Source organism: Streptomyces sp. NPDC047880, from assembly GCF_040706515.1.
Lineage (GTDB): Bacteria > Actinomycetota > Actinomycetes > Streptomycetales > Streptomycetaceae > Streptomyces.
The window spans coordinates 158,666-216,130 of the sequence record NZ_JBEZOK010000010.1 but is presented as its reverse complement, the minus strand read 5'-3'; the positions used below and the strand labels follow the sequence as shown (position 1 = coordinate 216,130).

At 72.1% G+C, this 57,465-nt stretch carries 52 protein-coding genes and 1 tRNA gene (1 of these 53 running past the window's edge); 30 read left to right on the top strand and 23 right to left on the bottom strand.

All coding sequences use genetic code 11. The annotated features are described in order from the left end of the window. The 4 genes from AB0937_RS18070 to AB0937_RS18055 all read left to right on the top strand — a co-directional run. Positions 1-964, top strand: the 3' portion of a protein-coding gene (locus tag AB0937_RS18070) for an MFS transporter (RefSeq protein ID WP_366712793.1). The gene continues 542 nt to the left of window position 1, outside the view; only the last 964 of its 1,506 coding nucleotides appear in the window; its start codon lies beyond the left edge, outside the window; the stop codon is at positions 962-964. A 202-nt stretch (positions 965-1,166) separates the two neighbouring features. Further along, positions 1,167-1,928 (top strand): DeoR/GlpR family DNA-binding transcription regulator, encoded by a 762-nt coding sequence (locus tag AB0937_RS18065; RefSeq protein ID WP_366712792.1) that lies wholly within the window; start codon positions 1,167-1,169, stop codon positions 1,926-1,928. Next, positions 1,925-2,872: a 1-phosphofructokinase gene (gene pfkB, locus AB0937_RS18060; RefSeq protein WP_366712791.1), complete on the top strand. Its 948-nt coding sequence runs from the start codon at positions 1,925-1,927 to the stop codon at positions 2,870-2,872. Before AB0937_RS18065 ends, pfkB begins: the two co-directional genes overlap by 4 nt. A 145-nt stretch (positions 2,873-3,017) precedes the next feature. Beyond that, complete coding sequence (locus tag AB0937_RS18055) at positions 3,018-5,078, top strand: fructose-specific PTS transporter subunit EIIC (protein WP_366712789.1); 2,061 nt, start codon at positions 3,018-3,020, stop codon at positions 5,076-5,078. Between the two features lie 308 nt (positions 5,079-5,386). Here AB0937_RS18055 and AB0937_RS18050 read toward each other — a convergent pair whose 3' ends face one another. The 4 genes from AB0937_RS18050 to AB0937_RS18035 form a co-directional block, all read right to left on the bottom strand. After that, a complete protein-coding gene (locus tag AB0937_RS18050) occupies positions 5,387-6,133 on the bottom strand; it encodes a DUF6227 family protein (protein ID WP_366712787.1) in 747 nt (248 codons plus the stop codon). Between the two features lie 191 nt (positions 6,134-6,324). Then, positions 6,325-7,542, bottom strand: a complete 1,218-nt coding sequence (locus AB0937_RS18045) for an Ig-like domain-containing protein (protein ID WP_366712785.1) — start codon at positions 7,540-7,542, stop codon at positions 6,325-6,327. A 166-nt stretch (positions 7,543-7,708) separates the two neighbouring features. Further along, positions 7,709-8,737 carry a P1 family peptidase gene (locus AB0937_RS18040; protein WP_366712783.1) on the bottom strand — a complete coding sequence of 343 codons (1,029 nt, stop codon included), beginning with the start codon at positions 8,735-8,737 and terminating at the stop codon, positions 7,709-7,711. Between the two features lie 266 nt (positions 8,738-9,003). Then, on the bottom strand, positions 9,004-10,236 hold the full coding sequence (locus AB0937_RS18035; protein WP_366712782.1) for a low temperature requirement protein A: 1,233 nt from the start codon (positions 10,234-10,236) through the stop codon (positions 9,004-9,006). A gap of 56 nt (positions 10,237-10,292) precedes the next feature. On the opposite strand from AB0937_RS18035, the gene AB0937_RS18030 reads away from it, so the two are divergent. Continuing rightward, positions 10,293-10,472 (top strand): hypothetical protein, encoded by a 180-nt coding sequence (locus AB0937_RS18030; protein ID WP_366712780.1) that lies wholly within the window; start codon positions 10,293-10,295, stop codon positions 10,470-10,472. 115 nt (positions 10,473-10,587) lie between these two features. On the opposite strand, the gene mscL is transcribed toward AB0937_RS18030, so the two are convergent. The 6 genes from mscL to AB0937_RS18000 all read right to left on the bottom strand — a co-directional run bounded on the left by mscL (position 10,588) and on the right by AB0937_RS18000 (position 16,438). Then, positions 10,588-11,046: a large conductance mechanosensitive channel protein MscL gene (gene mscL / locus AB0937_RS18025; RefSeq protein ID WP_366712778.1), complete on the bottom strand. Its 459-nt coding sequence runs from the start codon at positions 11,044-11,046 to the stop codon at positions 10,588-10,590. Between the two features lie 96 nt (positions 11,047-11,142). Continuing rightward, positions 11,143-11,658 carry an RcpC/CpaB family pilus assembly protein gene (locus AB0937_RS18020; RefSeq protein WP_366712777.1) on the bottom strand — a complete coding sequence of 172 codons (516 nt, stop codon included), beginning with the start codon at positions 11,656-11,658 and terminating at the stop codon, positions 11,143-11,145. A gap of 268 nt (positions 11,659-11,926) precedes the next feature. Beyond that, positions 11,927-12,787, bottom strand: a complete 861-nt coding sequence (locus AB0937_RS18015; RefSeq protein ID WP_366712776.1) for an S-methyl-5'-thioadenosine phosphorylase — start codon at positions 12,785-12,787, stop codon at positions 11,927-11,929. A 76-nt stretch (positions 12,788-12,863) separates the two neighbouring features. Then, positions 12,864-13,178: an FmdB family zinc ribbon protein gene (locus AB0937_RS18010; protein ID WP_366712775.1), complete on the bottom strand. Its 315-nt coding sequence runs from the start codon at positions 13,176-13,178 to the stop codon at positions 12,864-12,866. 67 nt (positions 13,179-13,245) lie between these two features. Beyond that, positions 13,246-14,538, bottom strand: a complete 1,293-nt coding sequence (locus AB0937_RS18005; RefSeq protein ID WP_366712773.1) for an MFS transporter — start codon at positions 14,536-14,538, stop codon at positions 13,246-13,248. Between the two features lie 370 nt (positions 14,539-14,908). Then, positions 14,909-16,438 (bottom strand): potassium/proton antiporter, encoded by a 1,530-nt coding sequence (locus tag AB0937_RS18000; RefSeq protein WP_366712771.1) that lies wholly within the window; start codon positions 16,436-16,438, stop codon positions 14,909-14,911. Between the two features lie 246 nt (positions 16,439-16,684). On the opposite strand from AB0937_RS18000, the gene AB0937_RS17995 reads away from it, so the two are divergent. Beyond that, entirely contained in the window at positions 16,685-19,528 is a 2,844-nt protein-coding gene (locus tag AB0937_RS17995) for a penicillin acylase family protein (protein WP_366712769.1), read from the top strand. A gap of 95 nt (positions 19,529-19,623) precedes the next feature. On the opposite strand, the gene AB0937_RS17990 is transcribed toward AB0937_RS17995, so the two are convergent. Continuing rightward, positions 19,624-20,247, bottom strand: a complete 624-nt coding sequence (locus AB0937_RS17990) for a 5-formyltetrahydrofolate cyclo-ligase (RefSeq protein WP_366712768.1) — start codon at positions 20,245-20,247, stop codon at positions 19,624-19,626. Between the two features lie 93 nt (positions 20,248-20,340). On the opposite strand from AB0937_RS17990, the gene galU reads away from it, so the two are divergent. From galU to AB0937_RS17955, 7 genes are all read left to right on the top strand, one after another. After that, entirely contained in the window at positions 20,341-21,240 is a 900-nt protein-coding gene (gene galU / locus AB0937_RS17985; protein WP_366712766.1) for a UTP--glucose-1-phosphate uridylyltransferase GalU, read from the top strand. Between the two features lie 4 nt (positions 21,241-21,244). Next, a complete protein-coding gene (glp, locus tag AB0937_RS17980) occupies positions 21,245-22,585 on the top strand; it encodes a gephyrin-like molybdotransferase Glp (protein WP_366712763.1) in 1,341 nt (446 codons plus the stop codon). A gap of 82 nt (positions 22,586-22,667) precedes the next feature. Next, a complete protein-coding gene (gene moaC, locus AB0937_RS17975; protein ID WP_366712762.1) occupies positions 22,668-23,177 on the top strand; it encodes a cyclic pyranopterin monophosphate synthase MoaC in 510 nt (169 codons plus the stop codon). Beyond that, on the top strand, positions 23,174-23,674 hold the full coding sequence (locus AB0937_RS17970; protein ID WP_366712760.1) for a MogA/MoaB family molybdenum cofactor biosynthesis protein: 501 nt from the start codon (positions 23,174-23,176) through the stop codon (positions 23,672-23,674). The genes moaC and AB0937_RS17970 overlap by 4 nt, the downstream gene beginning before the upstream one ends. A 23-nt stretch (positions 23,675-23,697) precedes the next feature. Next, positions 23,698-24,318 carry a GNAT family protein gene (locus AB0937_RS17965; protein WP_366712844.1) on the top strand — a complete coding sequence of 207 codons (621 nt, stop codon included), beginning with the start codon at positions 23,698-23,700 and terminating at the stop codon, positions 24,316-24,318. 172 nt (positions 24,319-24,490) lie between these two features. After that, positions 24,491-25,708, top strand: a complete 1,218-nt coding sequence (gene glpR / locus AB0937_RS17960; RefSeq protein WP_366712758.1) for a gephyrin-like molybdotransferase receptor GlpR — start codon at positions 24,491-24,493, stop codon at positions 25,706-25,708. Between the two features lie 83 nt (positions 25,709-25,791). After that, a tRNA-Ala gene (locus AB0937_RS17955) sits at positions 25,792-25,865 on the top strand. A gap of 129 nt (positions 25,866-25,994) precedes the next feature. On the opposite strand, the gene AB0937_RS17950 is transcribed toward AB0937_RS17955, so the two are convergent. Beyond that, positions 25,995-26,483: a GNAT family N-acetyltransferase gene (locus tag AB0937_RS17950; protein WP_366712756.1), complete on the bottom strand. Its 489-nt coding sequence runs from the start codon at positions 26,481-26,483 to the stop codon at positions 25,995-25,997. A gap of 127 nt (positions 26,484-26,610) precedes the next feature. On the opposite strand from AB0937_RS17950, the gene AB0937_RS17945 reads away from it, so the two are divergent. Then, on the top strand, positions 26,611-27,414 hold the full coding sequence (locus AB0937_RS17945) for an exodeoxyribonuclease III (protein WP_366712754.1): 804 nt from the start codon (positions 26,611-26,613) through the stop codon (positions 27,412-27,414). Here the strand turns inward: AB0937_RS17945 and AB0937_RS17940 are convergent. After that, a complete protein-coding gene (locus tag AB0937_RS17940; protein ID WP_366712752.1) occupies positions 27,411-28,052 on the bottom strand; it encodes a MerR family transcriptional regulator in 642 nt (213 codons plus the stop codon). The two genes, AB0937_RS17945 and AB0937_RS17940, sit on opposite strands and share 4 nt — an antisense overlap. Before the next feature lie 130 nt (positions 28,053-28,182). Here AB0937_RS17940 and AB0937_RS17935 point away from each other — a divergent pair, with 130 nt between their 5' ends. The 4 genes from AB0937_RS17935 (at position 28,183) to AB0937_RS17920 (ending at position 31,802) form a co-directional block, all read left to right on the top strand. Then, a complete protein-coding gene (locus AB0937_RS17935) occupies positions 28,183-29,706 on the top strand; it encodes an NAD(P)/FAD-dependent oxidoreductase (RefSeq protein WP_366712751.1) in 1,524 nt (507 codons plus the stop codon). Then, positions 29,703-30,626, top strand: a complete 924-nt coding sequence (locus AB0937_RS17930) for an alpha/beta hydrolase (RefSeq protein WP_366712750.1) — start codon at positions 29,703-29,705, stop codon at positions 30,624-30,626. The genes AB0937_RS17935 and AB0937_RS17930 overlap by 4 nt, the downstream gene beginning before the upstream one ends. Continuing rightward, positions 30,623-31,507 carry an SDR family oxidoreductase gene (locus tag AB0937_RS17925; protein WP_366712748.1) on the top strand — a complete coding sequence of 295 codons (885 nt, stop codon included), beginning with the start codon at positions 30,623-30,625 and terminating at the stop codon, positions 31,505-31,507. The genes AB0937_RS17930 and AB0937_RS17925 overlap by 4 nt, the downstream gene beginning before the upstream one ends. Before the next feature lie 76 nt (positions 31,508-31,583). Beyond that, positions 31,584-31,802, top strand: a complete 219-nt coding sequence (locus AB0937_RS17920) for a hypothetical protein (RefSeq protein ID WP_366712747.1) — start codon at positions 31,584-31,586, stop codon at positions 31,800-31,802. A 68-nt stretch (positions 31,803-31,870) separates the two neighbouring features. Here the strand turns inward: AB0937_RS17920 and AB0937_RS17915 are convergent, their stop codons facing one another. After that, the gene (locus AB0937_RS17915) at positions 31,871-35,113 is read right to left on the bottom strand and encodes a S41 family peptidase (protein WP_366712745.1); all 3,243 of its coding nucleotides are present in this window, start codon (positions 35,111-35,113) and stop codon (positions 31,871-31,873) included. 155 nt (positions 35,114-35,268) lie between these two features. Here AB0937_RS17915 and AB0937_RS17910 point away from each other — a divergent pair, with 155 nt between their 5' ends. The 5 genes from AB0937_RS17910 (at position 35,269) to AB0937_RS17890 (ending at position 40,076) form a co-directional block, all read left to right on the top strand. Continuing rightward, the gene (locus AB0937_RS17910) at positions 35,269-35,868 is read left to right on the top strand and encodes a TetR/AcrR family transcriptional regulator (protein ID WP_366712743.1); all 600 of its coding nucleotides are present in this window, start codon (positions 35,269-35,271) and stop codon (positions 35,866-35,868) included. Between the two features lie 97 nt (positions 35,869-35,965). Further along, entirely contained in the window at positions 35,966-38,173 is a 2,208-nt protein-coding gene (locus AB0937_RS17905) for an MMPL family transporter (protein WP_366712742.1), read from the top strand. 197 nt (positions 38,174-38,370) lie between these two features. Beyond that, positions 38,371-38,886, top strand: coding sequence for a YbaK/EbsC family protein (locus AB0937_RS17900; protein ID WP_366712741.1), 516 nt, complete (start codon positions 38,371-38,373; stop codon positions 38,884-38,886). Further along, positions 38,883-39,728, top strand: coding sequence for a DMT family transporter (locus AB0937_RS17895; protein WP_366712740.1), 846 nt, complete (start codon positions 38,883-38,885; stop codon positions 39,726-39,728). Before AB0937_RS17900 ends, AB0937_RS17895 begins: the two co-directional genes overlap by 4 nt. Before the next feature lie 72 nt (positions 39,729-39,800). Continuing rightward, positions 39,801-40,076 (top strand): DUF1876 domain-containing protein, encoded by a 276-nt coding sequence (locus tag AB0937_RS17890; RefSeq protein ID WP_184847261.1) that lies wholly within the window; start codon positions 39,801-39,803, stop codon positions 40,074-40,076. Positions 40,077-40,116: 40 nt separating this feature from the next. On the opposite strand, the gene AB0937_RS17885 is transcribed toward AB0937_RS17890, so the two are convergent. From AB0937_RS17885 to AB0937_RS17860, 6 genes are all read right to left on the bottom strand, one after another. Next, the gene (locus tag AB0937_RS17885) at positions 40,117-41,292 is read right to left on the bottom strand and encodes a serine hydrolase domain-containing protein (protein ID WP_366712739.1); all 1,176 of its coding nucleotides are present in this window, start codon (positions 41,290-41,292) and stop codon (positions 40,117-40,119) included. Between the two features lie 208 nt (positions 41,293-41,500). Next, complete coding sequence (locus tag AB0937_RS17880; protein ID WP_366712737.1) at positions 41,501-41,947, bottom strand: organic hydroperoxide resistance protein; 447 nt, start codon at positions 41,945-41,947, stop codon at positions 41,501-41,503. A 102-nt stretch (positions 41,948-42,049) separates the two neighbouring features. Next, positions 42,050-42,511, bottom strand: a complete 462-nt coding sequence (locus AB0937_RS17875; RefSeq protein ID WP_366712736.1) for a MarR family transcriptional regulator — start codon at positions 42,509-42,511, stop codon at positions 42,050-42,052. A 10-nt stretch (positions 42,512-42,521) separates the two neighbouring features. Then, a complete protein-coding gene (locus tag AB0937_RS17870; protein WP_366712735.1) occupies positions 42,522-43,289 on the bottom strand; it encodes an ABC transporter ATP-binding protein in 768 nt (255 codons plus the stop codon). Next, positions 43,277-44,038, bottom strand: coding sequence for a cobalt ECF transporter T component CbiQ (cbiQ, locus tag AB0937_RS17865; protein ID WP_366712734.1), 762 nt, complete (start codon positions 44,036-44,038; stop codon positions 43,277-43,279). The genes AB0937_RS17870 and cbiQ overlap by 13 nt, the downstream gene beginning before the upstream one ends. Position 44,039: 1 nt before the next feature. Further along, entirely contained in the window at positions 44,040-45,104 is a 1,065-nt protein-coding gene (locus AB0937_RS17860; protein ID WP_366712732.1) for an energy-coupling factor ABC transporter permease, read from the bottom strand. A gap of 168 nt (positions 45,105-45,272) precedes the next feature. On the opposite strand from AB0937_RS17860, the gene AB0937_RS17855 reads away from it, so the two are divergent. Next, complete coding sequence (locus tag AB0937_RS17855; RefSeq protein ID WP_366712730.1) at positions 45,273-45,638, top strand: SsgA family sporulation/cell division regulator; 366 nt, start codon at positions 45,273-45,275, stop codon at positions 45,636-45,638. Positions 45,639-45,700: 62 nt separating this feature from the next. Here the strand turns inward: AB0937_RS17855 and AB0937_RS17850 are convergent, their stop codons facing one another. The 3 genes from AB0937_RS17850 to AB0937_RS17840 all read right to left on the bottom strand — a co-directional run bounded on the left by AB0937_RS17850 (position 45,701) and on the right by AB0937_RS17840 (position 50,977). Next, complete coding sequence (locus AB0937_RS17850; RefSeq protein WP_366712728.1) at positions 45,701-47,368, bottom strand: penicillin-binding transpeptidase domain-containing protein; 1,668 nt, start codon at positions 47,366-47,368, stop codon at positions 45,701-45,703. A 103-nt stretch (positions 47,369-47,471) separates the two neighbouring features. Further along, the gene (locus AB0937_RS17845; RefSeq protein WP_366712727.1) at positions 47,472-49,103 is read right to left on the bottom strand and encodes a penicillin-binding transpeptidase domain-containing protein; all 1,632 of its coding nucleotides are present in this window, start codon (positions 49,101-49,103) and stop codon (positions 47,472-47,474) included. A 125-nt stretch (positions 49,104-49,228) separates the two neighbouring features. Next, positions 49,229-50,977 carry a phospholipid carrier-dependent glycosyltransferase gene (locus tag AB0937_RS17840; RefSeq protein ID WP_366712725.1) on the bottom strand — a complete coding sequence of 583 codons (1,749 nt, stop codon included), beginning with the start codon at positions 50,975-50,977 and terminating at the stop codon, positions 49,229-49,231. A gap of 110 nt (positions 50,978-51,087) precedes the next feature. On the opposite strand from AB0937_RS17840, the gene rsmI reads away from it, so the two are divergent. From rsmI to AB0937_RS17810, 6 genes are all read left to right on the top strand, one after another. Beyond that, a complete protein-coding gene (gene rsmI, locus AB0937_RS17835; protein ID WP_366712723.1) occupies positions 51,088-51,936 on the top strand; it encodes a 16S rRNA (cytidine(1402)-2'-O)-methyltransferase in 849 nt (282 codons plus the stop codon). 286 nt (positions 51,937-52,222) lie between these two features. After that, the gene (locus AB0937_RS17830) at positions 52,223-52,651 is read left to right on the top strand and encodes a hypothetical protein (RefSeq protein WP_366712722.1); all 429 of its coding nucleotides are present in this window, start codon (positions 52,223-52,225) and stop codon (positions 52,649-52,651) included. Between the two features lie 78 nt (positions 52,652-52,729). Then, on the top strand, positions 52,730-53,620 hold the full coding sequence (locus tag AB0937_RS17825) for a TatD family hydrolase (RefSeq protein ID WP_366712720.1): 891 nt from the start codon (positions 52,730-52,732) through the stop codon (positions 53,618-53,620). Positions 53,621-53,846: 226 nt separating this feature from the next. Next, the gene (locus AB0937_RS17820) at positions 53,847-55,340 is read left to right on the top strand and encodes a ubiquitin-like domain-containing protein (RefSeq protein WP_366712843.1); all 1,494 of its coding nucleotides are present in this window, start codon (positions 53,847-53,849) and stop codon (positions 55,338-55,340) included. Between the two features lie 38 nt (positions 55,341-55,378). Beyond that, positions 55,379-56,269 (top strand): 16S rRNA (adenine(1518)-N(6)/adenine(1519)-N(6))-dimethyltransferase RsmA, encoded by an 891-nt coding sequence (rsmA, locus tag AB0937_RS17815; RefSeq protein WP_366712718.1) that lies wholly within the window; start codon positions 55,379-55,381, stop codon positions 56,267-56,269. Further along, positions 56,266-57,186, top strand: coding sequence for a 4-(cytidine 5'-diphospho)-2-C-methyl-D-erythritol kinase (locus AB0937_RS17810; protein ID WP_366712717.1), 921 nt, complete (start codon positions 56,266-56,268; stop codon positions 57,184-57,186). The genes rsmA and AB0937_RS17810 overlap by 4 nt, the downstream gene beginning before the upstream one ends. Positions 57,187-57,465: the final 279 nt, after the last annotated feature.

Below are 57,465 nucleotides of genomic sequence, written 5' to 3'. Positions count from 1 at the left end.
CTTCCTGATCAACCTGCCCGTGGGCGTCGCCGGACTGATCCTGGGCAGCCGCTTCATCACCGAGTCCAAGGCGCCGCGCGCCCTGAAGCTGGACCTGGTGGGCGTCGCGCTGGTGACGCTGGGCCTGCTGATGCTGCTCTACCCGCTCATCCGCGGCCGCGAGCTGGACTGGCCGGTGTGGGGGTACGTCTCGATGGCCGGCTCGCTCGTCGTCCTCGCGGTGCTGGTGGCGTACGAGAAGCGCAAGGCGGCGCGGGACGGTTCCCCGCTGGTCGAGCTGTCGCTGTTCAAGGTCAAGAGCTTCGCGGCCGGGATCGCCGTGCAGACCGTCTTCGGTGTCGCGCTCGGTGTGTTCTTCCTGGTGTGGACGCTGTACATGCAGACCGGACTGGGCTGGACCCCGCTGAAGGCCGGGCTGACCGGGGTGCCGTTCTCGATCGCCGTGTCGGTGGCGGCCGGGATGTCGGTGCAGAAGCTGGTCCCGCGCTTCGGCCGCAAGGTGCTCCAGACGGGCGCGCTGGTGATGGCGGCCGGCGTTCTGCTCTACATCTGGGAGTCCGGGCACTACGGCCTGGACATAGCTCCCTGGCAGATGGCGCTCCCGCTCGTCGTGATGGGCGTCGGCATGGGCCTGATCGTCGCGCCGCTGACCGACGCGATCCTCTCGGAGGTCCCGCGTGAGCACGCCGGATCGGCGTCGGGGCTGATCAACACCGTGCAGCAGATGGGCAACGCGCTGGGGCTGGGCCTGGTGTCGGTGGTGTTCTTCGGCTCGATCTCCGACCGCCTGCGGCAGGAGCAGGTCGGTCCGGCCTTCGTGGACGCCTTCCAGAACGCGCTCGGCTGGGTCGCCGCGGTGATGGGCGCGATCTTCCTGCTGATGTTCGCGCTGCCGAAGCGGCCCGCGCAGCACGTGGAGGGCGAGCAGGCGCCGGCGGGGGAGAAGGAGGCGGTGCTGGTCTGACCGCAGGAAACGGGCCCGGCACCTCGGTGCCGGGCCCGTTCGCGTTGTCGTTCCCGTATCCCGTTCCCAGATCCACCGCCCGTGTCCCGCTCCCGCGTCCCGCTCATGCCCGATTGGGTCCGAACCTGTTTACTTTGCGGAAATCTCGGCGTAGCCTCCCGCTGAAACCACACGTTCGGGCATGAGGCGGAGGCGAACGGACATGTACGCACCGGAGCGGCAGCAGGAGATCCTCCGGCTCGCCCGTGACGGCGGCCGAGTGGACGTCGTGTCGCTGGCCGAGGAGTTCCAGGTGACGGCGGAGACGATCCGCCGGGACCTGAAGGCCCTCGACCGCGCCGGTCTGGTCCGCCGGGTGCACGGTGGGGCCATCCCGGCCGGGCGCCTCGACTTCGAGCCGGACCTCGCCGAGCGCGAGACGACCGCCGCCGACGAGAAGGACAACATCGCCAAGGCGGCCCTCGCGGAACTGCCCGTCGAGGGCACGGTGATCCTCGACGCCGGGACGACGGTGGCCCGGCTGGCCGCCGCCCTCCCCCTGGACGCCTCCCTCACCGTCGTCACGCACAGCCTCCCCATCGCGGCCCGCCTCGCCGACCACCCCGGCATCCAGCTCCACCTCATCGGGGGGCGTGTACGGCACCGCACGCGCGCCGCCGTGGACGCCTGGGCGCTCAGGGCGTACGGCGAGATCCGCGCCGACGTGCTGTTCTTGGCCGCCAACGGCTTCTCCGCCGAACACGGCCTGACCACCCCCGACCTCGCCGAGGCCGCCGTGAAGCGCGCGGCCGTGGCCGCCGCCCGCCGGGTGGTGCTGCTCGCCGACTCCTCCAAGCACGGCCAGGAGCACTTCGCCCGTTTCGGTGCCCTGAGCGATGTCGACCTGCTGATCACCGACAGCGGGCTGAGCCCCGAAGACGCCGTCGCGATCGAGCGCGGCGGCACGGAAGTAGTGCGCGCATGATCCTCACCGTCACCCCCAACCCGTCCCTGGACCGCACCTACGAGGTGCCGTCCCTCGACCGCGGCGAGGTCATCCGCGCCACCGGCGAGCGGATGGATCCGGGCGGCAAGGGCGTGAACGTCTCGCGCGCCGTCGCCGCCGCGGGCCGGCGCACGGTGGCGGTCCTGCCGCTGGGCGGCGCCCCGGGCGCCCTGGTGGCCGACCTGCTCGACCAGCAGGGCATCGAGGTCGCGCCCGTCCCCGTCACCGGGGCCACCCGCTCCAACATCGCCCTCGCCGAGGCCGACGGCGTCCTGACGAAGATCAACGCACCCGGCCCCGAACTGTCCGACGCCGAGCGCGAACTGCTCCTGGAGACCGTGCGGCAGCAGTCCCGCGACGCCGCCTGGATCGCCTGCTGCGGCAGCCTCCCCCGCGGACTCGCCCCCTCCTGGTACGCCGAGCTGGTCGCCCGCGCGCACGCCGCCGGGGCACGGATCGCCCTGGACACCTCCGGGCCCGCGCTGCTTGCGGCCCTGCGCGAGCGCCCGGACGTGGTCAAGCCCAACGCCGAGGAGCTCTCCGAGGCCGTCGGCCGCCCCCTCGTCACCGTCGGCGACGCCGTCAAGGCCGCCGAGGAACTGCGCGAGATGGGCGCCCGGGCCGTCCTCGCCAGCCTCGGCGCCGACGGGCAGCTGTTCGTCTCCCCCGAGGGCGCCTGGTTCGGCAGCGCCCGGGTGGCCGCGGTCCGCAGCAACGTGGGCGCCGGTGACTCCTCCCTGGCCGGCTTCCTGATCGCCGGCGGCAACGGCCCCGAGGCCCTGGCCTCCGCGGTCGCGCACGGCGCTGCGGCCGTCCAGTTGCCCGGCAGCGTGATGCCGACGCCGGGCGACCTGGACCCGGCAGCGGTGACGGTGACGGCCGAGGTGCCGGCGGACCGTGTGCTGAAGGAGCCGGTGTCATGACGTACGACGAGCAGCGCGCACCCACGCGCGAGCGGCGGGCCCTCTCCCCGTTACTCACGGGCCCCGCCGTCACCCCCCACCGCACCCCCGTCCCCCTCCCCGCCCACCCCTCCCACCGGGCGATACGCGTGCTAAGGAGCCCGCGATGAGCGACATGATCACTGCGGACCTGGTCGACCTCGGCCTGTCCGCCGACACCAAGGAAGCGGCGGCCCGTGCGCTCGCCGAGCGCATGGTGGCCCTGGGCCGGGTGACCGACCTGGACGGCTTCCTCGCCGATGTGGCGGCCCGCGAGGCCCAGATGCCCACCGGCCTCGACGGCGGCATCGGCATCCCGCACTGCCGCAGCGAGCACGTCACCGAGCCGACGCTCGCCTTCGGCCGCAGCGCCGAGGGCATCGACTTCGGCGCCGCGGACGGCCCCGCCGACCTGATCTTCCTGATCGCCGCGCCGGCCGGTGCGGACGACGCCCATCTGACGATCCTGTCCTCGCTGGCCCGGCAGTTGATGAACAGCGAGTTCACCGACGCCCTGCGCGCGGTGGGCGACGCGTCGGCCGCGGCGGCCCTGATCCGCGGCGACGAGCCGGACACACCCGCATCCGCGGGTTCCGAAGACCCCGTGGCGTCGGCGGGAGCGGCCTCTCCCGCCGCCGCCACGGTCACAGCCGAAGCCGGCGACACCGCTGGAACCGGGGACGAGCAGCGGCCGTTCCGCATCGTCGCCGTCACCTCCTGCCCCACCGGCATCGCCCACACCTACATGGCGGCGGAGTCGCTGGAGAACGCCGGCCGCGAGGCGGGCGTCGAACTCACCGTCGAGCCGCAGGGCTCGGCCGGATTCACCCGCCTGGACCCGCAGGTCATCGCGGCGGCGGACGCCGTGATCTTCGCCCATGACGTGCCCGTACGCGAGAAGGAGCGGTTCGCCGGCAAGCCCACCGTCGACGTCGGGGTGAAGGCCGGCATCAACCGCGCCGCCGAACTCATCGCCGAGGTCCGTGAGAAGGCCGCCCGCGGTGAGGTCACCTCCGGATCCGCCCCGGCCACTCCGGTGGAGCGCACGGGCGAGTCCGGCGAGGGCTACGGCACCAAGCTGCGCAAGTGGCTGATGTCCGGCGTCAGTTACATGGTGCCCTTCGTCGCGGCGGGCGGTCTGCTGATCGCCCTCGGCTTCGCGATCGGCGGCTACAAGATCAACAAGGCGCCGTCGGTGATGGACCACTTCCTGTGGACCCAGGCCGACAGCTGGGCCGCGCTGCTCTTCCAGATCGGCGGCGTCGCCTTCGGCTTCCTCGTCCCGGTCCTGGCCGGCTACATCGCCTACGGCATGGCCGACCGGCCCGGCATCGTGCCCGGCTTCGTCGGCGGCATGATCGCGTTCAACATCAACGCCGGCTTCCTCGGCGGCCTGGCGGCCGGTCTGATCGCCGGTGGCGTCGTGATGGCGATCCAGAAGGTGAACGTCCCGGCGTCGCTGCGCGGCATCATGCCTGTGGTGGTGATCCCGCTGATCTCCTCGGCGATCGTCGGGTTCCTGATGTTCGTCGTCATCGGCAAGCCCATCGCCGAGGCCCAGAAGGGCATGACCGGCTGGCTGAACGGCCTGTCCGGCAGCAACGCGGTCCTGCTCGGCGCCCTCCTCGGCCTGATGATGTGCTTCGACCTGGGCGGCCCCGTCAACAAGGTCGCCTACACCTTCGCCACGGCCGGTATCGCGGTGGCCAGCCCCAGCGACTCGGCGATGAAGATCATGGCCGCGGTGATGGCGGCGGGTATGGTCCCGCCCCTGGCCATGGCCCTGGCCACGACCGTGCGCGGCAAGCTCTTCACCCAGACCGAGCGCGAGAACGGCAAGGCCGCCTGGGTGCTCGGCGCCTCCTTCATCTCCGAGGGCGCGATCCCCTTCGCGGCGGCCGACCCGCTGCGCGTCATCCCCGCCTCCATGGCGGGCGGCGCGGTCACCGGTGCCCTGTCGATGGCCTTCGGCGCCACCCTGCGCGCCCCGCACGGCGGTATCTTCGTGGTCCCGCTGATCGGCAACCCGTTGCTCTACCTGGTCGCCATCGCCGCGGGCGTCTGCGTCACGACGGCCCTGGTCGTCGTCCTGAAGGGCGTGCGCAAGCCGGCCCCCGGCGCCGCGACGGCCTCCGGCGCGGACGGCGAGGTCCGCACGGCCGGGACGAAGCAGCCCGTCGCGGTCTGAAGCGCCCTGCGGTTCGCCCCATTCGAGGTGTGTGAACCGTTCATGCCACCTGCGAGATAGATCACGAAAATCACGGCCCGGGACCATGGTTCCGGGCCGTGGTGTCTACTGGGCGCATGCCCGAGCACGTCTCCCGATGGCCCGAAGGCCACCCTCTCCCCGCCCTCCCGCAGCAGCGGCAGACGGGCTCCCGGTCGGAATCCGTGGAGCTGACCGCCGAGGAGAGAGGCGCTTTCGCCGAGCTGGTGCGTCGGTTCGGCGACAGACGGGCCTGAGCCCTGCCCCTCGGGGCAGGCCAGGGGCGGCGCTCAGGACAGCTGCGCCGCCCGCCGCTCCATCGCCTCGCGCGCCGCGTCCTCGCTGGCGTACACCTCACACATGTGCCGTCCGTCCGGCGTCGCCGTGTGCTCGACCTCCCAGAGGGAGATCTCATCACCGTCGCGCAGCAGGAACGCGTGCTCGTAGAGCGAGAAGCCCAGTTGCACCCGGCCTGCACGGCACGGGCGGCCGAAGGCCTGCGTGATCTGGTGCCCGGACGCCGTGGCGAGCAGGGCCGCCGTCTCCGCGCCCGGCCGGTCCACGTTCTCCGCCCGGCGCAGTAACCTGCGCGCGTGGTCCGCCGAATCCTCCGCGGCGTACGCGTGCCGGGGCGCCGGGACCGGTGACAGCTGCACCATCACCGGCAGTTCGAAGTCGGGCGTGTCCGGCGGCAGCGGCAGCCGCGCGGTGGCGGCACGCAGCTCCTCCTCGTCGGCGTACACCTCGTGCTGCGGTTCGCTGCCCGGTGCGGTGTTGTGGACGAGCTCCCAGAGGGTGAGCGCCGAACCGTCGGCGAGCAGCCACGTGTGCCGGTACGTCTCCCGGTGCAGGCCCGCGCTGTGGTGCGCGGAGTGCAGCGAACCGTCGTGCGCCAGCGCGATGTCCAGGCGCCTGATCGCCTCGTCCGGTAGCTCGAAGGAGTTCAGGGCGCGGCCGAGGAGTCGCGCGAGGTGCTCCTCCGGAGTCTCGGGCGAGTCGTGGGGTTCGTACGGTGCCGTCTCGTACGGAACGCTCAAGGTTTCTCCCGGCGTTGCTGCATGTCACCTTGTGGGTGCATACCGTAGCCCCTCGGTCGGACATCATGTCCGGGAACCGAGAAAACGTACGTCCGGGAAAACGCCCGGGCCGCGCGAGAAGTTCCCGCGCGGCCCGGTCGGTCCGTCAAAAACCCCAGCTGGGGCGCTTGTTCAGAGAGGCGTCGAACTGATCAGGAAGCGCTGTCCGCGGTCCACTGGCTCCACGCCATGTTCCAGCCGTTGAGCCCGTTGTCCGGAGTCACCGTCTTGTCCGGGGAGTTCTTCACGATCACCACGTCCCCGATGAGGGAGTTGTCGTAGAACCACTTGGCGGGCGTGCCGCCCCCCGCGCCCTGGACGTCGGCGAGGCCCACGCAGCCGTGGCTGGTGCCCTGGCGGCCGAAGGGCGGGTTGCCCTTGTTGTACCAGTAGTTGCCGTGGATGAACGTGCCCGACGTCGTCAGACGCATCGCGTGCGGCACATCCGCGATGTCGTACTCACCGCCCAGCCCGACCGTCCGGCTGTTCATCCGGGTCTGGACGAACTTCTCGGAGATCACCATCTGCCCGTTGTAGGTGGTGTGCTCCGGGCTGCCCGCAGAGATCGGCACCGTCTTGACGGTCTTGCCGTCCCGGACGACCGTCATCGTCTGGGTGTTGACGTCGACCGTGGAGACCTGCGAACGGCCCACGGTGAAGGTGACCGTCTTCTTCTGCACGCCGTAGACGCCGTCCGCGCCCTCGACCCCGTCCAGGTCGATGTTCATCGTGACCTTGGAGCCGGCCTTCCAGTACTCCTCCGGCCGGAAGTCGAGCCGCTGCCCGTTGAACCAGTGCCCCACGACCTGCTGTCCGCTGCTGGACGTCACCTTGATGTGCGACTGCACGGCCTTGCGGTCGGTGATGGCCTTGTCGAAGGTGAACGACACCGGCATGCCCACACCGACCGTCGTGCCGTTGTCCGGTGTGTACGTCCCGATGAAGCTGTTCGACGACGACACCGTGGTGAAGATCGAGTTGGCCGCGGCCGTCCGGCCGTCCGCGTCCTTGGCCGTCGCCGATATCCGGTACTTGGTCCCGCGCTCCAGCTGCTCCTTCGGCTTCCACACCTTGCCGTCACCGGAGATCGAGCCCTCGACGGCCTGGCCGCTGCCCGCCACCGTCATCTTCACGTCGGTCAGCTTCCCGTCGCTGACCTTCACGCCCGTCTTGTTGATGGACGCGCCGGTCGAACCGTCCTCCGCCGAGATGGCGATCCTCGCGACGGACGTCTTGCCGCCACCCTGACCGCCCTTCTCGTCGTCCTCGGCGTTGGCGCTGCCACCGCAGGCGGTGAGCGTCAGGGCGCCGACCATCAGGGCGGCACAGGCCCCCAGAGTGCGCCGCGCTGAAATGTTCGGCGTTGTCACGGGCTGCTCCCAGTTCGTGTGATGTTGCGTGATCCGCTCCGGTACGTGGGAGTAGAGGGGCCGGGGAGCCGGTCGGGTTCCGTCCGTTCCCCATGAAGGCCGTCACGTGACAGAACCGCGACAAATGACGGGTCCGCCATGCATCCGCTGTGCCCCGCGGGCCTGTTCAGCGGCCCGGGTACAACTCCCCGTACGACGGCCATGCCCCGCCCGGGCCGTCGACCGGCTCCGCGGCCCGCACGGCCCGCACGATCGCGCGCGTCACCACGTCCGCGCCCGCCGCCAGGATCTCGTTCAGGGCGAGCGGGTTCGCGGCGTCCAGGGCGCGGTCGCCGGTCGCCAGCGTGAACACCGTGTCCCCGTCGTTGAGGAGATGCACCGGACGCACCGCACGGGCGATGCCGTCATGCGCCGTGCCGGCCAGCTTCTGCGCCTGCGCCTTGGACAGATCCGCGTCCGTGGCGACCACCGCGAGCGTGGTGTTCAGCGGCGGTGCCGTGCTCCTCGCGGCCGTCTCGGCGAGACGCCGCTGCGCGGCCGCGTGGACCTCCGCCTCCGGGTACGCCACCCGCCCCTGGAACAACTCCCCGTACAACGCCCCCGTTTCCGGATCCACCGTCGATCCCGCCGCGTTGGCCACCACGAGCGCGGCCACCGTGATCCCCGAGCCGAGCACCGTGCTCGCGCTGCCGACACCGCCCTTCACCACCCCGGCCACGGCTCCGGTGCCCGCGCCCACGCACCCCTGGGGCACCCGGGCGCCGACCTCGCTCGCCGCAGCCGCCTCGATGGCGGCCCGGCCGGTGGCGGCGTCGGGCCGGGCCCGGAAGTCACCGCCCCGCCCCAGGTCGAAAACGCACGCGGCGGGCACCACCGGCACCACGTGCGCCGGATCCGCCCCGACCCGGATCCCACGCCCCCGCTCCTCCAGCCACGCCATCACCCCCGACGCCGCGTCGAGCCCGTAGGCGCTGCCACCGGTCAGCACGACCGCCTCGACCTTGCGCACCACGTTGCGGGGATCCAGCGCGTCCGTCTCCTTGGTGCCGGGCCCGCCGCCCCGCACGTCCACGGCGGCCACCGCCCCGCCCTCCGGAGCGAGTACGACCGTGGTGCCGGTGAGCCAACCGTCGCCGGTGCGTGTCGCGTGCCCGACCCGCAGGCCGGAGACGTCCGTCAGAGCGTCAACTGTCATGAGACCCAGTCTCGTCCAGCGGCCCGGCCTTGCGGACGCACCGAGCCGGTGGGGCGCCGCGCGGGCCCGGCCGGCCGTGAGCCTGTTGTTCCGCCGTCTGCTTGTTCCGCCGTCTGCCCGCCGGCCATCAGCCCGTCGACGGGCCGGCAGGGCCCTCGTCGGCGCCGGACCGGTGACGGGGCCGGACCGGTGACGGGGCCGGACCGGTGACGGGGCCGGACCGCCGGTGGGGCCGGTTCGTGCGCGGGGCCGGATCGCCGGCGCGTTCACCCGGTGCGCGTCGCCGGCCCGCTCTCGCCGGCGGCCAGCCGCGCCGCCAGGGTCTCCCCGGCCACCACCGACAGCGCGCAGACCACGCCCGCCGCGAACACCGCCCAGTGGCCCAGGAACGTGCAGCAGATCACCAGCAGGGCCGTCGTCGGCAGCACCAGCTGCTGGGTGATGCCCCGCTTGAAGTGGCGCGAGTGCAGGGCCCACACCGTGAGCAGGTACAGAGCCGTCGGCAGGGTCACGGCCGCCGACGCCGCCAGCGTGGAGATGTGCGCCTTGCCGACCGTCTCCTCCACCGCCACCTCCAGCCCGGCCCCGATCGCCGCCGCGGAGGCGAACACCAGGTAGTGGCCGTAGCCCCAGAGGAACGCCTGGCGGTTGGAGCGCAGATGGCCGTGGATGGGCACCACGAAGTAGATCCACCAGGCGGCGAAGATGACCAGCAGCCCGCCCGCCGCGATGGGGAGGAGCTCACCCAGCGCGTCGTTCTCGTCGATGCCGGACTTCACCGCGACCGTGGCAGCCGCGATCGTCTCGCCGAGCACGATGATGGTGAACAGCCCGTACCGCTCCGCGATGTGGCGGGGATGCCAGGACGTGGAGTGGCCCCTCTCCGCGAGGGGCGGCACGCACATCTCCAGCAGTGCCATCACCAGGAACCACCAGGGCCGCGCCCCCTCGGGCAGGAACAGCAGCCCCAGCCAGCCGACCTGGCACGCCAGGATGCCGCCGGCGTAGCGCAGGGCCGTGGTGCGCTCCGGGCCCCGACCGGCGCGGGCCGCCCGCAGCCACTGCCACGCCATGGCCACCCGCATGATCGCGTACCCCAGCCAGACCACGAGGTACTCGTGCTCCTCGAACGCCTGCGAGACCCCCGCCGCGAGGACCAGCACACCCGCGATCTGCACCAGGGTGACCACCCGGTACAGCACGTCGTCGTTGTCGTACGCCGAGGCGAACCAGGTGAAGTTCATCCACGCCCACCACAGGGCGAAGAACACCATCGCGTAGTCGAGGATCCCCTGACCCGCATGGCCCTCGGCGACGGAGTGCACCAGCTCGCTGCCCGCCTGGGCGACGGCCACCACGAAGCACAGGTCGAAGAAGAGCTCCAGCGGCGAGGCCGTGCGGTGCGCCTCGTCGCGGCCCCGGGCCCGGAGCCTGCGCAGCGGCCCCCGGCCGCCGGGCGCGCCGGAGGGGACGGGCGGGGAAGCGGGGCTGGACGTCATGCGTCCCAGCACAGCAGAAGGCACGGGGAATTTCTCCGCGAACGTACCCTGGTTGCATGAGTAGCGTCCCCGGCCCCGAGCCGCGTGAGCCGAAGCCCGCGCTGGTCTTCGACGACCCGCTCGACCAGCAGTCCTCCGACGACACCGACCGAGGCTGGGGCGAGCGCACCGACGCCGGCGGCAGCACGGCGGACCTCAAGCGCTTCCTGGACGAGAAGCCGCCCCACCACATCTGAGACGAGAAGCCGCCCCACCACATCTGAGACCAGAAGCCGCCCCACCACCTCGGAAACGGCCGGGCGGCCGCCCGCACCGGCTTCCGGGCCGCCCGGGCCGACGCCCGAAGCGCCGCTACTGCCGGTCGTGCCCCGAACCGCGCTGGGCGACCAGGGCGTCCCGGATCTCCTTCAGGACCTCCAGCTCGGTCACCTCGATGATCTCCTGCGCGCCTTCCTTCTCCTTCCGGCGCGCTTCCTGCCGGGCCAGGTACTTCGCCATGGGCAGGACCATCAGGAAGTAGACGACCGCCGCCGTGATGACGAAGCTCAGGGTGGCGCCCAGCACGGAACCCCAGAGTATTCGGATGCCCTTCTCGCCCTCGCAGCTCGAGCTCAGGCACGAGCTGTAGTGGTCGAGGTTCTTGGTCCCGATGGCCCCGACGACCGGATTGATGATCCCCTTCACCACGGCGTTGACGATGTTGGTGAAGGCGGCACCGATCACCACCGCCACCGCCAGATCGACGACGTTTCCGCGCATCAGGAAGGCCTTGAAGCCCTGCAGGACGCTCGGTTCCTTGTTCTCGCTCACCTCGGGGCGTCTCCTCACACGAGCAGCTTGTGGAATAAAGCGCTCCGCAACCTACGTCAACGCCGGGCCGAACCGGGAACCCGGGCCCCTCAGGAGTCACCACAAGGTCACCGCCAATCGCCCGGTGGCCCCCGCAGCGGCCAGCCGCGCGGCGGTGGCCCGCGGCACCGCCAGCACGACCAGCGCCCCGCTCCCGCCCGCGTCCTCCATGGGCTCCGGCACCTTCGTCACCCGGGCCCCGCGCGCCACCACCTCGGCATCGCCGCCCGGCACCGCCCCCTCGGCGGCGATGACGTCGACCCGGTCCCCGGGCCGCAGCAGCCGCACGGTGGCCGCGTCGGAGATCCGGACCGGGGCCGTCACCGACTTGGCGGCCTGACGCGGGTGCGCGGGGCGCTGCCCGGACAGCGACGCCGTGTGCGCGGGGTGCCGGGCCCGGGGATGACCGCGGGCACCCTCGGTGTCGCGCGGCCCCGCCGCCACGAGTGCGGTCGCGGTGACCGCGAGTCCGACGGCGACGGCCCGCCGCCGGTGCCGGACGAGCCGGCCGGAGCGGTGGCCGCCGCGCACCCGCACCGGATCGAACCGCGGCACCTCACGGGTCGCGGGCACCTCAGCCCCGGGCGGCCCCGAGGCGAGCGACCAGGAGGGAGCCGGGGGAGAAGAGAGAGAAGAGGGAGAAGCGGACAGGGCCGAGGAACGAGCGAAGGGCACGGAGAACACCACCTGCGACGAGGGACCGGCTTGCGCTCCCCACGATGAGGCTTCGCCCCGCCGCCCACTCCGGCCTGTGGACCCACCGCCGACCTGTGGACAAGTCCCTCACCCGAACGGCAACTTCCGGGTTCGTACGTCAATGCCTGCCTACGTCAATGCCTGCCTACGGCAGCACGAACCCCGGATCCATCCCACCCAGCGCACTCACACACAGACAGTCCCGCTCCCCGGTCGCGGGCAGCGCCGCCACCGCGTCGAACAGCACCCCCCGCAGGCGCTCCACATTCGCCGCGAACACCCGCAGCACCTCGTCGTGCGAGACCCCCTCACCCGTCTCGGCACCCGCGTCGAGGTCGGTGACCAGGGTCAGGGACGTGTAGCAGAGCTCCAGCTCACGGGCGAGCGCCGCCTCGGGATGGCCGGTCATGCCCACCACCGACCAGCCCTGCGCCTGGTGCCACAACGATTCCGCACGGGTCGAGAACCGCGGCCCCTCGACGACGACCAGCGTGCCGCCGTCCACCGGCTCCCAGTCCCGGCCACGTGCCGCCTTGAGCGCGACGGCCCGCCCGGTGGGGCAGTAGGGGTCGGCCAGCGACACGTGCACCACGTTCGGCACCGAGCCGTCCGGCAGGGGCAGCCCGTCGAAGTAGGTGCCCACGCGGGACTTCGTGCGGTCGACCAGCTGGTCCGGAACGAGCAGGGTGCCCGGCCCGTACTCGGGGCGCAGGCCGCCCACGGCGCAGGGGGCGAGGACCTGGCGCACGCCGACCGAGCGCAGCGCCCACAGGTTGGCGCGGTAGTTGATCCGGTGCGGCGGCAGGTGGTGGCCCCGTCCGTGCCGCGGCAGGAAGGCGACCCGGCGGCCGGCGACGTCGCCGAGGAAGAGCGAGTCGCTGGGCGGCCCGTACGGGGTGTCGACCTGGATCTCGGTCACGTCGTCGAGGAAGGAGTAGAACCCCGAGCCGCCGATGACACCGATCGCGGCGCCTGCCTGGTCCGTCACGTTCGCCTTGTTCGCCATGCCCGCACCCTAACCGCACGCGGAAACGCCGAGGACCCCGTCGCCCCAGGGCGACAGGGTCCCGTAAGAAAAGGCCTTACGCGGCGGTGGTGCTGCTGCTGGAAGAGGAGCTGCCGGTGCTCGACGACGAGCTCGACGAGCCGGAGTCGGAGGACGACGAGCCCGAGGACGAGGTGCTCGACGACTTCGCCGCCGGGGAGCTGCTCGACGAGGAGCCGCGGCTGTCGTTCCGGTAGAAGCCGGAACCCTTGAAGACAATGCCGACCGCCGAGAACACCTTCTTCAGGCGGCCCTTGCAGCTGGGGCACTCGGTCAGGGCGTCGTCGGTGAACTTCTGCACCGCCTCGAGGCCCTCGCCGCACTCGGTGCACTGGTACTGGTAGGTGGGCACTGTCTTCCTCCTGGCACTCTCACTCGATGAGTGCTAACGACGATCCATAGTGACGTATTCCGGCCGCTCAGTCCACTGCCACCGGCACGCGGTGACCCACGCCACGTGCGACCGTCCGGCCGTTGCCCCGCGCCACCAGCCGGGAACGCAGGGCCAGGAGGGTCGCCAGGGCCAGCACCGTGCCGCCCATCGGCACCAGGAAACCGGCACCCGACCAGAAGCGGTCCTCCAGCTGTCCGGCGACCGTGACGGCGGTGGCCTGGCCCAGTGCCACCGCTCCGGTCAGCCAGGTGAAGGCCTCGGTGCGGGCACCGGCCGGGACCAGGCTGTCGACCAGGGTGTAGCCGGTGATCAAGGCCGGCGCGATGCACATGCCGACCAGCAGGCCGAGGCCGGCGAGGACCAGCACGGAGTGGGCGGCCCACAGGCCCGACGCGGTCAGCGCGAGTGCCGTGTAGCCGACGACCAGGCGCCGCTGCGGAGCCGCCTTCCAGGCGATCGCGCCGCAGACCACGCCGGAGAGCATGTTGCCCGCGGCGAAGACGCCGTAGAGGACGCCGTTCAGGCCCGGCTCGCCGATCGACTCGGTGAACGCGGCCAGGGAGACCTGCATGCCGCCGAAGACGGTGCCGATGCCCAGGAAGGTCACGATCAGCACGCGCACGCCGGGGACGCGCAGGGCCGAAGCGTGCTCCACGCGCGCGTGCCCGCCCTCGGCGACGGAGGGCTGGGTGCTCCTCTGCGCGGCGAACAGCAGGCCGCCGATCAGGGTCAGCGAGGCCTCGGTGACGAGTCCGGCGGCCGGGTCGACGGCCGTGCACAGGGCGGTGGCCAGCAGCGGGCCGACCACGAAGGTCAGTTCGTCCGTGACGGACTCGAAGGCGGCCGCGGTGGTCATCAGCGGCGAGTCCTTGAGCTTGACGCCCCAACGGGCCCGCACCATCGGGCCGACCTGCGGCACCGAGGCGCCGGTCGGCACGGCTGCCGCGAACACCGCCCACAGGGGCGCGTCCAGCAGGGCGAGCGCCGTGAGCGTCAGCCCGGCGACCGCGTGCAGCAGTACTCCCGGGATCAGTACGGCGCGCTGCCCGTAGCGGTCGGCGAGGCGGCCGCTGCAGGGCGCGAACAGGGCCATGGAGACACCGGTGACGGCCGCGGCGGCGCCCGCCGCCCCGTAGGAGCCGGTGGTGTGCTGCACCAGGAGCACGATGGAGATCGTCAGCATCGCGAACGGCTGGCGCGCCGCGAAGCCGGGGAGCAGGAACGTCCAGGCGCCGCGGGTGCGCAGCAGCCGGCCGTATCCCGGGCGGGTGGAAGCCGTCGGGTTCTCCGACGTCTCCGAGGTGACCGTGGATGCCACGGCCCGTGCCTTTCTGCCGCCTGGTAGCGCGGCCCCCGTAGCGGGCGGCGCCGAGAGCTGTCCTCTTGCGCGGAACTGCGGTAGATGCCGGGGCCCGGTGAGGAGGGATGTCCCGACCGCCATACGGTCGCGCCAGCTCTGCGTCAGGCAGAGTTGGTTCGATCTGGATTACGCCTTCATCGTACAGGGATCAAGGTGGGGTGAGCCTGTGAAAGTGAGCACCATGGGGCTGCCACCCTGTGAATCACAAAAGGGACAAAACGCCCCGGCGTGCCTCCGCGGCCCAGCGTGCCGCATGCCCCAATGCGCCCCCGGCCCTAGCGCACCCGCCCTGGCCACCCCGCCTCAGCGTGCCCCCGCCCGAACCCCCTCAGGCGCTCGCCCTGCCCGTCCCCAGCCAGCCGGCCAGCTTGCCGCCGCGCCCCACGGCCCGGAGCCGGCTCTCGGTGGCGTCCCGGACCGGGTCCGTGGCGACCACGAGGAGCTCGTCCCCCCGCTGCAGAATCGTCGTCGGCAGCGGAACGAAGGACTCGCCACCGCGCACGATGAGCGTCACGGCGGCGCCGTGCGGCAGCCGCAGCTCGGCCACCTCCACGCCGTGCATCTTCGATTCGCCGGGGATCGCCACGGACAGCAGATGCCCGCGCAGCCGCTCCAGCGGCGCCGACTCGATGCCGAGGTCGGCCGCCTCCGAACCGTCGCCGAGGCGCAGCTTGCGGCCGAGCCAGGGCAGCGTCGGGCCCTGGACCAGGGTGTAGACGACGACCAGCACGAAGACGATGTTGAAGATCCGGCGGCTGGCGTCGACGCCCTGCACCATGGGGATGGTCGCCAGGATGATGGGCACGGCCCCGCGCAGCCCCGCCCAGGACATCAGGGCCTGCTCCTGCCAGGGCACCCGGAACGGCGACAGGCAGAGCACCACGCTGAGCGGTCGCGCCACCATGGTCAGCACCAGCCCGATGACCAGCGCGGGCACGATGTCGTCGCCCAGCTCGTGCGGCGTGACCAGCAGGCCGAGCAGGACGAACATGCCGATCTGGGCCATCCAGCCGAGCCCGTCGGCGAACCCGCGTGTGGCCGGCCAGTGCGGGAGCCGCGCGTTGCCCATCACCATCGCGGCGAGGTACACCGCGAGGAAGCCGCTGCCGTGTGCCAGGGCGCCGGCCGCGTACGCCACCACGGCGATCGCCATCACGGCGATCGGGTAGAGGCCGGACGCGGGCAGCGCCACGTGCCGCAGACCCCAGGAGCCCAGCCACCCCACCGCGAGCCCGATGGCCGCGCCGATGGCCAGCTCCAGCATGATCACGCCCAGCAGCGTGTACCAGTGCTCGACCGGACCCGCCGTGGACAGGGACACCACGAGGATGACCACCGGAGCGTCGTTGAAGCCGGACTCCGCCTCCAGCGTGCCCGTCACGCGCGCGGGCAGGGGGATCTTGCGCAGCACCGAGAACACGGCCGCCGCGTCCGTCGAGGAGACGACCGCCCCGATGATGAGCGCCTGACGCCACTCCAGCCCGATCAGATAGTGCGCGGCCGACGCCGTGACCCCGACGCTCACCGCGACACCGGCCAGCGCCAGTGCCGTGGCGGCCGGCAGGGCCGGTTTGATCTCCTTCCACTTCGTGCCCAGGCCGCCCTCGGCGAGGATCACGACCAGGGCTGCGTATCCGATGACCTGGGTCAGCTCGGCGTTGTCGAAGTGGATGTCGCCCACGCCGTCCTGGCCCATGGCGACGCCTATCCCCAGGTACACGAGCAGGCTGGGGAGCCCGCTGCGCGAGGAGATCCGTACCGCTGCGACGGCGACGAGCAGGACGAGCGAGCAGACGAGCAGGAGCTGGTTGAGGTGGTGAACAGTCAGCGGCCGAATCCTTCCCTGGCCCGCACGCACGCGCGCACGGGCTCACGTGATCACGTACATCGCACATGAAGCTGTGGCGCAGCGCGCCAACTACTTCGTTACCTTACCTAACTCTTGACGATTTCTTGACGCTTCCGGGGCCGGGATCGAACGTCAGTCCGTGCCGGTTCCCGACTCCGCGTCAAGGCGCGCAGGGCCCTGCGCCTATCGTTGCTCCAGCGCTCAGTTAAAAGCACAGCCGAACCTGCCGCTCGCGTTAGGACAGCAAGGACAGCGATGCCCACCGACACCACCGCCTCCACGGGTCAGCAGCCCGGCAAGTCCGGCAGGAGAAAGGGGCGCAAAGCCCGACTTATCGTGCTCGTCCTGGTGCTGGCCCTCATCGGGGGTGTGGCGTACGGGTCGTACTGGTCCATCAGTACGGTCCGGGCCTCCTTCCCGCAGACCAAGGGCACCCTGACGCTGAAGGGCCTCTCCGGCCCCGTCGAGGTCAAACGCGACAACTACGGCATCCCGCAGATCTACGCCTCCTCCGACGCGGACCTGTTCATGGCGCAGGGCTTCGTCCAGGCGCAGGACCGCTTCTATGAGATGGACGTCCGCCGCCACATGGCCTCCGGCCGGCTCTCGGAGATGTTCGGCAAGAGCCAGGTCGACAACGACGAGTTCCTGCGCACCCTCGGCTGGGACCGGGTCGCCCAGCAGGAGTACGACACCAAGCTGTCGGCCACCACGAAGAAGTACCTCCAGGCCTACGCCAAGGGTGTCAACTCCTACCTCCAGGGCAAGGACGGCGAGGACATCTCGCTGGAGTACGCCGCGTTGGGCTTCACCAACGACTACAGGCCGCAGGCGTGGACCCCGGTCGACTCGATCTCCTGGCTGAAGGCGATGGCCTGGGACCTGCGCGGCAACATGCAGGACGAGATCGACCGCGCCCTGCTGACCAGCCGCCTGGGCCCGAAGCAGATCGCCGACCTGTACCCGAAGTACCCGTACAGCCGGAACAAGGCGATCGTGCAGGAGGGCCGGTACGACGAACTGACCGAGGCGTTCGCACAGGGCGGCGCCTCCGGGGCGAACGGCACCGGCGGCACCTCCACGGGCGCGGCGTCCGGCGCCTCCGGCACGGGCGGCACCGGCTCCGGTACGGGCGGCACCGGCTCCGGTACAGGCGGAACGGCCTCCGGCACGGGCGGCGCCGCATCGGGCACCTCGGGTCTGGACAGTCAGCTCGGCGGCCTGACGCGGGTCCTCGACGACCTCCCGCCGGCCGTCGGCGTCAACGGCGACGGCATCGGCTCCAACTCCTGGGTCGTCGGCGGGAAGTACACCATCACGGGCAAGCCGCTGCTGGCCAACGACCCGCACCTGTCGCCCTCCCTGCCGTCCGTCTGGTACCAGATGGGCCTGCACTGCCGCAGCGTCTCCAGCGCGTGCCAGTACGACGTGAGCGGCTACACCTTCGCCGGTATGCCGGGCGTGATAATCGGTCACAACCAGGACATCGCCTGGGGCATGACCAACTCCGGCGTGGACGTCACGGACCTCTACCTGGAGAAGATCACCGGCGACGGCTACCTCTACGACGGCAAGATCAAGCCATTCACGACGCGCGAGGAGACCATCAAGGTCGCCGGGGGCTCCCCCAAGAAGATCGTCGTGCGTGAGACCAACAACGGTCCCCTCCTGTCCGACCGCGACGAGGAGCTCGTGAAGGTCGGCAAGAAGGCCACCGTCGACACCGCCGCGCCCGACCGGGGCGACGGCTACGGCGTCGCGCTGCGCTGGACCGCACTGCAGCCCGGCGCCACCATGGACGCCGTCTTCGCCATGGGCAAGGCGAAGAACTGGACCGACTTCCGCAAGGCGTCCGCGCAGTTCGAGGTGCCCTCGCAGAACCTGATCTACGCCGACAACGAGAACCACATCGGTTACACGCTGCCGGGGAAGATCCCGACGCGCGCGAAGAAGGACGACGGCTCCGTCCCGGCGCCCGGCTGGGACCCGGCGTACCGCTGGACCGGCTACATCCCGCAGGACGCGCTGCCCTACGAGTTCGACCCGGATCGCGGCTACATCGTCACCGCCAACCAGGCCGTGATCGATCCGGACAAGTACCCGTACACGCTCACCGCGGACTGGGGCTACGGCGCGCGCAGCCAGCGGATCACCGACCTGATCCAGTCGAAGATCAAGGACGGCGGCAAGATCTCCACGGACGACATGCGCCAGATGCAGCTGGACAACAGCAGCGAGGTCGCGCGGCTGCTGGTGCCCACGCTGCTGAAGATCGACCCGGAGAACAAGGACGTCCGCGAGGCGCAGAAGCTCCTGGAGGGCTGGGACTACACCCAGGACGCCGACTCCGCGGCGGCGGCCTACTTCAACGCGGTCTGGCGCAACGTCCTCAAGCTCGCCTTCGGCAACAAGCTGCCCAAGGAGCTGCGGCCCAGGGGGCAGTGCCTGTGGGTCGAGCCGGTCAACACCACGGGCCCGGCCGACGAGGCCGAGAAGGTCCGCGAGTGCGGCCAGCGCGACCCCGAGCGGGCGCAGCCGGACGGCGGTGACCGCTGGTTCGAGGTGGTGCGGGGGCTCATGAACCAGCCCGACAGCGACTGGTGGAAGACGCCGAAGGTGAGCAACAGCCGCCCCGGCGCCGTCAACCGCGACCAGCTGTTCAAGCGGGCCATGATCGACGCCCGCTGGGAGCTGACCGCCAAGCTCGGCAAGGACATCGACTCCTGGAGCTGGGGCCGGCTGCACCGCCTGTTCCTGAAGAACCAGACCCTCGGCACCGCGGGCCCCGGTTTCGTCCAGTACGCCCTCAACCGCGGTCCGTGGGAGCTCGGCGGCGGCGAGGCCACGGTCAACGCGACCGGCTGGAACGCGGCCGGCGGCTACGGGGTGGTGTGGGTGCCGTCCATGCGGATGGTGGTGAACCTCGGCGACCTCGACAAGTCGAAGTGGATCAACCTCACCGGTGCCTCGGGGCACGCCTACAGCGCCCACTACGTCGACCAGACCGACAAGTGGGCCGACGGCGAACTGCTGCCGTGGGCCTTCTCGGACCAGGCGGTCGAGAAGGGCACGGCCGACAAGCTGGTGCTCAAGCCGTGAGTCACCGACGCCCGTAGGACGAGCGGCCCTCCACGCACGCGTGGAGGGCCGCTTCCGTATCCGCAACCGAGGCCCGCTGCACCAGGGCCCCGGTGTCAGGGCTCGTGGCGGAACCGCCGTACGCCGGACGGGGTCACCACCGCGTGCACCGGCCGGTCGTGCGCTTCCTCCGGGACGTGCCCGACGACCTCGGAGTCGTACAGCAGCACCACCAGGGCCGGATGCGCGCCCGCCCGCTCGAGCCGTGCCAGGACCCGGTCGTACGAGCCGCCGCCCCGGCCGAGCCGCATCCCGCGGGCGTCCACCGCGAGCCCCGGCAGCAGCACGGCGTCGGCGGTGGTCACGGCGTCCGGCCCGAGGCGCTCGCCCGCGGGCTCGAAGAGGGCCATCCTGCCGCCGTGCCGGATCCGGGCGAGCGACTCCTCCCCCTCGTACACGCCCCAGTCGAGGTCGTTGTCGGGCAGCAGAGCCGGAAGCAGCACGCGTACGCCCCGGGCGCGCAGAGCGTCCAGGAGCGCGCGGGTGCCGGGTTCACTCCCCACGGAGACATACGCCGCGACCGTGCCGGCTCCCGCCAACTCGGGCAGCTCCAGCGCTCGCCCGGCCAGCGCGGCCGACGTATCCCGCAGGTCATCCGCCGTCAACCTGCTCCTCACCGCGAGGAACTCGCGTCGCAAACTCCGCTTGTCAGGCTCGCCCGGACGTGCGATAGGCCTCAATGGTCGCTCCCGTACTATGGCAATACACTCATATGAGCGCCTATGAACCGGAGCCGCAGATTCCATGCAAAGGCACCGGATAGGGTGGCGCACATGACTCAGCACCCTCGGATCAGCAAGGCTGTCATTCCCGCAGCAGGCCTCGGCACCCGGTTTCTGCCGGCCACCAAAGCCACTCCCAAGGAAATGCTGCCGGTCGTCGACAAGCCCGCGATCCAGTACGTGGTCGAGGAGGCCGTCGCGGCGGGTCTCGACGACGTCCTCATGGTGACGGGCCGCAACAAGCGCCCCCTCGAGGACCACTTCGACCGCAACTACGAGCTGGAGTCGGCTCTCCAGAAGAAGGGCGACGCCGGCCGTCTGGCCAAGGTGCAGGAGTCCAGCGACCTCGCGACCATGCACTATGTCCGCCAGGGTGACCCCAAGGGCCTCGGTCACGCCGTCCTGTGCGCCGCCCCGCACGTGGGCGACGAGCCCTTCGCGGTCCTCCTCGGCGACGACCTCATCGACCCCCGCGACCCGCTGCTGCAGCGCATGGTCGAGGTCCAGGAGCAGCGCGGCGGCAGCGTCATCGCGCTCATGGAGGTCGCCCCGGAGCAGATCCACCTCTACGGCTGCGCGGCCGTGGAGACCACCGAGGACAGCGACGTCGTCCGGATCAGCGGCCTCGTCGAGAAGCCCGACCCGGCCGACGCCCCGTCCAACTACGCCATCATCGGCCGCTACGTCCTCGACCCGCACGTCTTCGAGATACTGCGCCGGACCGAGCCGGGCCGCGGCGGCGAGATCCAGCTCACCGACGCCCTCCAGCAGCTCGCTGAGGACGAGAAGATCGGCGGCCCCGTGCACGGCGTCGTCTTCAAGGGCCGCCGCTATGACACCGGCGACCGCGGGGACTACCTGCGTGCCATTGTCCGACTCGCATGCGAACGTGAAGACCTGGGCCCGGACTTCCGGACCTGGCTTCGCAGTTACGTAGCCGAGGAGATGTAGCACGTTGAGCAGCGCCGCGCCCCACGTCACCGGCCAGGACCACATCGGCCCCGACCACCTCTGGTCGGTGGACGAGCACCTGGAGGACATCCTCGTCACCGTCCGGCCCCTGGAACCCATCGAGCTGCACCTGCTCGACGCCCAGGGCTGCGTCCTCGTCGAGGACATCACGGTGCCGGTGTCCCTGCCGCCCTTCGACAACAGCTCGATGGACGGCTACGCGGTACGGGTCGCGGACGTCGCGGGCGCGAGCCAGGAGTTCCCGGCGGCCCTGGAGGTCGTCGGGGACGTCGCCGCGGGCCAGGCCGAACTGCTCCATGTGGGCCCCGGCCAGGCCGCCCGCATCATGACCGGCGCCCCGCTGCCGCCCGGCGCCGAGACGGTCGTGCCCGTCGAGTGGACCGACGGCGGCCTCGGCGAGGGCCCGGTCCACGGCATGCGCGCCCGCAGCCTGGCCCCGGAGGGTGCCACCGGGCACGTCCTGGTGTACCGCCCGGCCGAGGCCCGCGCGCACGTGCGCGCGAAGGGCAGTGACGTGAAGGCCGGCGACCGCGCCCTGGCGGCCGGCACCGTCCTCGGCCCGCCCCAGATCTCCCTGCTCGCCGCGATCGGCCGCGGCACGGTCCGCGTACGCCCGCGCCCGCGGGTGGTGGTGCTCTCCACCGGCAGCGAACTCGTCCAGCCCGACACCGAACTGGGCACCGGTCAGATCTACGACTCCAACAGCTTCGCCCTCACCGCGGCCGCCCGCGACGCCGGCGCCATCGCCTACCGCGTGGGCGCCGTCGCCGACGACGCCGAGACCCTGCGCTCCACCATCGAGGACCAACTGGTCCGCGCCGACCTGATGGTCACCACCGGCGGCGTGAGTGTCGGTGCGTACGACGTGGTCAAGGAGGCCCTGTCCCACGTCGCGGACGAGGACGAGGCGGGCAGCGGCATCGAGTTCCGCAAGCTCGCCATGCAGCCCGGCAAGCCCCAGGGCTTCGGCTCCATCGGCCCCGACCACACCCCGCTGCTGGCCCTGCCCGGCAACCCGGTGTCGTCGTACGTCTCCTTCGAGCTGTTCGTCCGCCCCGCGATCCGCACCCTCATGGGACTCGAGGACGTCCACCGTCCGACGACCCGGGCGACGCTGTCCGCCGACAAGCCGCTGACCAGCCCCAAGGGCCGCCGGCAGTTCCTGCGCGGTACCTACGCCGACGGCAAGGTCACGCCGGTCGGCGGCGCCGGGTCCCATCTGGTCGCGGCCCTCGCCCACGCGGACGCCCTGATCGCCGTCCCCGAGGACACGGTCTCCGTCGAGCCCGGCACCGAGGTCGAAGTGGTCCTGCTCGGCCGATAGCCGCTGGTTGGGGGTACCGTGTCGCGCACAACAGGCCCGTGCGCCGCACCGCGACGGGCCCGGACCGGGAGCGCCACACAGCATGAGCACGCAGGACCCATTCCCGCACGACGGCCGTACGCCGGACCGGCTGACGCACATCGACGAGGCGGGCGCCGCTCGCATGGTCGACGTGTCGGAGAAGGACGTGACCGCGCGCACGGCACGGGCCAGCGGGCGCGTCCTCGTCTCGCCCCGTGTGATCGAGCTGCTGCGCGGCGAGGGCGTGCCCAAGGGCGACGCCCTCGCGACCGCGCGGATCGCCGGGATCATGGGCGCCAAACGCACCCCCGACCTGATCCCGCTGTGTCACCCGTTGTCGGTGTCCGGTGTGAAACTGGACCTGTCGGTCGCGGACGACGCCGTGGAGATCCTGGCCACCGTGAAGACGACGGACCGCACGGGCGTCGAGATGGAGGCCCTCACCGCGGTCTCCGTCGCCGCGCTCACCGTGATCGACATGGTCAAGGCGGTCGACAAGGGAGCGGTCATCACGGACGTACGGGTTGAGGAGAAGACGGGCGGCAAGTCGGGCGACTGGAGCCGCTCATGACCTACCGCGCTCTCGTCGTCACGGCCTCGAACCGGGCCGCCGCCGGGATCTACGAGGACAAGGGCGGCCCGATGGTCTCCGACGGCCTGAAGGGCTTCGGCTTCGAGGTCGACGGCCCGCAGGTCGTCCCCGACGGCGACCCGGTGGAGGCCGCCCTGCGCGCCGGTGTCGACGCCGGCTACGACGTCATCGTCACCACCGGAGGCACGGGCATCTCGCCCACCGACCGCACCCCCGAGGCGACCCGCCGTGTGATCGGCCACGAGGTGCCGGGCATCGCCGAGGCCATCCGGGCGTACGGCCGCCAGAAGGTGCCGACCGCGGCGCTCTCCCGGGGCCTGGCCGGTGTGGCGGGCGGCACGCTGATCGTCAATCTGCCCGGCTCCAGCGGCGGGGTGAAGGACGGCCTCGCCGTCCTGGAGCCGCTGCTGGTCCACGCCGTCGAACAGCTCCGGGGCGGCGACCACCCCAGACCCGGCAGTGGGGGTGCGAGCTGAACAGCCCATCCTGGCCCGTGGAGCTGAGGGACGGTGACATCGTCCTCAGGCCGATAAAGCTGCGCGACCAGCGGGCCTGGCGCGAGGTCAACCGGCGCAACCGCGACTGGCTGCGCCCCTGGGAGGCGACGATCCCGCCGCCCACGCCGGGCGGGCCGGTGACGCACCGCCCGACCTTCCGCCAGATGGTCCGCCATCTGAGGGCGGAGGCGAACGCGGGCCGGATGCTGCCCTTCGTCATCGAGTACGAGGGGCGGCTGGTCGGGCAGTTGACGGTCGCCGGGATCACCTGGGGCTCGATGTGCTCGGGGCACGTCGGGTACTGGGTGGACGAGTCGGTGGCCGGGCGCGGGGTGATGCCGACGTCGGTGGCGCTCGTCGTGGACCACTGTTTCCGCACGGTCGGGCTGCACCGCATCGAGGTCTGCATTCGCCCGGAGAACGGGCCCAGCCGCCGGGTCGTGGAGAAACTCGGATTCCGCGAGGAGGGGCTGCGGCCGCGCTATCTCCACATCGACGGAGCATGGCGCGATCATCTCGTCTTCGCCCTCACGGCCGAGGAAGTCCCGGACGGGCTGCTGAGGCGCTGGCACCGGTCGCGATCGCGGAGTAATCCGGGAATGCGGCAGCACCCCGGAAATTGAATACATGTTCGAAATTGATCGAGCGGTGACCGTCTCGGGGCAATGAATTCCCGGCCCGGGTGGTCTGCTGATCGCATCGGTCGCAAAAAAAGTTCGAAATATCAGCCAGATCGTGCGACACACCGGCTCAATTGGCAGATGGCCTCACACAAACCCCTCTACGGTGTGAGACGTGAGCAGCAGCGGCCTCATCTACGCAGTCATTGTCGGGGCCTGGGCCGCCTACTTGGTGCCGATGTGGCTCCGTAGGCAGGACGAGCTGAACGAGGCCCGTCCGACGGAACGCTTCAGCACCGCCATCCGGCTGCTGTCCGGACGGGCGGGAATGGAGCGCCGGTACGCCAAGGACCTGCGGGCGCGCTCCACCGACGAGGGGGAGCAGGACGCCGACGACCCGGATGCCGTCACCGACTCGGTGGACGTCCGGGCCTTCGCCGTGTCCAAGACCCGTCCGCAGACCCAGGTACCCGTACCGTCACCCGCCCCGGGGCAGCCGGCCCGCCCGGCGACCTTCGAATCGCAGGCCCCGCAGGCGCCCGCACCCGACGCGGCGCGCTCCGGGCGCCCCCGGGAGCGGGTTCCCGCCGACCGCCGGAGCGCCTCGGCGCAGGCGAACCAGGCGGCTGCGGCGCGAGCCCGGCGTTCGAAGGTGCTCGCGCGCCGCCGGCGCACCACCACCATGCTGTTCCTCGCCTTCACCCTCGGCGCGATCGTCGCCGCCGTCGGAGGGCTCGCGTTCCTGTGGGCCCCCGGTGTGCCCGCGATCATGCTCAGCGTCTACATCGCCTATCTGCGCTCCCAGGAGCGCCGCCGCTTCGCCTACCAGATGGACCGCCGCATGGCCGAGGCGGCGGCCCAGCGCCTGCGCGAGCGGCAGCGCCAGCCCCGTCGGCGTGTCCTGGCCGAGGAGGAGGGCGCCGAGCCGGAGGAGGGGCCCGAGCCGGTGGCCGACCCCGGCCTGTCGGCCCTCGCGGCGGACCGGCGCGCCCTCGTCGAGCAGACCGACCACGCGGAGTGGGTCGACCAGCAGCGCGAGCGCCAGCGGCGGCCCGGGCAGGGCGGCGACAGCTGGGATCCGGTGCCGGTGCCGCTGCCGACGTACGTGACGGCCCCGGTCGCCCCGCGGGCCACCAGCGACGTGGACCTCGGCGCCCCCGACACCTGGAGCTCGGCGAGGTCGAGCACCGTGACCCCGGACGCGGAGAGCGACTCCGGCGCCGACCGCCCGGAGGAGCCGCACCCGCCCGCCCAGGACGCCGGCGGCGGCGAGGACGACGGGCGCACCGACGCCCGCCGGGCCGCCTCCGCCCGGCGGGCCCGGGAGCGCGGCCGCACCCCGCTTTTCGACCAGTACGAGGACGGCGGGCGCCCCCGGGCGGCCAACGAGTAGCGCCGCGAAGCCGCAGGTGACCGCCCCTGGGGAACGGATTTCCAAGCAGGCCGATCGGGGTGCTAGAGTTTCACTCGTTGCAAGGGCCTGTGGCGCAGTCCGGTAGCGCACCTCGTTCGCATCGAGGGGGCCAGGGGTTCAAATCCCCTCAGGTCCACGCAGCTCAGAGCCCGGTCGGGAAACCGACCGGGCTCTGACGTATGTTCAGGCCCCGGGCGATGGGCGACGGGCGTGCGGCCCGCGCCGCGTGACACGGGCCACAACCGGAGCCGTCGCTGAGTGCCCGTCAGCCGGCCGGGCGCAGGTCCTTGGCGAAGCAGCGGCTCGCCTCGTGGCAGCGGTAGTAGCCGAACTTGGCGCACGGCTCGTAGCCGCTGGACGTGTACAGGGCGATGGCCTCCGGCTGTTTGGTGCCGGTCTCCAGGACCATGCGGACGCGGCCGGCCGAGCGGGCGTCCTCCTCCAGGGCGGCCAGGATGCGGCGGGCCAGGCCACGGCCGCGCATGCCGTCGACCACGTACATGCGCTTGAGCTCGGCGTCGCCGTCGAGGTTGCCCGCGCCGTTGGAGTCCTGGGCGCGCCAGCCGCCGGAGGCGACGGGGGTGCCGTGCTCGTCGTACGCGATCAGGTAGACGCCGTTCGGCGGCTCGAAGTCCGCGGCGGCCATGGGCGTGGCATCGCCGTCGTCGCCGTAGCGGACCGCGTACTCGGCCTGGACCTGGTCGTTCAGCTTCACGGCGTCGGGGTGGTCGAAGGAGACCCGGCGTATGTGCATGGCCGCTACCGTATTCGATCCGGAACTGGACCTCGTCCAGCGTGCCGGTATCGTGCCGGGGTGCTCACTGTGACCTCCGACAACGGGTCCTGCCGATGGGGTCGCCTGTGATGTCGAGGAGAGTGTTTTGCTGACAGTGACCTCTGTGAATGTGAACGGGCTGCGCGCCGCCGCGAAGAAGGGCTTCGTGGAGTGGCTCGCGGGGACGGAAGCCGACGTGCTGTGCCTCCAGGAGGTGCGGGCCGAGCCGGAGCAGCTGCCGGAGCACGTCCGCGCGCCCGAGGGGTGGCACGTGGTGCACGCGCCGGCCGCCGCCAAGGGACGGGCCGGGGTGTCCCTGTACAGCCGCCGCGAGCCCGACCGGGTGCGGATCGGGTTCGGATCGGAAGAGTTCGACGGCAGCGGGCGGTACGTGGAGATCGACCTGCCCGGAGTCACCGTCGCGTCCCTCTACCTGCCCTCCGGCGAGGTCGGCACCGAGCGGCAGGACGAGAAGGAACGCTTCATGGGCGAGTTCCTCGCCTATCTGAAGGGGCTGCGCGAGCGTGCCGCCGCCGAGGGCCGCGAGGTGCTGGTCTGCGGCGACTGGAACATCGCCCACCAGCGGGCCGACCTGAAGAACTGGCGCGGCAACCAGAAGAGCTCCGGCTTCCTGCCCGAGGAGCGGGAGTGGCTGGGACGGGTCTTCGACGCGGCCGACGGCGGGTACGTCGACGTCGTCCGCGCCCTGCACCCGGACACCGAGGGGCCGTACTCGTGGTGGTCGTACCGGGGGCGGGCCTTCGACAACGACACGGGATGGCGGATCGACTACCACGGGGCCACCCCGGGGCTCGCCGAGCGCGCGGTGAAGGCATTCGTGGAGCGGGCCGCCACGCACGCCGAGCGGTGGTCCGACCACGCGCCCGTGACCGTCGTCTACGACCGCTAGGGCCTTCGCATCCTCCGGTCCAGTGCCAGCGACAGTTCCGCCTCCACCACGCTTCGGGCCAGGGGGCGCAGGCGGGGGAGGTCCTCGGGGGTGGCGTGGCGGGTGACCAGGTCGGTGAAGAGGTCTGCCAGGGCGTCGGCGTGGGTGCGGACCTGGGCGGCCGCCTGGAGGACCTCCGCGAGGGGGATGCCCTCGTGGACGAGGGCCGACGAGACGTCGAGCAGGCGGCGGCTGATGTGGACGATCTCCTCGCCGTCGGTGCCGAGGTAGCCGAGTTCCATGGCGGCGGCGAGGTTCTCCGGCGTGGCCTCGCCCGCGAAGTGGTCGGCGAGTTCCTCGGGTGTGAGGTGGACCGGCTCCTCCTCGGTGGGGCCGCCGACGCCGAGCAGGTCGCCGACGTCCCGGCCGTGGTCGAACGCCTCGGCCAGTTCCGCGATGCCGTTGAGGGTGTGGCCGCGTTCCAGCAGGGCGGTGATCGTGCGCAGCCGGGCCAGGTGGTGGTCGTCGTACCAGGCGATGCGGCCCTCGCGGCGGGGCGGTGGGATCAGTTTGCGCTCGCGGTAGAAGCGCAGGGTGCGCACCGTGATCCCGGCGAGGCGGGCCAGCTCTTCCATGCGGTATTCACGCTTCTCGGCCACCTGGGCACCTTAAGGCGTACTGCGGGTAACTTCCTTGTCCCGCCCCCTACCCATCAGTACGCCACTGCCCTACGCTCCCATTGCGCCAGTGTTCACTGGCACGGTTCTCGTGGTGTGTGGAGGTGTCGGCGTGGGCGAGCGTGAACACGAGCATGTGCGGGTCGCGGTGGTCGGGTCCGGTTTCGGCGGGCTGGGGGCGGCCGTGCGGCTGCGCCGTGAGGGTGTCACCGACTTCGTCGTCCTGGAGCGGGCGGGCAGCGTCGGCGGTACCTGGCGGGACAACAGCTACCCGGGATGCCGGTGCGACGTGCCGTCGCACCTCTACTCCTTCTCCTTCGCCCCCCACCCCGACTGGCCGCGCACCTTCTCGGGGCAGGAGCACATCCGCGCCTATCTGGAGCACGTGACGGACGTGTTCCGGCTGCGGCCGCACCTCCGCTTCGACTCGGAGGTGAAGCGGATGACCTGGAACGGCGAGCGGCTGTGCTGGGACATCGAGACCAGCAGCGGGAACCTGTCGGCGGACCTGGTCGTGTCGGCCACGGGCCCGCTGTCCGACCCGAAGGTGCCCGACATCCCCGGGCTGGAGTCCTTCCCGGGCAAGGTGTTCCACTCGGCCCGCTGGGACCACGACTACGACCTGCGCGGCAAGCGCGTGGCGATGGTGGGCACCGGCGCCTCGGCCGCGCAGATCGTGCCGGCGATCCAGCCCGACGTCTCGCGGCTCACCCTGTTCCAGCGCACCCCGCCCTGGGTGATGCCCCGCGTCGACCGGAACATCAGCGGCGCCGAGCGGTGGCTGCACCGGCAGCTGCCCTTCACCTCGCAGCTCAGGCGCGGACTGCTGTGGGGCATCCGCGAGTTGCAGGTCCAGGCGTTCACCAAGCACCCCAAGCAGCTCGGGTTCGTCGAGGACCTGGCCCGGCGCAACATGGCCCGCGCCATCAAGGACCCGGCCCTGCGGGCGAAGCTCACCCCGGACTACCGCATCGGCTGCAAGCGGATCCTGCTGTCCAGTGACTACTACCCGGCGCTCGCCCAGCCGAATGTGGACGTTGTCGCGAGCGGGCTGACCGAGGTCCGCGGCTCGACCCTCGTCGCCGCCGACGGCAGTGAGGCCGAGGTGGACGCGATCGTCTTCGGCACCGGCTTCCACGTCACCGACATGCCCATCGCCGAGCGGGTGGTGGGCGCCGACGGGCGGACCCTCGCCGAGGCGTGGAAGGGCGGCATGGAGGCCCTGCGCGGCGCCTCCGCGGCCGGCTTCCCCAACTGGATGACGATCATCGGACCCAACACCGGCCTCGGGAACTCCTCGATGATCCTGATGATCGAGTCCCAGCTGAACTATCTCGCCGACTACGTCCGTCAGCTCGACGTCCTCGGGGGCCGGGTCGCCCTGGACGCCCGCCCGGACGCCGTGCGCACCTGGAACCAGAAGGTGCAGGAGCGCATGAAGCGCACCGTGTGGAACACCGGTGGCTGCACCAGCTGGTACCTCGACGCGAGCGGCCGCAACACCACCATCTGGCCGGGCACCACCGGGGAGTTCCGGCGGGCGACCCGGCGGGTGGACCTCGGTGAGTACGACGTGCTGCGGGCGCCGGCGGCGAAGAAGGCAGCCGCGGCGGAGAAGGCGGAGGTGGACGCGTGAGCCGCCTCCTGCACGTCGACTCCGGCCCGTACGCCCCGCCCGCCCCGGCGCGCGAACTGACCGCCGTCTCCGCCGACGGCGCCCGCCTGCACGTCGCGGTCCACGGGCCGCCGGGCGCGCCCGCCGTCGTCCTCGCCCACGGCTGGACCTGTTCCACCGCCTTCTGGGCGGCGCAGATCCGCGACCTGGCGGCCGACCACCGGGTCATCGCCTACGACCAGCGCGGCCACGGGCGCAGCCCCGCGAGCCCGGCGTGCAGTGCCGACGCGCTCGCCGACGACCTGGAAGCCGTCCTCACGGCCACCCTCGCGCCCGGCGAACAGGCAGTGATCGCGGGGCACTCCATGGGCGGCATGACGGTGATGGCGGCCTCCACGAGGGCCGCCTTCCGGGCGCACGCGGCCGCCGTCCTGCTGTGCAGCACGGGCAGTTCGCAGCTGGTCGCGGCCTCCACCGTCGTACCGATGCGGGCCGGGCGGTTGCGCACCTGGCTGACCCGGCGGATCCTCGGCTCCCGTGCCCCGCTCGGGCCGGTCACGCCGCCGGCCCGCCGGATCCTCAAGTACGGCACGATGGGCCCCGGTTCGGCCCCGCACATGATCGAGGCGTGCGCCAGGATCGTGCACGCCTGCCCCCGCAAGGTCCGCCACGCCTGGTCGCAGGTGCTGGACCTGCTGGACCTCGACCACGGCGTGCGGGAGCTGGACGTGCCCACGGCCGTGATCGTCGGTACGGCGGACCGGCTGACACCGCCGGTGCAGGCCCGTGCCCTGGCCGCCGCGCTGCCGCAGTGCACCGGGATCGTCGAGCTGCCCGGCATCGGCCACATGACGCCCGTCGAGGCGCCCGACCTGGTCAGCGGCACCATCAGGGAACTCGTCCACACACACATCCAGGTCGTATCCGAGGAGAGCGCATGAGCAGGGTGAGCCTCGAGGGCAAGGTCGCCGTGGTGACCGGGGCGGCGCGCGGCGTAGGGGAGTTGCTGGCCCGCAAGCTCTCCGCGCGCGGGGTGAAGGTGGCGCTGGTCGGCCTGGAGCCGGACGCGCTCAAGCAGGTCTCCGCGCGGCTGCACAGCGACAGTGACCACTGGCACGCCGACGTCACCGACCACGAGGCGATGGTCCGCGTGGCCGGTGAGGTCGAGGAGCGCTTCGGCCGGGTCGACATCGTCGTCGCCAACGCCGGTGTCGCAACCGGCGGGCCCTTCGTCGATTCCGACCCGGAGTCCTGGCGGCGGGTGATCGAGGTCAACCTGATCGGCTCGGCGGTGACCGGCCGGGCGTTCCTGCCGTCGCTGCTGCGCAGCCGGGGTTATCTGCTGCAGATCGCGTCCCTCGCCGCGATCACCCCGGCGCCGATGATGACCGCGTACTGCGCGTCCAAGTCGGGCGTGGAGGCGTACGCGCACAGCCTGCGGGCCGAAGTCGGGCACCGGGGCGTGAAGGTGGGCGTCGGATACCTGTCGTGGACCGACACGGACATGGTGCGCGGGGCCGACCAGGACGACGTCATGCGGGAGTTGAGGCAGCGGCTGCCCTGGCCGTCCAACAAGACGTATCCGCTGGGGCCGGCCGTGGACCGGCTCGTGGAGGGGATCGAACGCCGGTCGAGCCATGTGTACGGGCAGTGGTGGCTGCGCGGGATGCAGGGGGTGCGGGGCTGTCTGCCCGCGGTCATCGGGACGGTGGGCCAGCGCGAGATGCGGCGGTTCGCTGACCGGCTGACCGGCATGCGCACGGGGCTGGTCGGGGCCGGCGGAGCGGCCGACGAACAGCAGCGGACTACGCTCCGTAAGTGATCGACATGCGCAGCGTCACGGCCCGTGTGAATCTGATCGAGCCAGATCCCCTCACCCCCAACGGGAGTGAACCCACATGGGTATGAAGGACCAGTTCCAGGAGAAGTCCGAGCAGTGGCAGAACCAGGCTCGCCAGAAGGCGGACCAGGCTCGCGAGCGGGTGCAGGACCGCGGGCGCCGGCGCGACGAGGACATGGACCCCTCGCAGCCGCAGCGCGACCGTGAGCGCACGGAGCCGCACCGCGACCGTGAGCGCGAGCAGGAGGACCGCTTCGACCAGGACTTCGACGCCTGACGTTGCGCGCTGAAGGACAGGGGCGCCCCCGAGCGGGGCGCCTCTTTCCCCTTGTGCCGCACGGGCGTTCACGCCCTGGGCGGCAGCTTCGGACGGGAGCGGTCCGGTACGTCGCTGTAGGTCGGCGGTGTCGCCGGCGGGTTGGTCTCCAGCAGCCCGAGCGCCAGCTCCACCGCGTCGGTCAGCTGGGCGTGCCGTCCCTCGGCCCAGTCCAGCGGGGTGCGCAGGACGTCGAGGTCCGGGTCGACGCCCTTGTTCTCCACCGACCAGCCGTAGGCGTCGAACCAGGCCGCGTTCATCGGCACCGTGATCACCGTGCCGTCGCCCAGTTCGTGGCGGCCGGTCATGCCGACCACACCGCCCCAGGTGCGCTGCCCCACGACCGGGCCCAGCTTCAGCAGCTTGAACGCGGCGGTGATCATGTCGCCGTCGGAGGAGGTCGCCTCGTCCGCCAGGGCCACGACCGGGCCCCGCGGCGCGTTCGAGGCGTACGACACCGGCTGGGCGTCCCGGGTCAGGTCCCAGCCGAGGATCGTCCGGCTCAGCGTCTCGACGACGAGTTCGCTGATGTGGCCTCCCGCGTTGCCGCGCACGTCCACGATCAGCGCCGGGCGGGACACCTCCATGCGCAGATCGCGGTTGAACTGCGCCCAGCCCGAACCGCCCATGTCCGGGATGTGCAGGTAACCGCAGCGCCCGCCGCTCAACTCGCGGACGACGGCACGGCGTTTGGCGACCCAGTCCTGGTAGCGCAGCGGGCGCTCGTCGACCAGCGGGACGACGGCGACCCGCCGGGCCGGGCCCCCGCCCCCCGTCGCGTCCCCGGGCGGTGTGAAGGTCAGTTCCACCGTCGTACCGCCCGCGCCGGCCAGCAGCGGATGAGGACCCGCGTCCGGGTCCACCGGGCGGCCGTCGACGTGGGTGAGGACCGCGCCCTCGCGGATGCCCGTACCGGCCAGCGGGGAGCGGGCCTTGGAGTCGGAGGAGTCGCCGAGCAGGATCCGCTTGACCGTCCAGCCGCCGTCCCTGCGCACGAAGTTGGCGCCCAGCAGGCCCTGCCTGCGCTGGTAGTGGGGCGGCCCCTCGTTGCGCCGGGCGGCGGTGACGTAGGCGTGGGAGGTGCCGAGTTCGCCGAGGACCTCGCGCAGCAGGTCGGCGAACTCGTCGGGGGAGGCGACCCGTTCGACCAGCGGTCGGTACTGGTCCAGCACCCCGTCCCAGTCGATGCCGCACATGCCCGGTTCCCAGAAGTAGGCCCGGATGAGCCGCCCGGCCTCCTCGTAGGCCTGCCGCCACTCCGCCGCCGGGTCGACCGTGTGCAGGATGCGGCGTGCGTCGATCCACACGGTGGAGTCGCTGTCGCCCTGCTCGTCGGCCGGGACCGCCCGCAGCTCGCCCTCGTCGACGATCACCAGTCGGCTGCCGTCGCCGCTGACCGCGAACCAGTCCAGGTGCTGGGCGAGTTCGGTTTTCCGGGCCTTGGTGATGCCGAAGTGCTCCAGGGTCGGCCGGCCGCTGGTGTCGTCCGGGTTGGCGAACGTCTCGCCGAGGGCGCCCGAGATCGGCCAGCGCAGCCACACCAGTCCGCCGCCCGCGACCGGGCGCAGCGCCGAGTACTTGGACGCGGCCACCGGGAACGGCGTGACACGGCTCTCCAGCCCCTCGGCCTCGACGGTCACGGCCCCGCTGTCCCCGTTGCCGTCGTCCTCGACCGGGTCCAGGCCCCCGGCGGCCGGGCGGCCCTCCGGGTTCACCGCGAACGGGGAGGGCGTCGCGGAGGACAGCGGCACGAGGTAGGGGCGGCAGCCCAGCGGGAAGGACAGGTCTCCGGTGTGCACGTCGTAGACGGGGTCGAAGCCCCGCCAGGACAGGAAGGCGAGGTAGCGGCCGTCGCGCGTGAAGACCGGGTTCTCGTCCTCGAAGCGGCCGCCCGTGACGTCGACGACCAGCCGGTCGGCGAGCCGGGCCATCTTGATCTGCCGCAGCGTCCGCCCGATGCCCGGGTGGGACCAGGTGAGCCACGCACCGTCCGGCGAGAACGCGAGATCGCGCACGGGTCCGTTGATCGACCGGATCAGCTCGGTGACCCCGCCGCCGGAGTCCTCCGTGACGTCGACCAGGAGCAGCCGGCCGTCGTGCGAGGCGACCGCGAGCCGCTCGCCCGCCGGGTCCGAGACCAGCTCGTGCACGCGGCCCAGCCCGCCCGGGGCCAGGCGCCGGGGCGCCCGTTCGCCGCTCGCCCGGGGCAGTGAGGCGATCTCGATCGCGTCCTCGCCCTCGGCGTCGGTCACGTAGGCCACCCGTCCGCTGCCGCCGAGCATCTCCGGCAGCCGCACCCGGACGCCGGGGGTGTCGGTGAGGGTGCGGGCCGGGCCGTCCCGGTGGGTCAGCCAGTACAGGCTGCCGCGCACGACGACGGCACTGGCCCGCCCGGTCTCGTCGACGGAGAGCCCGTCGACGTGCCGGGACGCCGCCACCTGGTAGGGGCGCCGCCCCGCCTGCGGCCCGCTCAGCCGTACGTCCAGCCGGCGCGGCTCGGAGTCCGGGGACAGGTCGTCGACGATCCACAGGTCGCCCGCGCACTGGTACACCACCCGGGTGCCGTCGCTGGCGGCGTGCCGGGCGTAGAAGGCGTCGTGGTCGGTGTGCCGGCGCAGCCCGGAGCCGTCGTAGGCGCAGGAGTATAGGTTGGCGACGCCCTCGTGGTCGGAGAGGAACGCGATGCGGCCGCCGACGAACATGGGGGAGTGCAGATGGCCGCGCAGGCCCTCCAGCAGCCGTTCGCCGTGCAGCCAGAGCCGGCCCGTGGCGCCGCCGCGGTAGCGCTTCCAGGAGGCGGGTTCGTGCGGCGGGGTGCCGGTGAGCAGGAGGGACCTGCGCTCTCCGTCGATGTCGGCGACCTGGATGTCGGAGACGGGCCCCCAGGGCAGTTTGCGGCCCGGGCCGCCGCCCGGGGAGACCTTGTAGGCCCAGGTGAAGTAGGAGAACGGCTCGCCGTGCGAGGCCACGGCCAGGATCTCGCCGTCCGGGGTCCAGCCGCAGACCCGGGTGTCGGCGCTGCCCCAGTGGCTCACCTGGCGGCCCGGGCCGCCGTCCACCGGGACGACGTGGACCTCGGGCACCAGGCTGCGCCAGCTCGTGTACGCGAGGTGACGGCCGTCGGGCGAGAAGCGGGGGTGGCCCAGCTTGGTGCGGTCGACGGTGAGCCGCCAGGCCCGGCCGGGGGCGTCGAGCGGAGCGAGCCAGAGGTCGTCCTCGGCCACGAAGCACAGCAGGTCGTCATGGAGGTGCGGCAGACGCAGATAGGTCACGTCCTCATGCTTTGCCGGGGGACGTACCCGGGCAACTCAGGACGAATGTCCGGCAGTGACCCGCGACACGTACGAAACGGTTTCGTTTTCTTGGAGGGTGCGCTACCTTCGTGACGTACGAAACCGTGTCGTTCGGAAGCAGGGTGGTGAGAGGGATGACCGAGGTCGCCGCCGCGCGTCGCAGCCGGATCACCCCCGAGCGTGAGGCCGAGCTCTATGCGGCCGTGCTCGACCTGCTCCGCGAAGTCGGCTACGACGCCCTCACCATGGACGCCGTGGCCGCCCGCACCCGGTCCAGCAAGGCCACGCTCTACCGCCAGTGGGGCGGCAAGCCGGAGCTGGTGGCGAAGGCGATCCGGCACAACAAGCCGGGCAACATCGCCGACATCGACACCGGGTCCCTGCGGGGCGACCTGCACGCCCTCACCACCCGTGAGGACGACTGCACCATGCAGCAGAACGCCGCGCTGATGCGGGGCCTGTTCATGGCGGTGCACGCCAACCCGGACCTCCTCCAGGCGTTCAAGGAACTCCTCGTGGAGCCGGAGATGGCGGAGTTCCACCGGGTGGTGCAGCGGGCCGTCGACCGAGGCGAGGTCCGTGCCGACTGCCCCGCGCTGGACTACGTCGTCCACATGCTCATCGGGGCGTTCGCGACCCGCACGCTGATCGACGACCGGCCTCCGACACAGCGGTTCCTCATCTCGTACATCGACGCCGTGGTCCTCCCCGCCCTCGGCGTGCCCACCGAGTAATCCCCCTCGGCTAGCCCCCACCTGACGTCTCCGCTCACGTCGTCGGGCTGATCACCCCTGCCCTGAAGACCCCACGACTGACCGGGAGTACGCCCTCGTGGCCACTTTCCTGTACAAAATCGGCCGGCTCTCGTTCCGGCGGCGGCACTTCGTCGCCCTGATATGGGTCGCGCTGCTGACCCTCGCCGGCGTCGGCGCGGCCAGCGCCCCCGCCGCGGGCAACAGCTCGTTCTCCATCCCCGGCACCGAGGCCCAGAAGGCCTTCGACCTGCTGGAGCAGCGCTTCCCCGGCACCAGCGCCGACGGTGCCACCGCACGCGTCGTCTTCAAGGCGCCCGACGGCGAGAAGATGACCGACCCCGGCAACAAGGCGACGGTCCAGGACACCGTGAAGGAGCTGTCCGACGGCTCCGAGGTCGTCCGCGTCACCGACCCGTACCGGGCGAAGGCCGTGAGCAAGGACGGCACGATCGCCTACGCGCAGGTGTCGTACAAGGTCTCCGGCATGGAGCTGGACGACGCCGCTAAGGACGCCCTGGAGGACAGCGCGCAGGACGCGCGCAAGGCCGGGCTGACCGTCGAGATCGGCGGTGACGCGCTCCAGGCCGTCCCGCACACCGGCTCCAGCGAGGTCATCGGCATCGCGGTCGCCGCGGTGGTCCTCGTCATCACCTTCGGCTCGCTGGTCGCGGCCGGGCTGCCCCTGCTGACGGCGCTCATCGGCGTCGGCATCGGAGTCTCCGCGATCACCGGTCTGGCCAGTGCGCTGGACCTGGGCACCACCACTTCCACCCTCGCGACGATGATCGGCCTGGCCGTCGGCATCGACTACGCGCTGTTCATCGTCTCCCGCTATCGCGCCGAGCTGGCCGAGGGCCGCGAGCGCGAGGAGGCGGCCGGCCGGGCCGTCGGCACGGCGGGCTCCGCGGTGGTCTTCGCCGGTCTGACCGTGGTGATCGCGCTGGTCGGCCTGTCCGTGGTCAACATCCCGATGCTGACGAAGATGGGCGTCGCCGCGGCGGGCACCGTGGCCATCGCGGTGCTGATCGCCCTGACGATGATCCCCGCCCTGCTCGGATACGCGGGCCGCAAGGTGAAGCCGATGGGGGAGAAGGGCAAGCTCCTCGGCCGTGCGAAGAGGCCCGCCAGGCCGCAGAAGCCGAACCTGGGCACGCGCTGGGCGAGCTTCGTCGTCCGCCGCCCCGTCGCGGTCCTGCTGCTCGGTGTCATCGGCCTCGGTGCGGCGGCCGTCCCGGCGACCTCCCTCGAACTGGGCCTGCCCGACGACGGTTCCCAGCCCACCTCCACCACCCAGCGCCGCGCCTACGACCTGCTGTCCGAGGGCTTCGGTCCCGGCTTCAACGGCCCGCTGATGGTCGTCGTCGACGCGAAGGACAGCGACGACCCGAAGGCCGTCTTCGCCGAGACCGGCGACGAGATCAAGGGCCTGAAGGACGTCGTCACGGTCACGCCGGCGCAGCCCAACAAGGCCGGCGACACCGCCACCATCACCGTCGTCCCCGGCTCCAAGCCGTCCTCCGTCACGACGGAGAACCTGGTGCACGGCATCCGGGACGCGGGCGCGGACATCAAGGCGGACACCGACGCGAACGTCCTGGTCACCGGCAGCACCGCGATGAACATCGACGTCAGCGAGAAGCTCAACGACGCGCTGGTGCCGTACCTGGTGCTGGTCGTCGGCCTGGCCTTCCTGCTGCTGATCGTGGTCTTCCGCTCGATCCTGGTCCCGCTGAAGGCGGCCCTCGGCTTCCTGCTGTCGGTGATGGCGGCCCTCGGCGCGGTCGTCGCGGTCTTCCAGTGGGGCTGGCTGTCGGACCTCATGGGGGTCGAGCAGACCGGGCCGGTCATGTCGATGATGCCGATCTTCATGGTCGGTGTGGTCTTCGGCCTGGCGATGGACTACGAGGTGTTCCTCGTGACCCGGATGCGGGAGGCCCACGTCCACGGTGAGAAGCCGGCCCAGGCCGTCGTCACCGGGTTCCGGCACGGCGCGCGGGTCGTCACCGCCGCCGCGGTCATCATGATGGCCGTGTTCGCGGGCTTCATCGGCTCGTCCGAGTCGATGGTCAAGATGATCGGCTTCGGCCTCGCGATCGCGGTGTTCTTCGACGCGTTCATCGTCCGCATGGCCATCGTCCCGGCCGTCCTGGCCCTCCTCGGCCGCAAGGCCTGGTGGCTCCCGAAGTGGCTCGACCGCGCGCTGCCCAACGTCGACGTGGAGGGCGAGGGGCTGCGCACCCGCACCGACCGCGACGACGAGAACAGGGAACTGGTCCGCGCCTGACAGGGCGCCGCGAGAACCGGCCGGTGAGGGCTCCGTGGGGACGGGGACCCTCACCGGCCTTCCCGTCTCTCCGCGTTCCCGCCACCCGGCCTCCCCGCCTCCCCGTCTCCGGGCCTCCCCGTCTCCCGGCCTTCCCGTCTCCGGGCCTGGCCGGAACCCATTCGCGTGGCTGATACACGCACCGTTACGGTGCCCTCATGACGACGACAGCCGCCACTGACGCCGAGGGCTCCGGAGCCCACCCCCGATTCGCCGAGGCCCTGCGCGAGCTCGGGCTCGGACACCTCGTACCGCAGGTCCGCCGCTTTCCCGATGCCACCCGTACCGCCGCCGAGGCCGCGGCCGCCGTCGGGTGCGAGCTGAGCCAGATCTGCAAGTCGCTGATCTTCGCCGCGGACGGGGTGCCCGTTCTGGTGCTCATGGACGGGGCCTCCCGGGTCGACCTCGAACTCGTCCGCAAGGAGCTCGGCGCCGACAAGGTCACCCGGGCCAAGGTGGACGTCGTGCGGGAGACCACCGGGTACGCCATCGGCGGCGTGCCGCCCTTCGGGCACAAGACCCGGACCCGGGTTCTCGCCGACCGCTCCCTGCTGGAGCACGACATCGTCTGGGCCGCCGCCGGCACGCCGTACACCGTGTTCCCGCTGGCCCCCGGGGACCTCGTCGCCCACGCCGACGCCACCCTGGTGGACGTGCGCGAGCGCACCTCGTGACCCCCCTGGTCACCGCCGCCGTCCTGCTCGCCGCCGTCACCCACGCCAGCTGGAACGCCATCGCCCACAAGATCACCGACAAGACCGCCGGGTTCGCGCTGATCTCGGGCGGCGGCCTGGTCATCGGGCTGGCCCTCGCGCCCTTCGTGGCGTTCCCGGCGGCCGGGGCGTGGCCCTACCTGCTCGGCTCCGCCGCCGTCCACATCGCCTACTACGCCCTGCTGATGACGTCCTTCCGGCTGGGCGACTTCGGGCAGGCCTACCCCATCGCCCGGGGCACCGCGCCACTGGTCGTGACCCTGCTCGCCGCCCTCTTCGCACACGAGGTGCCCGACGGGTGGGCCGCGGCCGGGATCGCCGTGTCCTGTGCGGGGCTCACCGGCGTCGCCCTGTGGGGGCTGCGCGGGCGGCGGCCCGACTGGGCGGCGATCGGAGCGGCCCTGGCGACCGGGCTGACCATCGCGGTCTACACCGTCGTCGACGGACTGGGCGTGCGCGCCTCCGGGTCCTCCCTCGGGTACATCGCCTGGCTGATGGCGGTGCAGGGGGTGGTCATCCCCGCGTACGTCGTCTGGCGCCGGCGTGGGGAGACCGTCGCGCTCCTGCGGCCCTTCGCCGGGATCGGGCTGATCGGCGCCGCGCTGTCCGTCGCCGCCTACGCGCTCGTCCTGTGGGCCCAGACCAGGGCCGAGCTGGCGCCCATCGCGGCGCTGCGCGAGTCGTCGATCATCGTGGGCGCGGCGATCGGGGCGGTGTTCTTCAAGGAGCAGTTCGGGGCGCCGAGGATCGCGGCGGCGGGCCTGCTGGTCGTCGGGATCGGACTGATGCTGCACACCGGATAGGGGCCCGCCAGGCGGGTGCGTGCGGCCGGTGGGAGGAGCACCCTGGAACTAAGCGTTCCGGAGGTGATCGTCATGATGCACACCACCGTGGGGTGGCACGTCGAGATGGAGTTCACGGAGGACGACCAGCACACGCGCGCGGCTGCGATGGTCCGCCTGCCCGACGGCAGCGAGGTACGGGCGCACGGCCACGCGAGCCGGCACCGGACCGACGCCAATCAGCCCCGGGTCGGGGAGGAGATCGCCGGCGCGCGGGCGCTGAACGAACTCGCCATGCAGCTGCTGACCAAGGCCCACGAGGAGATCGACCAGGCCTCCGGGCGGACCTCCCACCCCATCCACGTCTAGCGGCCGCCGGAGAGGTCCGCAGGCTCCCGGCGTCCAGGCCCTAGAGGTTCAGCACTCCCCGCACCGCCCGCACCAGCCCCTGCGCCCGCGGGTCCGCCGTCACCGTCTTGCGGAAGCCGTTGGTGACGTAGCCGAAGGCGATCCCGGTCTCCGGGTCGGCGAACCCGAGGGCGCCCCCGCGGCCGGGGTGGCCGAAGGAACCCGGGGTGAGGAGCGGCGAGGCGCTGCCGTGCAGCATGTAGCCGAGGCCGAAGCGGGTGCCGACCACCAGGACCCGGTCCGGGCCCGCCGACTCCTCGGCCCGGGCCCGTTCCACCGTCTCCGGTGCGAACAGGCGTGGGAAGAGGCGCCCGGCGCCGGCCGTGTCGCCGATCAGCGTCGCGTAGAAGCGGGCCAGTCCGTCCGCCGTCGCCGTGGCGTTCGTCGCGGGGAGGGCGGCGGCCCGGTAGGCGGGGTCGTTCTGGTCAGGGAACGGGGAGATCGCGGCGAACGCCCGGCGCGTCAGGGAGGCGGGATCCTCGTAGGCCTCGGTGACCGAGCGCTTCGGGCGGGCCCGCAGACCCCCGGTCGGCTCGGCCCCCTCGACGCGGCCCACGCGACCGGCCCGGTCGGCCTGAGACTCCGGCAGGCCGAGCCACAGGTCCAGCCCCAGCGGGCCGGTGACCTGCGACGCCAGCCACTGGCCGGTGTCCTGGCCGGTCACCCGCCGCACCAGTTCGTCGACCAGCCAGCCGTAGGTGAGCGCGTGGTAACCGTGGTCGGTGCCGGGCTCCCAGGCCGGGGCCTGCGCGGCGACCGCCTCCGGGCCCCGCAGCGGGTCGAGCGCCTCCTGCGGGGTGAGCGGCCGGTCGAGCACCGGCAGCCCGGCGCGGTGGTTCAGCACGTGCCGGACCAGCACCCGTTCCTTGCCCCGCGCCTTGAACTCCGGCCAGTAGTGCCCCACCGGCGCGTCCAGGTCCAGCTGCCCGCGCTGGTGCAGCAGCAGGAGGACGGCCGCGGCGACACCCTTCGTCGCCGAGCGCACGACCTGGGCGGTGCCGCGCTCCCAGGGAGCCGTGCCGTCGACGTCCTTGGTGCCGCCCCACAGGTCGACGACCTTCTGCCCGTCCCGGTAGACGGCGACCGCCGCGCCCCGGTCCCCGAGCGTCTCGAAGTTCCGTACGAACGCGTCCCTCACCGGCTCGAAGCCCTCGGCCACTGTGCCGTGCACGTCCACGCCCGTACTCCTCGTCTCGCCGCTGTGCAGGTGGTGTTCCCCTCTAGCGCCGCGGCAGGCAACGTTCGCCCCGTCGCGACGCCCGGCACGCCCTCTCGCCGCACCGGCCGAAAGCACGAGCACGCCCCGTACGAGGGCTTCCGGCCGGCACGCCGAGAGCACGCACCGGACGCCGCTCCTTCACGGGCAAACGTTGCCCGCCGCGGCACTAGCCAAGCAGGATGGTCACGTCGATGTTCCCGCGGGTCGCGTTCGAGTAGGGGCACACCTCGTGGGCCGCGTCCACCAGCCGGGTCGCCAGCTCCGCGTCGACGACCGGCAGCGAGACGCTGAGGGCGACCGCGAGACCGTAGCCGCGCTGCCGGTTCGGGCCGATGCCGACCTTCGCGGCGACCGTGGAACCGGTCAGGTCGTAGCCCTCGCGGTTGCCGACGAGGATCAGGGCGTTGTGGAAACAGGCGCTGTAGCCGGCGGCGAAGAGCTGTTCCGGGTTGGTGCCGTCGCCGTCGCCGCCGAGCTGCGGGGGCATCGCGACCTTGAGCTCGAGCTGACCGTCCTGGCTGGTCACATAGCCCTCACGGCCACCGTGGGCGGTGGCCTCCGCCACGTACATGATCTTCGTCGGGCGGGTGTCGACGTCGGGGCCGTCGGTCATGCTGTCCTCCCCCGGAACCAAGTGTGCACAAATACATCGTGCACAAGGTACTGGCCGGTAACCGGCCTGTCATGACCAGGGGGTGGCAACCGGGGGTAACCCTCAGCGGGCCCGGGCCGCCGCCGATTCCGCCCGCTCGGCAAGCCGCCACAGCTCCGCACGCAGCCGCCCGGCCTCCGTTCCGTCGACGCCCGTCGCCGTGAGCAGTGCGCCGGGCACCCGCGCCGCCCGCTCCCGGAGTTCCTCCCCGCGCCCGGTCACGGCCACGAGCACCGACCGCTCGTCCCGCGCGGACCGCTCACGCCGGACCAGACCGGCCGCCTCCAGCCGCTTCAGCAGCGGCGAGACCGTGCCGTAGTCCAGGCGCAGGGCCGCGGCCAGGTCCTTGACCGTGGTCTCGCCGCGCTCCCAGAGGACCAGCAGGACCAGGTACTGGGGGTAGGTGAGGCCCAGCTCGTCGAGGAGCGGGCGGTAGGCCGCCGTCACCGCGCGCTGCGCGGCGTACAGCGCGAAGCACAGCTGCTCGTCCAGCAGCAGCGATCCGTCGCTCTCCTCGTTCGTCACGCGCCCATTGTCACGGACGGGCCCCGGCCGCCGGAACGGAACGCGGATCGAAACCGAAGGGCAGCTCCAGACGGTGGGCCCGCATCAGCTCCTCGTCCGAGAGGAGCTCGCCCGTCGGCCCGTCGGCCGCGATCACCCCGTCGCTGAGGACCAGGGAACGCGGGCACAGCTCCAGGGCGTACGGGAGGTCGTGCGTGACCATCAGCACGGTCACGTCCAGGGAGCGCAGGATGTCCGCCAGTTCGCGACGGGAGGCCGGGTCGAGGTTGGACGACGGCTCGTCCAGGACGAGGATCTCCGGCTCCATCGCCAGCACGGTCGCCACGGCCACCCGGCGGCGCTGCCCGAAGGACAGGTGGTGCGGCGGGCGGTCCTTGAACTCCGCCATGCCGACCCGCTCCAGCGCCCGGTCCACGCGCTCCTCCAGCTCGGGCCCCTTCAGCCCGGCCGCCGCCGGCCCGAACGCCACGTCCTCGCGGACCGTCGGCATGAAGAGCTGGTCGTCCGGGTCCTGGAAGACGATGCCGACCCGGCGCCGGACCTCGGCCATGTTCCGCTTGTCCACGGGCAGCCCGGCCACCGTCACCGTGCCGGCGCCGCCGGTCAGGATGCCGTTGAGGTGCAGCACCAGGGTCGTCTTGCCGGCGCCGTTCGGCCCGAGCAGCGCGACCCGCTCGCCGCGCGCGACCGAGAAGTCGACGCCGAAGAGGGCCTGGTGTCCGTCGGGGTAGGCGAAAGCGAGGCCCGAGACCTCGAGAGAAGCAGTCACAAGGTCCATCCCAGCAGACAGACGAGCAGCGCGGCGCAGGGGAGGGCGAGGGCGTACGACCACTGCGCCCGGGACGCGGTCACCTCGTCGATGACGGGCATCGAGCCGGCGTACCCGCGGCTGACCATGGCCAGGTGCACGCGCTCGCCGCGCTCGTAGGAGCGGATGAACAGCGCGCCCGCCGACTTGGCGAGCACGCCCCAGTGCTGCACGCCCTTCGCCTCGAAGCCGCGTGACTCCCGGGCGATCCGCATCCGCCGCATCTCGTCGGTGATGACGTCGCCGTAGCGGATCATGAAGGACGCGATCTGCACGAGGAGCGGCGGGAGCTTCAGGCGCTGCAGACCGAGCAGCAGTTCGCGCAGCTCGGTCGTGGCGGCCAGCAGCACCGAGGCCGCCACGCCGAGCGTGCCCTTGGCGAGCACGTTCCAGGCGCCCCACAGGCCGTTCACGCTGAGGGACAGGCCGAGGACCTCGACCCGCTCGCCCTCCGCCACGAACGGCATGAGCACCGCGAACGCGACGAACGGCACCTCGATCAGCAGCCGCCTGAGCAGGAAGCCGGCGGGCACGCGCGCGGCGTACGCGACGGCCCCCAGCAGCACGGCGTACAGCGCGAACGCCCACATCGCCTCACGCGGCGTCGACACCACGACCACCACGAAGGCGAACACGGCCGCGAGCTTGGTGTGCGGCGGCAGGCCGTGCACGGGCGAGTGCCCGTGCCGGTACAGCTTGTGCGCGTGCCCGGCTCCCATGTCAGACGCTCGTCATGCTGGTCGTGTCCGACGGGGAGGCGTCGTCCGTACGGCGGCGGCGCACGGCCCAGAACACGCCGGTGCCCGCGACGACCGTGACGCCCACGCCGATGACGCCCGCGAGCCCCCCGGACAGGCGGGCGTCGTCGACGTCCTTGACGCCGTAGTCGGCGAGCGGGGAGTCGGCGACCGCGTGCTCCTCGGCCTTCTTGTCGATGCCGTGGTCGGTGGCGACCTTCTCCAGGCCGTCCGGGTCGGCCGAGGCGTAGAAGCTGACGAAGCCGGCCAGCACGAGGGAGGTGACCAGGCCCGCCGCCCACACCTTGCGGTGCGAGGTCCGGGCGGCCACGGGAGTGGGCTCGGGCCGCGCGTCGGGCACGTCGACCAGTTCGCCGTTCACCCGCAGCTTGAGCCTCTGCGTCAGACCGCGCGCCCCGTACACCAGATCGGGGCGCACGGCGATGACCGCGCCGACGGTCAGCGCGGTGATCACGGCCTCACCGATGCCGATGAGGACGTGCACGCCGACCATGGCGGTGGCGACCTTGCCGATGGAGACGTCGGTGGTGCCGCCGATCGCGTACATCAGGGTGAAGGCCAGTGCGGCGGCCGGGACGGAGACCAGGGCGGCGACGAAGGACGCCACGGTGACCGACCGGCGGGTGCGCGGCAGCACCTTCACCAGGCCCCGGAAGAGGGCGTAGGCGACGACCGTCGTGACGATCGCCATGTTGGTGATGTTGACGCCCAGCGCGGTCAGACCGCCGTCCGCGAACAGGATGCCCTGCATCAGCAGGACGACGGAGACGCACAGGACCCCGGTGCAGGGGCCCACGAGTATCGCCGCCAGCGCCCCGCCGAGCAGATGGCCGCTGGTGCCCGCGGCGACGGGGAAGTTCAGCATCTGCACGGCGAAGATGAACGCCGCGACGAGTCCGGCCAGCGGCGCCGTGCGCTCGTCGAGTTCGCGGCGCGCGCCGCGCAGGCTCACGGCGACGGCGCCCGCGGCGATCACGCCGGTGGCGGCGGAGGTGGGCGCGTTGATGAATCCGTCAGGTACATGCACCGTTCGATGATGTGGCTTGATGCGAATGGTTTGCAAGAGCGTGAAGCTCGTTTTATCTCACGCGTGATATATGCGCCTCCTCGGGCGCAATCCGGAAAATGTGCGACATTGGAGGGGGAGTGGACGCAGCATTTCCACTCGGATCACGCACGGTGAAGGGGCCGTCCGATGTCCGTAGTCGAGCAGTACGCGCGAGCCCACATCGTCTCGGACGCGGCCGTCCCCCTCGTCGACGAGCTGGAGGCGGTTCCGGTCAGACTGCGCTACGACCCCGACCACGACCCCCGCAAGGTGCGCATGGCGCTGCCCGGGGCCGGGGCAGGCGAGTGGACCTTCGGCCGCGAGCTGCTGGAGGAGGGGCTGCGAGCCCCCGCCGGGAGCGGCGAGGTGCGGGTGTGGCCGTGCGGCCGGGTGCAGGTCGTCGTGGAGTTCCACTCCGCGCAGGGCGTGTCGGTGGTGCAGTTCGAACGGCAGGCGTTGCTGCGGTTCCTGCGGCGGACCTACACGGCCGCCGCGGAACCCGTCACCCACTGAGCCCCTGACCTCGGCCTCGGCTACCGGCGGCTACGGTCTCGGCCACCGGTCTCGGCACCCGTTCAGCCGCCCGCCTTCAGCAGGGCCGCCACGATCGGGCCCGCCGTCGAGCCGCCGTGCCCGCCCTGCTGGACCACGCCGGCGGCAGCCAGGTCGCCCCGGTAGGCCGTGAACCAGCCGTTCGGCTTCTTCTGCCCGTCGACCTCGGCGGACCCGGTCTTCGCGCCGACGTCACCGCCGACCCCGGCCATCGCCTCGGCGGCCGTGCCGTACGCGGCCGTGTACGACATCAGCTCCCGCAGCTGCGACAGGGTGCCCGCCGGCAGGGTGCGCGAGGCCTTCGCCAGCTTGCGTCCGTCCACGTCCGGCGAGACCAGGTAGGGCTGGTGGAAGGTGCCGGACTTGACCGTCGCCGACACCGACGCCATGTTCAGCGGGTTCATACGGACCCCGCCCTGCCCGATCAGCGAGGCACCCATCTGGGCCGCCGACTGCACCGGCACCGCGCCGTCGAAGGAGGGCACGCCGATCGCCCAGTTGTTCAGCCCCAGGCCGAACACCTGCTGGGCCTCCTTCGCCAGGTCGTCGTCCTTCAGCTTCGGGGCCTGGCTGATGAAGGCCGTGTTGCAGGACCGGGCGAAGCTCGCCTTGAAGGTGCCGTTCTTGATCTCGAACTTGTCGTCGTTCTGGAACTTCCAGTGGCCGTACGTGAAGTACTTCGGACACGGGTGCTTCTTGTCCGCCGAGGCCAGGCCCTTCTCGAGCAGCAGCGACGAGGTGATGACCTTCATCGTGGAGCCGGGGGCCAGGGAACCCTGGAAGGCGGTGTTGAAGCCCGGGGAGGCGTTGGCCGCGGCCAGGATCTCGCCGGTCGACACCCGCAGCAGGACCACCGACGACCGGGCCTTCTTCGCGACCTGCTGCTCGGCCGCCGCCTGCAGGGCCGGGTCCAGCGTGGTCTTCACCGTGCCCGGCGTGCCCTCGCTCAGCTCCACCAGGGTCTTGTCGGACAGGTCCTTCGCTTTGGCGGCCTTGCCGCGCACGACCCGCAGTTCGATGCCGGCCTTGCCGCCGGCCTCCTTGCCGTACTTCTCACGGAGTCCGTCGAGGACCGGGCCGAGGGAGGCGTACTTCTTCTTGGTCAGTTCGCCGCCGTCCCGGTCGAGGGCCTTGACCGGGGGTGTGCCCGCCTCGCCGGTGACCAGGGTGTCGCCGTCCTTCAGGTCCGGGTGGACGACGGCGGAGTGCCAGTCGACCAGCGGCTTTCCGTCGCTCGGACGGCGCACCACCGTCAGGGCGCTGCTGTACATCAGCGGCTTCTCGGTGTCCTCGTACGACACCGTGGCGCGGGCGTGGAACGGGACCTTGTCGCCCTCGGGCATGCCCGAGGTGAGGGCGACGTCCTTGATGCGGGCGTCCTTGGTGTAGGAGGTGAGCAGGGACGTCGCCGCCGCCGGGTCGTCGGTGACGGCGGCGGCCCGGGCGACCTTGCCCGACTGCCAGGCGGTGAGGAAGGCCTGCGCGGTCTCGGTGACCTCGGTCGCCGACAGCGGGCCGGTCTTGACCTTGGGCTTGTGGTCCGCCGCGCGGGTCCCGTCGTCGGCGGCGGCACCGCCGCCGAACAGCGCGTAGGCACCGGCTCCGCCGCCCGCGACGACCACGGCGATCATCCCGCCGATCACGGCGGGTCTCGTCTTCCGTCGCTCGGCGACGCGCCTTCTGTTGCCCACTGCTGTTCTTTCCTCCGCGAATCCCCAGGGTCCCGTCGCCCTCAGCTGTCCCAATGTCCCAACGACGGCCACCACCCTAGAGTCCCGTCCTCCGGAGGTGAGATCAGCCACCTGTTCGTAGCACGGCTGCGACAATCGGACCGGCCGCGTCGCCGCCGTGGCCGCCCTCCTCGGTCATGGCCGCCGCCGCGATGTCGTTGCGGAAGCCGGTGAACCAGCTGTTGGACTTGGCGTTGCCGTCGACCTCGGCGGAACCGGTCTTGGCGCCGATGTCCCCGCCGAGTCCCTCCATGGCCGTGGCCGCGGTGCCCTGCGTGGCCGTGAGCCGCATCATCTGCTTGAGCTGGGCGGCGGTACTCGGCCGCAGGCCCTCGGCCTGCGCCAGCTTCCGGCCGTCGAGCTTCGGCGAGACCAGGTAGGGCTGGCGGAAGGTGCCGGTGATGGCGGTCGCGGTGACCGAGGCCATGTTCAGCGGGCTCATCTGGACCTGCCCCTGCCCGATGGCGCCCGCCGCCCGGTCCGGGCCGTCGACCGCGGGCACGCTGCCGTCGAAGGAGACGACGCCGGTCTTCCAGTCGTCCCGCCCCAGCCCGAAGCGGTCCTCGGCCTCCTTGGCCAGCGAGGCGCCCGTGAGCGGCTTCTCGTCGATGAGCTTGATGAAGGCGGTGTTGCAGGACCGCATGAAGCTGTTGGCCAGGGTGGCGTTCTCGTTGGGTTTCATATCGGTGAGGTTCTTGAACGTCTGGCTCTGCCACACGGCGGTGTCGGGACAGGGCGCCGGGCCGTTCATCGAGGTCACGCCGTTGTCGATGAGCATCGCGGCGGTGATGATCTTCATGGTGGAGCCGGGGGCGGCCTGGCCCTCGAAGGCCGCGTTGAACCCGTCCGTGCGGTTGTTGGCCACGGCCAGGACCTCGCCGGTGCTGGGCTTGACGGCGACCACCGACGACTGGGCGAACCGCTTGACCGCCTTCTCGGCCGCCGCCTGCGCGCTCGGGCTGATCGTGGTGGTGAGCTTGCCCGGCTTGCCCTTGGCGAGGGTCAGCAGCGGGGTGTCGGGAGCGCCGTCGCCCTCGTGCCGGACGACCAGCTCGATCCCGGGGGTGCCGCCGGCCTCCTCGCCGTACTTGTCGCGCAGGGCGTCCAGGACCGGGCCGAGCGAGGGGTACTTCTCCTTCGTCAGCTCGGAGCCGTCGCGGCCCACCGCCTCGATGGGCGGGTTGGCCGACTGCTCGGTGACGAGGGTGTCGTTCTTGCGCAGCTCGGGGTGCACGACGGACGCCTGCCAGTCGACCAGCGCCCGCCCGGTGGTCAGTCCGCGCACGACCTTCAGCTCGCTCCGGTAGCTCAGCGGCTCGGACTTCCCGTCGTAGGCCACCTTCGCCTTCACCGCGTACGGCACGGTCGTGCCCTTCGCCGGGCCCGGCGTGATCTTCACGTCGGTGATGTGCGCGTCGTCGGCGAAAGCGGAGAGCAGCCGCTCGGCGGCCGCGTCGTTGTTGGTGTACGACGCGGCCTTCCCGGACGCGCCCGTCTGCCAGGCCTTGAAGAAAGCGGCCGTGGTCTCCTTGACCTCGTCCTCGCCGGGCGGTCCCGTCCGCTTCTCGGCGACCCCGTCCGTGCCGCCCCCGTCACCGCTCAGCGCGCTCACGATGTTGAAGGCGCCGTACCCGGCCCCACCCACCATCACCGCGAACACGCTGCCTATGACGGCGGCCTTGACCCCCTTGCCCATCGGGCCCTCCCCGTTGAGCCTTCCGCGCTCCTTTGAACGCGTTCAGAAAGCTCGATCCCGGGAGCACTCTATGCACAAGCGATCACCGACGGGACAGGCGTTTCGATTTTTGTCCGAACACCGCCTCAGACCCACGTATCCAGCCACATCCGCGACCGCCAGTCGTCGATCGGGATGGCCTGCCCCGTGTACAGCGGCCAGAAATAGATGAAGTTCCAGGTGATCAGGAGGACCAGGACGCCTGCTGCCGTGGCGCCCGCGACGCGGCGGGTGTCGGTGGAGCGGGGCGGGCCGATGATCGCGCCGAGCAGCATCGCCACCGCCAGGCACAGGAACGGCAGGAAGACGACGGCGTAGAAGAAGAAGATCGTGCGCTCCTGGTACATGAACCAGGGCAGATATCCGGCCACGATGCCGCAGGCGATGGCACCGGCGCGCCAGTCGCGGCGGAAGAACCAGCGCCACAGGACGTAGAGGACCGCGAAGCAGGCGACCCACCACAGCAGCGGTGTGCCGAGCGCGAGGACCTCGCGGGCGCACTTCTCGCCCGCGTCGGCGGGGCAGCCGTCCTTGCCGGGGGCCGGGGACTCGTAGAAGTACGACACCGGGCGGCCCAGGACGAGCCAGCTCCACGGGTTGGACTGGTACGTGTGCGGCGACGACAGGCCGACGTGGAACTCGTACACCTGGTGCTCGTAGTGCCACAGGCTGCGCAGCCAGTCGGGCAGGAACGACCAGCCGCCGCCCTTGCCGCCGCTCGTGGCCCAGTTGCGGTAGTAGCCGCCGGAGCCGTTCGTCGCGGAGAGGATCCAGCCGGTCCAGGACAGCAGGTAGGTGACCAGGGCGACCGGGACCGTGGCGAGGAACGCCAGGCCCGTGTCCCGCTTGAGGACCGTCGAGTACGGGTGCCGCGCACCGGCGACCCGCCGCGAGCCGACGTCCCACAACACCGCCATCAGGCAGAACGCGGCCAGGATGTAGAGGCCGTTCCACTTCGTGCCGATGGCCAGGCCCAGCATCAGGCCCGCCGCCCAGCGCCAGGGGCGCCATCCCAGCCGGGCCGTCTCGGCCGTGTGCCGGTCGGGCCGGGCCCGGCCGTCCTCGTCCAGCGGCAGCGCCGCGGCGAGCCGCGCACGGGCCCGGTCCCGGTCGACCAGCAGACAGCCGAACGCGGCCAGCACGAAGAACATCAGCACACCGTCGAGCAGCGCCGTGCGGCTCATCACGAAGTGCAGCCCGTCCACCGCCATCAGCGCGCCCGCGAGACACCCGAGGAAGGTGGAGCGGAACAGCCGGCGGCCGATCCGGCACAGCAGCAGCACGGACAGCGTGCCGAGCAGCGCGGTCATGAACCGCCAGCCGAAGGGGTCGAACCCGAACATCAGCTCGCCGAGTCCGATGACGTACTTGCCCACCGGCGGGTGCACGACGTACGCCGCGTCCGACGGCAGCGTGACGTGGCCGCCCGACGACAGGATCAGGTCGTTGGCGTTCTTGTCCCAGTTGAGCTCGAACCCGCGGTGGACCAGCGCCCACGCGTCCTTGGCGTAGTACGTCTCGTCGAATATCACCGCCCTGGGGCTGCCCAGGTTCCAGAACCGCAGCACCCCCGCCAGCAGGGTCACGAACAGCGGCCCGATCCAGCCCGACCAGCGCACCAGCCGGACCGCGAGCGTGTGCGGTACGCCGAGCGTCGCCCACAGGCGCGGGGAGGGCTCGGTGTACGGCGGCACCAGGCGGTCACGGACGTCGCGGGCGTCGCTTGCGGGCTGCCCCTGGTAGCCGAAGCGGCGCAGCCGCTGCTGCCAGGACGGCCGCTGGTCGAGCGGCGTCCGGCCCTGACGGGTGTCCGTGGAGGATGCGGTACTGGTCACCGCGCCATCGTAGGGAACCGTTCTGTGTGAGTCCCGTGCATGGCCGTATGCGTCCGCATCGTCCGCCCCTGGGAGGAGTCCGCACCCGCCGCCCCTGGGAGGATGGGGGCGTGATCGGAACCCTCGTACTCGCAGGCACCCCCATCGGCGACATCGCGGACGCCCCGCCCCGGCTCGCCGAGGAACTGGCCGGAGCCGACGTCGTCGCCGCCGAGGACACGCGGCGGTTGCGCCGGCTGACCCAGGCGCTCGGCGTCACGCCGAAGGGCCGGGTGGTGTCGTACTTCGAGGGCAACGAGTCCGCCCGGACACCGGAACTGGTGGAGGAGCTGGTGGGCGGGGCGCGGGTGCTGCTCGTCACGGACGCGGGCATGCCGTCGGTCTCCGACCCGGGGTACCGGCTGGTCGCCGCCGCGGTCGAGAGGGACGTGCGGGTCACCGCCGTGCCCGGGCCGTCCGCGGTGCTCACCGCGCTCGCGCTGTCCGGGCTGCCCGTCGACCGGTTCTGCTTCGAGGGGTTCCTGCCGCGCAAGGCGGGGGAGCGGCTGGGGCGGCTGCGGGAGGTCGCCGGCGAGCGGCGGACGCTCGTCTACTTCGAGGCCCCCCACCGGCTCGACGACACGCTGTCGGCCATGGCGGAGGTGTTCGGGGCCGAGCGGCGGGCGGCGGTGTGCCGGGAGCTGACCAAGACGTACGAGGAGGTCCGGCGGGGCGGGCTCGGGGAGCTGGCCGCGTGGGCCGCGGAAGGCGTCCGCGGGGAGATCACCGTCGTGGTGGAGGGAGCGCCGGAGAAGGGGACCGAGGAGGTCGGCCCGGAGGAACTGGTGCGGCGGGTCCGGGTGCGGGAGGAGGCGGGGGAGCGGCGCAAGGAGGCGATCGCCGCGGTGGCGGTGGAGGCCGGGGTGCCGAAGCGGGTCGTCTTCGATGCCGTGGTCGCTGCGAAGAATGCCGGTGGGTGAGCCGGGTGCGGGGCGGGGGCCGGAGTGGCTTCGCGGGGCGCGGGTCGTATGGGGTTGATCGCCCGTTCCCCGCGCACCTGAAGGGGCGCTGAACACTCTCTGAGCAGGGCGCATTTCGTTTGAGCGTGCGCCCCATGCGTGAGCAAAGCGCGAGGGGTGCAGGGGCAAGGGACGCTCAAATCGGCGCCAACAGTCGACAGGTCGGCTGCCATCGGTCCGCCCGAGGAGTCCACTGGGTTGCGGGGACGGAATCGTCCTCACGCCACAGCGGACCATAGGAGCTGGCATGAGTGAGATCGCAGGGCAGACCGGGCTCCGCGCCGGTGCGACCGCAGTCGTCAACGAGTCCTACTCCTTCGCCTGCATGCGGTGCGGGCACGGCTGGGAGCAGTCGTACGAGATAGAGCACCACACGGACGCCGCGGGGCACGAATTCGTCCTCTACGTCGCGGACGGCAAGGTGGTGCCCTCCCCGCTGAGCAGGCCCGAGTGCCACAACTGCGACAGCCACGTCGTGCGGATCATGCGGCCCGGGCGGGTCGCCTCGGCACGCGACGCGGCCCACCGGCCCCGGCGCGTGCCGCCGCCGGCCGGGCCCGTGGCGGCGCCCACCACGGACGCCGGGGCCGGGACGACGGCCGACCAGGAGCAGCGCGGACCCCACCACTGGCACCTGTCCGATCTGCTGCACCCCTTCCAGCGCAAGGCGAGCTGACCTGTCCGGTTCCCCTTGGCGACGCCCTCCCCGGTCCTCCCCACGGGGGAGGGCGTACCCCTTTCGTAGGATCGGGGCATGCCTTCGAACGCCTCCGGCCGCCAGGACAAGAACGCGGCCCCGCCCCTTCCGGAGCCCCTGCGGGTGCCGGTGGCCGACTCCCACACCCATCTGGACATGCAGTCCGGCACGGTCGAGCAGGCGCTGGCGAAGGCGGCGTCGGTCGGCGTGACGACGGTCGTGCAGGTCGGCTGCGACCTCAAGGGCTCGCGGTGGGCCGCGGAGACGGCAGCCGCGCACGACGCCGTCCACGCGACGGTCGCCCTGCACCCGAACGAGGCCCCCCGCATCGTGCACGGCGACCCCGACGGGTGGTCGCGGCAGGGCGCCCGCGAACCCGGCGGGCCGGCCGCCCTGGACGAGGCACTCGCCGAGATCGACCGGCTCGCGGCGTTGCCGCAGGTCAAGGGCGTCGGCGAGACCGGCCTCGACTACTTCCGCACCGGGCCCGAGGGCAAAGAGGCGCAGGAGCGGTCCTTCCGTGCCCACATCGAGATCGCCAAGCGGCACGGCAAGGCCCTGGTCATCCACGACCGCGAGGCCCACGCCGACGTCCTGCGGGTGCTGAAGGAGGAGGGCGCCCCCGAGCGGACCGTCTTCCACTGCTACTCCGGCGACGCCGAGATGGCCGAGATCTGCGCGAGCGCCGGCTACTTCATGTCCTTCGCCGGCAACGTCACCTTCAAGAACGCCCAGAGCCTGCGGGACGCGGTGGCGGTGGCCCCGCCGGAGCTCCTCCTCGTGGAGACGGACGCGCCCTTCCTCACCCCCGCTCCCTACCGAGGGCGGCCCAACGCCCCCTACCTCGTGCCGATCACGGTGCGGGCCATGGCCGAGGTGCGGGGCGTCGACGAGGACACGCTGGCCACGGCCCTCGGCGCCAACACGGCACGCGCGTTCGGCTACTGACCCGCCCGGTCGCCCACCGCCCACCCTCACCGTACGACTGTGCGTAGTCGCGTCGCTTTGGAGAGTGACGACCGCTCCGCTAGGTTCTGGGGGCCCGATCCGGACCCCTCTGGACCCCCTCCGGCCCCTGGAGCGCGTCGGCGTGAGCAACTCCCGGTACGAGACGTACGAGCCGTACGAAATGTACGAGCCGTACGAGCCGTACGAGCCGTACGAGACATACGAGATGCACAAGGCGTGCGAGACGTACGAGGCGGCGTACGAGGCGTATGCCGCGTACGGGTCGTACGAGGCCTATGCCGCGTACGGCCCCGCCTGCGCCGCCGGCCCGGTGTACGGCGGGTTCGACGTGTCGCCGGCAGATCTGCACAGCGCCGAGACCCTCGCCTACGGGACGCCCGCGCCGCCCGGCGCCTACGAGGACACCTACCGGCCCGCCTACGAGGCGCCGACCCTGCCCGCACTGCCCCGGCAGGGCGCCCTCCACGGCGGGTCCGCCCCCGCCGCCCGGCCCGTGGGGCACCCCGAGCCCGGCCCGGGCCTGCGCGCCGGGTCGCCTGCCGCGGCGCGCACCGGCTCGCACCGCAGGTCCGCGCACCGACGCAAGGCGCGCTACGCCGAGCGCCCGGACAGTCCCATGCGACGGCTGCTCCCGCAGGCCCTCGTCGTCGCCTTCCTGGCCGGCGGCACCACGGCGTTCGTCGCCGAGGACAAGGCGATCGAGCTCAACGTCGACGGCGAGGCCCGCACCCTGCACACCTTCGCCGACGACGTCACCGAGCTGCTGGCGGAGGAGGACGTCGAGATCGGCTCCCAGGACGTGGTCGCGCCCGGCCCCGGCACGCGGATCAGCAGCGGCGACGAGATCGCCGTGCACTACGCCCGCCCCGTGCGGCTCACCCTCGACGGACACCGGCGTGAGGTGTGGACGACCGCCCACACGGTGGAGGGAGCGCTGCGGCAGCTCGGTGTGCGCCAGGAGGGCGCGTACGTGTCCACCTCGCGCTCGCGGCACATCGGACGCGAGGGGCTCGCGCTGGACGTGCGGACCGAGCGCACGGTCACGATCATGGCGGACGGCCGCGCCCGCACGGTACGCACCAACGCGGCGACCGTTCGGGAGGCCGTGGAGGAGGCCGGGATCACCCTGCGCGGCCAGGACACCACCTCGGTCCCGCAGGGCAGCTTCCCGCGTGACGGGCAGACCGTCACGGTGCTGCGCATCACCGGCGGCAAGGAGGTCCGCGAGGAGCAGATCCCGTTCCAGGTGCGGTGGACGGAGGACCCGGCCCTGTTCCGCGGCACCGAGGTGGTGGAGCGGGCGGGCGAGCCGGGCCTGCGCCGGATCACCTTCTCCCTGCGCACGGTCAACGGCGTCCGGCAGAAGCCGCGCCGGATCAGGTCCGAGGTGGTGCGCGAGCCGCGCCCGCAGATCGTGAAGGTCGGCACCAAGCCGCGCCCCGCGTCCGTGCGGGGCGCCGACCACCTCGACTGGCAGGGCCTCGCGGCCTGCGAGTCCGGCGGACGGCCCGACGCGGTCGACTCCTCGGGCACCTACGGCGGCCTCTACCAGTTCGACACCCGCACCTGGCAGTCCCTCGGCGGCCGTGGCCGCCCCCAGGACGCCCCGGCGGCGGAGCAGACGTACCGGGCGAAGAAGCTCTACGTGCGCCGGGGCACCAGCCCGTGGCCGCACTGCGGGGAACGGCTGCACGGGTAGCGGACCCCGGCTCGCGAACCCCCCGTACCCTTGTCCCCGTGACCAGCAGCCCCACCCCTGACGCCCTCCTGGGCCCCGCCGACGTCCGCGAACTCGCGGCAGCCCTCGGCGTACGCCCGACCAAGCAACGCGGACAGAACTTCGTGATCGACGCGAACACCGTCCGCCGTATCGTCCGCACCGCACAGGTCCGCCCCGACGACGTGGTCGTCGAGGTCGGCCCGGGGCTCGGGTCGCTCACCCTCGCGCTGCTGGAGGCCGCCGACCGGGTCACGGCGGTGGAGATCGACGACGTGCTGGCCGGCGCGCTGCCCGCGACCGTCACGGCCCGCATGCCGGAGCGCGCCGACCGGTTCGCCCTGGTCCACTCGGACGCCATGCACGTCACCGAGCTGCCGGGGCCCGCCCCGACCGCGCTGGTCGCCAACCTCCCCTACAACGTCGCCGTCCCCGTGCTGCTGCACATGCTGGACACCTTCCCGACCATCGAACGCACCCTCGTCATGGTCCAGGCGGAGGTCGCCGACCGGCTCGCCGCCCCGCCCGGCTCGAAGGTCTACGGCGTCCCCTCGGTCAAGGCCAACTGGTACGCCGAGGTGAAACGGGCCGGTGCCATCGGGCGGAACGTGTTCTGGCCCGCGCCCAACGTCGACAGCGGCCTGGTCTCCCTGGTCCGCCGGAGCGAGCCGCTGAAGACGGCGGCCTCGAAGCGGGAGGTGTTCGCCGTCGTCGACGCGGCGTTCGCCCAGCGCCGCAAGACGCTGCGGGCCGCGCTCTCCGGCTGGGCCGGATCGGCCGCCGCCGCCGAGGAGGCCCTGCTCGCCGCCGGGGTCTCGCCGCAGGCCCGGGGCGAGTCGCTGACCGTGGAAGAGTTCGCGCGTATCGCCGAGCACAAGGCGAACCGGCACCAGGAGAAGGAGACCGCGTGAGCGTCACGGTCCGCGTCCCGGCCAAGGTCAACGTCCAGCTGGGGGTCGGCGCCGCCCGCCCCGACGGCTACCACGACCTCGCCAACGTCTTCCTCGCGGTCGGCCTCTACGACGAGATCACCGTCACCCCGGCCGACGAGCTGCGCGTCACCTGCGAGGGCCCGGACGCCGACCAGGTCCCCCTGGACCGTACGAACCTGGCGGCGCGGGCCGCCGAGGCGCTCGCCGCACGGTACGGACTCAGCCCCGGCGTCCACATCCACATCGCCAAGGACATCCCCGTCGCCGGCGGCATGGCCGGCGGCAGCGCGGACGGCGCCGGAGCCCTGGTGGCCTGCGACGCCCTGTGGGGGACCGGCGCCTCCCGGGACGAACTGCTCGGCATCTGCGCGGAGCTGGGCAGCGACGTGCCGTTCAGCCTGGCCGGCGGGGCCGCCCTCGGTATCGGGCGGGGTGAGCAGCTGACGCCCCTGGAGGTCGGCGGCACCTTCCACTGGGTGTTCGCGATGGCCGGGCGGGGCCTGTCCACCCCGGCGGTGTTCCGCGAGTTCGACCGGCTCGGCGAAGGCACGGACATCCCCGAACCCGTCGCCTCCGGGGAACTCCTCGCCGCCCTCGCCAAGGGCGACCCGGACGCGCTCGCCGCCGCCGTCTCCAACGACCTCCAGCCCGCGGCCCTCTCCCTCTTCCCGGAACTGGCCGGCACCCTGGCCGCGGGCCGGGCCGCCGGTGCCCTCACCGCACTCGTCTCGGGTTCCGGCCCGACCACCGCCTTCCTGGTCCGGGGCCCGGAGGCGGCGGCCGCGGTGGCGCAGGCCCTGCTGGCGTCGGGAACGTGCCGGACGGTGCGCACGGCGTCGGGCCCGGCCCCCGGCGCGACGATCGTCGACGCCTCGGAGACGGTCCCCGGACGCTGACCGTGCGCCTCGGCGACCATCGTCGAACGTCGACCTCGTGCGCCCGGTGTCGGCCCCGGGGCAACCGTGTGCCTCGGCGGCCGTCGTCGAACGTCGACCTCGTGCTCCCCGGCGTCGGGCCCCGGGCGTTGATCCCCTGCCTCGGCGGCGGCTCTCGCGCGTTCATCACGTGCCCCCGGTGTCGGCCCCGGGGCACCGTGCGCCTCGGCGGCCGTCGTCGAACGTCGACCTCGTGCTCCCTGGCGTCGGGCCCCGGGCGTTGATCCCCTGCCTCGGCGG

What these genes read in the sequence shown, in the direction of transcription:
- AB0937_RS17900 (WP_366712741.1), top strand. Translation starts at nt 38,371, where the DNA reads ATGACGACGACAGCCGCCACTGACGCCGAGGGCTCCGGAGCCCACCCC.
- AB0937_RS18035 (WP_366712782.1), bottom strand. Translation starts at nt 10,236, where the DNA reads ATGACGTCCAGCCCCGCTTCCCCGCCCGTCCCCTCCGGCGCGCCCGGC.
- cbiQ (WP_366712734.1), bottom strand. Translation starts at nt 44,038, where the DNA reads ATGGGAGCCGGGCACGCGCACAAGCTGTACCGGCACGGGCACTCGCCC.
- AB0937_RS17830 (WP_366712722.1), top strand. Translation starts at nt 52,223, where the DNA reads ATGAGTGAGATCGCAGGGCAGACCGGGCTCCGCGCCGGTGCGACCGCA.
- AB0937_RS18065 (WP_366712792.1), top strand. Translation starts at nt 1,167, where the DNA reads ATGTACGCACCGGAGCGGCAGCAGGAGATCCTCCGGCTCGCCCGTGAC.
- pfkB (WP_366712791.1), top strand. Translation starts at nt 1,925, where the DNA reads ATGATCCTCACCGTCACCCCCAACCCGTCCCTGGACCGCACCTACGAG.
- AB0937_RS18015 (WP_366712776.1), bottom strand. Translation starts at nt 12,787, where the DNA reads ATGGCGAACAAGGCGAACGTGACGGACCAGGCAGGCGCCGCGATCGGT.
- AB0937_RS17995 (WP_366712769.1), top strand. Translation starts at nt 16,685, where the DNA reads ATGCCCACCGACACCACCGCCTCCACGGGTCAGCAGCCCGGCAAGTCC.
- AB0937_RS17825 (WP_366712720.1), top strand. Translation starts at nt 52,730, where the DNA reads ATGCCTTCGAACGCCTCCGGCCGCCAGGACAAGAACGCGGCCCCGCCC.
- AB0937_RS17870 (WP_366712735.1), bottom strand. Translation starts at nt 43,289, where the DNA reads ATGGACCTTGTGACTGCTTCTCTCGAGGTCTCGGGCCTCGCTTTCGCC.
- AB0937_RS18055 (WP_366712789.1), top strand. Translation starts at nt 3,018, where the DNA reads ATGAGCGACATGATCACTGCGGACCTGGTCGACCTCGGCCTGTCCGCC.
- AB0937_RS17880 (WP_366712737.1), bottom strand. Translation starts at nt 41,947, where the DNA reads ATGACCGACGGCCCCGACGTCGACACCCGCCCGACGAAGATCATGTAC.
- AB0937_RS17920 (WP_366712747.1), top strand. Translation starts at nt 31,584, where the DNA reads ATGGGTATGAAGGACCAGTTCCAGGAGAAGTCCGAGCAGTGGCAGAAC.
- AB0937_RS17855 (WP_366712730.1), top strand. Translation starts at nt 45,273, where the DNA reads ATGTCCGTAGTCGAGCAGTACGCGCGAGCCCACATCGTCTCGGACGCG.
- AB0937_RS17845 (WP_366712727.1), bottom strand. Translation starts at nt 49,103, where the DNA reads ATGGGCAAGGGGGTCAAGGCCGCCGTCATAGGCAGCGTGTTCGCGGTG.
- AB0937_RS17970 (WP_366712760.1), top strand. Translation starts at nt 23,174, where the DNA reads ATGACCTACCGCGCTCTCGTCGTCACGGCCTCGAACCGGGCCGCCGCC.
- AB0937_RS18030 (WP_366712780.1), top strand. Translation starts at nt 10,293, where the DNA reads ATGAGTAGCGTCCCCGGCCCCGAGCCGCGTGAGCCGAAGCCCGCGCTG.
- AB0937_RS17820 (WP_366712843.1), top strand. Translation starts at nt 53,847, where the DNA reads ATGCACAAGGCGTGCGAGACGTACGAGGCGGCGTACGAGGCGTATGCC.
- AB0937_RS17925 (WP_366712748.1), top strand. Translation starts at nt 30,623, where the DNA reads ATGAGCAGGGTGAGCCTCGAGGGCAAGGTCGCCGTGGTGACCGGGGCG.
- moaC (WP_366712762.1), top strand. Translation starts at nt 22,668, where the DNA reads ATGAGCACGCAGGACCCATTCCCGCACGACGGCCGTACGCCGGACCGG.
- AB0937_RS17890 (WP_184847261.1), top strand. Translation starts at nt 39,801, where the DNA reads ATGATGCACACCACCGTGGGGTGGCACGTCGAGATGGAGTTCACGGAG.
- AB0937_RS18040 (WP_366712783.1), bottom strand. Translation starts at nt 8,737, where the DNA reads ATGACAGTTGACGCTCTGACGGACGTCTCCGGCCTGCGGGTCGGGCAC.
- galU (WP_366712766.1), top strand. Translation starts at nt 20,341, where the DNA reads ATGACTCAGCACCCTCGGATCAGCAAGGCTGTCATTCCCGCAGCAGGC.
- AB0937_RS17950 (WP_366712756.1), bottom strand. Translation starts at nt 26,483, where the DNA reads ATGCACATACGCCGGGTCTCCTTCGACCACCCCGACGCCGTGAAGCTG.
- AB0937_RS17910 (WP_366712743.1), top strand. Translation starts at nt 35,269, where the DNA reads ATGACCGAGGTCGCCGCCGCGCGTCGCAGCCGGATCACCCCCGAGCGT.